The organism is Paenibacillus sp. 1-8, assembly GCF_056316205.1.
In genome coordinates this window covers 1,782,452-1,840,122 of record NZ_CM149995.1, presented here as the reverse complement: position 1 = coordinate 1,840,122, position 57,671 = coordinate 1,782,452, and the positions used below count along the sequence as shown (strand labels likewise).

Here is a 57,671-nt window from a genome sequence, read left to right as displayed (position 1 = left end):
GATCATGAACGCTTTCAAACAGGTATAGCGCATTCATGGTATCCAATAGCTTTCTCATCTTCATTATTCTGGCCTTTACGCTGGGCGGAGTGCTGATCATGAAACGTGATACGTTACCAGCTCCTCTCAAAAAGTGGATGGCCCTCACTGCCGTAATCATGGTTTGCTTTGCCTTTTATCTTATTGTATACAGCTTATTAAATATAGGTTCCGACCCAAGGTAAAGAAAATTATACTTTTGGGCGCAGGAGGTCATACTATGGCATAACAAGCCATGGTATAAGGAGGATATGCCGTTACATGCATGCCACAAAACCTCTTGCTCTGCTGCTCACGGTCAGCGTGGCGGTTTCTTCGTTTTGGCAGCCGCCCCGTACCGCCGCAGCCCCACCCCACATTTCGTTCGATCAGAGGAGGCTCTCCATGAGTGAAATCGTAAAACGCGCAGACGCATCTGTGGAAAATACCTGGAAGCTTGAAGACCTGTTTCCAGACCGCAAAGCATGGGATCAAGAGTACGAAGAAGTTAAACAACTAGCCAAAAAGGCTGCACAATTCCAGGGCAAGCTGAATTCAGCCGAAGTGATTGTCAATTGCTTTAAGCTGGAAGATGAACTATCGCTCAAAACCGAGCGTGTATACGTGTACGCCCATCTACATCATGACGAGGATACGGCTGAACCTACATATCAGGGCCTTTCGCAAAAAGCCAAAAAATTAGGCGTTGAGGTCAGTGAATCCCTGTCTTTCGTGACACCTGAAATTTTGGCGCTACCCGACAATCAGCTCGATGCATTGATTGAAGATCCGAAGCTGGCAGATTATCGCTTTACACTTCAGGAAATGAAACGGGAGAAAGCGCACATTTTGGGTAAATCGGAAGAAGCCCTGCTGGCTCAGGTGGGTAATCTGGCTCAAGCACCGCAAACTATCTTCGGTATGCTGAACAATGCGGATCTGAAATTTCCAAAGATCAAGGACGAGAACGGCAAAGAGGTTGAACTGACGCATGGCAGCTATATTCAATTCCTCGAAAGTCCGCACCGGGAAGTACGTGAGCGTGCTTTTAAAGCGGTGTACGACACTTATGCCAAGAATAAAAACACGATTGCTTCCACATTAAGTGCCAATGTGAACAAAAATGTTTTTTATTCCCGTGTTCGCAAATACCCTTCCGTATTGGAAATGTCATTATACGGTGACAATATTCCGAAGGAAGTGTACTCCAATCTAATTGATACCATTCACGAGAGCTTGCCTTTGCTGCACCGTTATATCAAGCTGCGCAAAAAGCTGCTGGGCGTGGATGAGCTTCATATGTATGACCTGTTCGCTCCGCTTGTGGACGAATACAAGCTTGACATTTCGTATGAAGATGCTAAAAAGCAAACGAAGGAAGGTCTAAAGCCGCTGGGCAAGGACTATCTGGCTTCGTTGCAAAAAGGCTACGATGATCGCTGGATTGATGTGTACGAAAATGAAAATAAACGTACAGGCGCATATAGCTGGGGTGCTTACGGCACTCATCCTTATGTGCTGCTGAACCATAAAGATAACCTGAACAGCATGTTTACACTCGCTCATGAGATGGGACACGCGTTGCATTCGTATTACTCGGATAATGCGTTGAAATATCGAGATGCCCAGTACACTATTTTCCTGGCTGAAGTAGCATCTACAACCAATGAAGCGTTGCTGATGGATTACTTGCTGAAAAAGTCTACCGATCCAAAAGAGAAAATGTACCTTCTCACCTACTATGCGGACCAATTCCGTACAACGGTATTCCGTCAAACGATGTTTGCAGAATTTGAGAAAATCGTACATGAGCGCGCAGAACAGGGGGAATCCCTTACACCGCAGCTTTTGTCGGAGATTTACTATGATCTTAACGTGAAATATCACGGCCCTGGCATGAAAGTAGACAAAGACATTGAAATGGAATGGGCCCGTATCCCCCATTTTTATAACAGCTTTTATGTCTACAAATATGCTACCGGCTTCTCTGCGGCAACCAGCTTCTCGAAACAGATTCTGGAAGAAGGCCAACCAGCCGTTGACCGTTATTTAGGATTCCTGAAGAGCGGCGGTAGCGATTATTCAATTAATATTTTGAAGAAGGCCGGCGTGGATATGTCCTCTCCGCAACCGATCCGCGAAGCGATGAGCGTATTCGAGGAAGTTATTACGGAAATGGAAAAGCTGACCGCCGGAAAGTAAAACCATACACGATTAGAATCCAGCATTAAAACAATGCACGGATAAATCCCTTGTCCATGACGGGCAAGGGATTTTATAATGTAGCGGAAGGAGGTGGCATTTTGAAAACACAATGGTCTCTGATCGCAGCTCTTGTTATCGCTTTGTTAACGGCAGTATTTGCTGTCATTAACGTGAAATCGGTCCAAGTAAATCTACTATTTCGTACGGTCAATGTTCCTTTGATTTTGCTTATTCTCGGCTGCACTCTTCTTGGAGGGCTTATCGTCGGTTCCTTCGGTATTTTCCGTCAATATAAGCTTCAGAGAGAACTCAAACGTCTGAACACCCAGCTTCATACACTGCAAGAAGAACATACACCCGCTGTGGAAGCATATGCGGATACGGCCTATAACACGTCTGGTTCGTCCAGTGCGGTGTCTACATCTGACAAGGATACAGAGCAAACGTCCTCTGACCTTGACCGGTTGTCCAAATGAGGAGGAGCAACAACATGACGATTCATCTGAACGAAAATTATATCATGACCTTTCTGAATCAACTATTGAACACCCCCAGTCCCAGCGGCTACACACATCATGTGATGGAACTGATCCGTAAGGAAGCCGCAAGCCTTGGGGTCCCCTTAGAATGGAACGCCAAGGGCGGGGCCATCTTGACCCTAGAGGGCCAGCAAACAGACCGTACCGTTGCGCTGAGCGCGCATGTGGATACATTGGGCGCGATGATACGCTCAATAACCAGTCACGGTACCTTGCGGCTGACATCTGTCGGCGGTTTTATGATGAACAGTATCGAGAACGAATACTGCCTGATTCATACCAGAAGCGGACAAACATATACAGGCACGATTCTGTCGAGCCATCCGTCTGTGCATGTCTATGATGATGCACGTAGCTTTGAACGCAAGGAGAGCCATATGGAGGTACGGATTGACGAGCTTGTCGAATCTAAAGAAGACGTGCTTCAGCTCGGCATTGCGGTAGGCGATTTTATTTCGTTCGACGCCCGTCCGGTCGTGACACCCAGCGGCTTTATCAAGTCACGGCATCTGGATGATAAAGCCAGCGTGGCTGCACTGTTTGGTTTACTGGAATCCGCTGTACGCGAAGACTGGAAGCCCCGTCATACCGTTAAGCTGCTCATTTCCAACTATGAGGAAGTCGGTCACGGGGCTGCTTACATACCCGAAGGAATCAGTGAGATGATTGCTGTTGATATGGGCTGCATAGGCGAGGATCTGAGTTGCAAGCCTTATGATTATGACATGACGACTCGCCTGATTGAGCTGGTCAAGGAGTTGAATATCCCGTATGCGGTTGATATTTATCCGCACTATGGTTCGGACGCTTCGGCTGCGCTGAAAGCAGGCAACAATATCCGCGCTGCGCTGATTGGCCCTGGGGTACACGCCTCCCATGCGATGGAGCGTACGCACAAGCAGGCTGTAGTGAACACTGCCCGTCTGCTTGCGGCTTATGTGACGGTTTAATCCGAATGATGACGACCGGCCTGTTCCACTGGAGAATAGGTCGGCGAAGGCTTAGCGAAAGGAAATCACAGCTATGGATCTGAAAAAACTACGTTACTTTATCGCAGTGGCAGAAGAACTACATTTTAATCGTGCTGCAAAAAAACTGAATATCACCCAGCCTCCCTTGAGCCAACAAATCCAAAGCCTTGAGGAAGAGCTTGGCGTGAAACTTTTGGAACGAACCAAAAGGCAAGTTCGACTTACGTCAGCAGGAGCGATCTTTTTAGAAGAATCCAGAAACATGGTTTCTCAATTGGAAAAATCCATTAAAATGACACAGCTTGCAAGTCAGGGGAAATTCGGACATTTATCCATCGCTTTTGTAGATTCAGCATCTGGCGGTCTGATGGTTAACGCCTTAAAGAAATTCCGGGAGCGTTGTCCAGACGTGAAGCTTACGTTGTTTGAAATGACATCTGCCCAACAACTGAAAGCTATACACGAAGGCAAAGTTCATGTGGGCTTCCTGCGCTGGGCAGATCCATCTATACATATCACCTCTCAGCTCTACACCAACGAGTCGCTCATCGCCGTACTTCCCGCAACACATCCGCTAGCCCACCATCCAACCTTGTCTTTACGTTCTTTAGCGGAAGAATCTTTTATCCTGTCTCCGCCTCATATGGGAGCGTCTTTTCATGACCTCATATTAGACTTTTGCCGACAACACGGATTCCAGCCCCAAATCGTACAGGAAGCCGTTCAAATGTATACAATCGTTAATTTGGTAGCTGCTGGTATAGGCATCTCCATTGTTCCCTCTTCCGTTTCTGTTTTCCAACGTAGTGATGTCGTATTTCGTTCTTTTCACGAAGATTCTCCGTCCGTCCCACTTTACGCAGCATGGAAAACAGATGCGAATGACGCTGTTCTAACTCGTTTTCTGGAGGTGGTTGAAGAAACAGCTTGTAGTGAGCAATTAGACATGTAAACTACCATCAGCGCGTAATCTTAACCCGTTTTACTCGGATCACGTTCAACAACACCGTTTAAAATACTGTCAATTGGTCTCATAACCTCCCCATCCAGACGGACACCCGCAGCTTTTACGTTCTCCTTCACCTGCTCTGGCTTGGAAGCACCGATAATAGCTGAGGACACTTGCAGATTTTGTAAAACCCATGCTACTGCAAGCTGTGGTAGCGTCAAACCATTTTCCTGTGCAATCGGCCGGATCTGCTCCACTGCCTGAAGGACCTCTTTACGTAACCATTGCCCGGCCAAGCGTTCGAAAAATGGTGAACCTGCTGTCGTAGAAGCACGTGAACCCTCGGGGAGCGGCTTGTCTACTGCATATTTGCCTGAAAGAATACCCTGTGCCAGAGGTGACCAAACGACCTGTCCAATTCCTTCCTGCTCACAAGCGGGAATCACTTCAGCTTCAATGACACGCCATAGCATGGAATATTGGGGTTGACTTGCCACGAAGGGAACCTTTAGTTCTCTTGCTAAATCCGCTCCTTGCTTTATCTGGTCTGCTGTCCACTCGCTTACCCCTACATACAAAACCTTCCCCTGACGAACCAAGTCGGATAATGCCAAAAATGTCTCTTCAAGCGATACGGTTGGATCAAAACGATGTGCATAATAAACATCAATATAATCCGTCTGCAAGCGTCTAAGGGAAGCATGGCAGGCCTCCATAATATGCTTGCGGGATAGCCCTTTATCATTCTGTCCGGTACCTGTTGGATGAAAAACCTTTGTGCATAGTTCAATACTTTCACGGCGTATTCCCTTTAAAGAATGACCTAAAACCGTTTCCGCCATCGTTTCTGAATAAACATCAGCAGTATCAAACGTTGTGATCCCTGAATCCAGTGCAGCATGGACACATGCCTTCGCTGTGGTGTCATCCACTTGTGCACCATGGGTTATCCAGTTTCCCAATGCTATCTCGCTTACCCCCAAACCGCTTTTTCCAAGTTTACGATATTCCATTTTGAATTCCTCCCTTCCATATAAATCTGATTATAGCAAGCAAGTTTTAATATTAGAAATATATAATAAACTACTTATTAATACGAAAAACATATTAATAAATTCATACATTTGCATATTGTTAGGTAGCTTCGAGTTTTCAAGTCAGGACATTAGTTATTTCCACGACCGATATACTGGAATAAATACAAACAAGCAAGCCTCCATCTTTAACGGAGACTTGCTTGTTTAAGTAACGGCGGAAAAACGATTCACGCATCATACTTTTTTCGTATTTTAAGATTTACTTTGTTCGATCTGCTCGGCCAGCTCGTTCAGATAGGTCCAGCGCTCCATTTGATGCTCCAAATGCTGTTCGGCCTTCGTTTGCTCAGCCATAAGCTCCTGTAGTCGTGCGGAATCATTGAAAGACTCTTCCATCTGTCGCTGGATGCTAGCCAACTTCTCCTCAGCCTGCTCGATCAATTCGTCAATTTGCTCATATTCCCGCTGTTCCTTAAAGGTGAATTTAAGCTTGGTTTTGGTGGTCTCCTTGACTGAATCCGAAGCATCCGCAGACTTAGACGTGGAAGACTGATTAGAAGAAGTACCCGCCGAGACAGACGAATTCGCAGCGGATGGAGCATTTTTACTGATCCATTCTGCATACTCGCTATAATCGCCCACATGCACACGTACCTGTCCTTCTCCTTCGAATGCCAGTACCTTGTCTATCGTGCGGTCCAGGAAGTACCGGTCATGAGAAACGATAAAAACAACACCCGGAAATTCATCCAGATAGTCCTCCAGCACGGAAAGAGTCTGAATATCCAGATCATTCGTCGGTTCATCCAGTAACAATACATTCGGTGCGGACATCAGCACACGCAGCAGGTATAAGCGCCGTTTCTCGCCCCCTGACAACCGGGAAATGACCGTCCATTGCGCGCTTGGCGCAAACAGAAAACGCTCCAGCATTTGCGCGGCTGTAATAGCCGAACCATCTGCTGTCCGGATCACTTCGGCTTCTTCCTTAATATATTCGATGACACGCAGCGATTCGTTCATTTCCTGATGCTCCTGGGTAAAATAACCGAGCTTCACGGTCGGTCCCACGATCACACTGCCTGAGTCCGGTTCTACGCGCTGTGCAATCATTTGGAGCAGAGTCGATTTTCCGCTACCATTGGGACCCACAATCCCGACCCGGTCACCGGGCACAGCGATATAGCTCAAATCCTGAATCAGCTTACGGGAACCTACCGATTTGGACAGGTGATCCAGCTCCAGTATTTTCTTACCGAGACGCGTGGAGGCAACCGACATGTCTACAGACCCGGAACGAGCTTCCGGCTGCTGATCCTTAAGCTGTTCAAATCGTTCAATACGCGCTTTTTGCTTGGTCGAACGGGCCTTTGCCCCCCGGCGAATCCATGCTAGTTCATTGCGCAACAGGTTTTGCCGCTTTTGCTCCGAAGATGATTCCCGTTCCTCGCGTTCTGCCTTTAGCTCCAGAAAACGGGTATAGTTGGCCTCATAGCGGAAAAGTCGACCATGATCCAGCTCTAGCATGACAGTTGCCACTCTATCCAGAAAATAGCGATCATGCGTAATCATCAGCAACGCGCCGCGTCTTTTCTGCAAATACTGCTCCAGCCATTCAACCGACTCATTATCAATATGGTTGGTAGGCTCATCCAGAATGAGTAGCTCACAGGGCTGGATCAAAGCTGCTGCCAAAGCAACACGTTTACGCTGTCCACCAGAGAGCACTCCCATACGTGCCTCAAACTGCGTGATACCCAGCCGGGTCAGTATGTTTTTGGCCTCACTCTCCAACTGCCATGCCTGGAGCGTATCCATTTGCTGGCTTGCCCGCAACAGGCGGTTTTGAAGCTCCTCGCTGCCCGGATTCAGCTCCAGCATCTCCATCGTTTCCGTATATTCGCGCACCGCCTTCATTTCCGGCTGGTTGCCGTGGAAAATATGTTGGAGTACCTTCACCTCGGGGTCAAACTCCGGATTTTGCGCCAAATATTGAATGCGTACACCGTTGTTGACCGCAATATTGCCATCATCCGGTGGCTCTAAGCCGGAAATCACGCGTAAAAACGTTGATTTACCAGTGCCATTCACACCAACGACCCCTATTTTTTCACGTTCATCCATGCCAAAGGAAGCATCCTCAAACAACATTTTTTCGCCATAGCTTTTCGTTATATGTTCAATGGTCATAATATTCATACGGATTCCCTACTCTTCCCCTATTTTGTGATGCATCTTGTTTATTTTAACACAGTCACACCAAATGATTAAAAAAACCGTGATCTGAACGAGGTCAGTACGGTTTCTAGCTTTACAATATCACGGTCTGCGTATCCCGCTCCCGGCTTCACAGCCGTACATAAACAAGTTAGTCGCAAATTCAGCCGTCTGATCCACATCGTATTCACGGAAATCTTTATCCAGTAAAATGTCCATTTTGAGGCGCTCCATCATGCCAATGAAAGCCTTCGCATGAAGCTCAGGCTGCTGCACACCCTCCAAAGCCAGTTTGTTTTTGACCATATCGGTATAATCCTGAATAAATCCGCGTATAAACTCCATTAAATCAGGGTCATTGTTCGGGGTCATAAAAAACAACTTGGTATGCTGCTTACGCTTGTAGTAGTAATGTAAGTGCAGTTTTGCCATTCGCAGCAGTCCCTCTCCCAAAGCGCGGTTAGCCAGTGCGCCCTGCATTTCGGCCAGGTATTGCTCGCAATCTCTGCGCGTAACCGCTGTAAAAAGCTGTTCTTTGCTTTTGAAGTACAAATATACCGTGCCTTTGGCAACACCCGCCTGTTCTGCAATCTCGGAAATCTTGCTTTCATAAAAGCCTTTGGTGCCGAAGATTGTATAAGCGGCGTCCAAAATAGCTTCATATTTATCTCCATGTATACCGCCCATCTTCGCACCTCCCTGTATTAAAGGATAAACAGAATTCCTGCCAGAGCGACCAGCCCCCCGAAAATGGAGCTAATGCTGTTCACTCGATCATTGCTCATCCAGCGCCATCCCCGCACATCAACCGTCGGTTGTCCACAATGCGAGTCCACCTCTACTTCCCGATCACAAACCGTGCAGAACCGCATCATTTGCACCGTAGCACCCAGATAGGAATCGGCAAAAGCCCCCGCGCTGCCAGATATTCCTCCGATCAGTGCCCACAGCCATAGTGGCAGGCCCGGCATTCCTGCGGCGTATCCAAAGACCCATGCCCCTGTTCCAATCAGCACGCCCCCAGCCAAAGCCGCAGCCGTCCCCAGAGAAGATACACCTCCCGAGGTTCCGGGTGCCAGCACCTTGCCATTCAGTATCGAGCGAGGCGGCTTGCGGCTCAGGCTGCCAAATTCCGTTGCCCACGTATCCGACGTGACCGTAGCCATAACGCCAACAAAAGTCAACTGCCAGGCAACATGAGGCCAGATCGCATATCCCAGGCACAGCAGCATACCTAATCCCCCGTTGGCCCATACCTGTCCTGCATCCCGGTTTCCGGTTTTGGCATACGATTTTTCAAGTTCTGCCTTGCGCTCCTTTTTGAACCTCGACAGCAAGGTTGATGTGATGAAGAACAGGAGCAAGGTCCCAAACCAAAACAGGTTACCTGCACCATAATACACGGTTCCCATCAGCACAGCTGCCGCAAAGCCCGATAAGGTTAAGGATTTTTTATAAAAAGCAGCCCCCGCCACTATAGCAGCGCCAAGCAATCCGATGATCCAATCCATGATTTACCCCCACTTTGAAATGAATCTCTCGTTTTTCATTTTTCAGTTCGTATATTATTGTACAACGCTCTACACTTATATAAAAGCCGCGTCCCATGCTATGGCACAGGACACGGCCCTTACATTCTTGCGTACGAGAATCACTCCATACTGCCCAACTACCAAAAGAACTCCCTTTTTAATCATCTTCATTGGTACTATCCACGCATCAGCTTAACCGATTGTGCAGCTTCCTTGACGGTCAGTTCCCCAAAATAGCTCGAAACGATCTCCACTCGTGGTTGGCCCTACACCTGCCGGAGTGCCTGTGAAAATAATATCGCCCTCATCCAGTCCATAATGACTCCCTATGTAATCAATGATATGCTGGATGGAAAAAATCATATCCTTGATATGGCCGCGCTGTACTTCCTGTCCATTTTTGAGCAATGAAAAATCCTGCTGCTCCAGCGTGTCCAGTTTCTCTAAAGGCAAGAACGGTGTAACGGGAGCAGAAAATTTGAACCCTTTAGCCGCCGTCCATGGATGACCCTTTTTCTTAAGAACGCTTTGTACATCACGCAGGGTAAAATCAATTCCGAAGGCAAAAGCATTCAGAATCGCTTCCGCAGACATACCCGGTTCGTAATTACGACCCACAGCCACAACCAGCTCAGTCTCGTAATGAATGTCTCCTTGATCTTTAGGAAGCTCCAGTGTTGCTCCATCCAGCGGTACTACCGCATGAGAAGGCTTTAAAAAAATCATCGGTTCTGTAGGAACCTCATTTCCCAGTTCCTCGGCGTGCAGCTTATAATTGCGCCCGACACAGTAAACATTACGAATTTCCACGTTCATTACGACCCGTCACCCTTCCCGCGTATGTAGTCCCATTATTTAATAAATAGATTACGTATATAGTGCCACATCCGGTGCTTGGAATGCAAAAAAACCTGCTCCCAGCGATCCGGCCAATTGGTACAAATCATCAATTCAGGATGTAACGAGGCCAATCTCCGCATCATGCTACGGTCATCCACCGTCCATGCCATGACAGTGATACCGCGTCCGGTCAAGTCTTTCATCAGCTTTCGATCCAAACGCGGGTAGCCCATGGATAGAAAAGAACATTGCAGCCCTTCCAACTGCTTTGCCAGATCGTCCGGACGAGCATCGATAATTAGCCCGGTACGGATACCTGGCGCCAGTTCTTTGGCCCGACGTAAGGCCGAACGCTCAAAAGAGGTCAATACCACCTCATTCTCCATATCTCGCGCCACAATTTCACGGAGTACGGCCTTCTCCAGCCCTGGATACATATCTCCTGCGGTTTTTAGCTCAATATTGAGCGATACGCGGCCACGACACAGATCCAGCACTTGTGCGAGAGCAGGAATGCTTTCACCTTGATATTCCGTGCTTTTCCAGCCACCTGCATCCAGACATTCCAGTTCTTTCCAGTCCGTATCCTTCACCCGACCTGTGCCGTTAGTCGTGCGCTCCAACGTGAAATCATGAATGACCACCGGAACGCCGTCCTTCGACAGTTGTACATCCAGCTCAATCCAGCGCACAAACGGCTGATCTATTGCAAGCTTAAAAGCCGCCAACGTGTTCTCGGGAGCAATTCCTGAAAACCCTCGGTGAGCCACGCACAAATTGTCCATTCCGGTAATGACCTCCATCCACAAGTGGTAGCCTCAATACAGACCAGCCTCGTGTAAAAGATTTCCTTCGACAACTATTGGGCGGTTACTGTACCGTCTGCGCCTACAGAAACATTAGCCGGTGACATCGCCGCTACTCCTTGCAAAATTTTGCTGGCCTCCGCATCCTTCATTGGAACTGGTTGCCCCAGCTCCGCCCGGTAAGGAGTCAGCTTCATGCTGCAAACCCCAGCCCGGGTGCAGGTTGCCTGAAATATCGCTGTATCCCAGGTGGCTGGTACTGTAGATTTAGAAAAAATAAAATTCCCTGTGCTGTATGCAATCCATTTGCCTTTATACTGCTCCATGCCCTGTAGTACGTGCGGGTGACCTCCGATTACAAGATCTGCCCCTGCATCAATAAAAGCGTGCGATAGCTCGGTTTGATGAGGCTCCAGTGCAGTAGCGCGCTCCTTGCCCCAATGCGCAATGACAATGACCAAATCAGCCTGCTTGCGCGCTTCGCGAATCGACTTCACAATCGCGGTCGAATCGTAGGCTCCTGCAACACCGGGCTGTTTGGCGCCTGCATTCCAGTTGGCCTCGGGCATAACCCGTGTAGCGCCCAGCAATGCAATTTTAATACCTTTACGCTCAAAATAGTGCGGAGCATACGCTTCTTTTGCATTACGCCCGGCTCCGGTATACGCTATATCGTTTTCCTTCAAATATTTCAGCGTATCCAGTAAACCGTCTGTGCCCTGATCCAAAATATGATTGTTGGCCAAATTTACAGCATCTATCCCTGCCGCAGCCAACGCAGTCAACGCCTTGGGAGAAGACTTATACACATACGTTTTATTCAGCGCACCCACGCCTGCGGTTGTAACCGGCGTTTCCAGATTGGCTATCGTCAGATCGTCCTTGCGAAACAGATTTCCGAGATATTGATATGGAAAATCAAATCCGTTCTTTTCCAACCGCTGCTCAACCTTACCGGAAAACTGCACATCCCCTACAAAATGAAGCGTGACTGTCGGTGAAGCTGTTCCATCCGATGCGGCCTTCCTCCCCTGCTCCGATTCGTTGGGGTCAGTAGATTTCCCACTGTCCGATGCATCCTTATTTGAAGAGCTGTCCGGTGATTGCCCGTCTTTCTCCGAAGATGATCCTGATTCTGACGATTTGCCTTCGGCAGCATTTGTGTCAGATGAGGTCGTGGGGCGGCTGTCTGTAACTGTAGCAGTATCAGAAGGTTGCTCTGTCTTATCTTCAGCAGCGTGCTCATCTCCATTGGAGCTGTCGTCCGGTTGTTCATTTGAAACGGCTGTAACGTTCTCTCTTACCGGGCTAGAAGACTGTCCTCCACCCGCTGAATCCGTTTTGCTCTTGTTCTCCTGTTGTAATAGTCCGGCGTTTTCCGCAAGAGAGCTACTCTTCCCATGTTCAAATATGTAATAATATCCGAAAAGACCTACGATCATAAGCAGCAGGACCAGATTCGTGATGATCCAAGCCTTGCCTATTTTTCGCTTCCTTGCTTTCTTTCGACCTTCATTTTTCTGTGATCTGGGAGGGTACATTCTTCACTCCTTCTATGCTGTTGCATATGCATTACATTCTTGAATGATCCGGCGATTTTAACACCTTCTCCATTATATATCAAATTTCGGTATAAATAGAACCCCTCGCTTGGGATAGCGAAGGGTTCGTTATTCAAGTGCTCCAACCATTTATAATTATGCCTGTACCTTGACCGCTTCCCGTTCCGCAGCTTGGACGGCGACAGAGGCCCATTCCTTGGCTTGGCGGATACAATCCGGCAACCCGATGGCATCATAGCCAGCACCCAAAACATACACTCCCGGCATCGTTGTACGCAGTTCTTCTCGCAGATCGGCGATAGCCTGAGGGTGTCCTACCGGATATTGCGGCATAGAGTGGCGAAGACGGGTAATTTCCGTAAATAGCGGAGTCGCCGTAACCCCCATCATGTCCTGCAAATCCTTACGTACCAGCGCAGTCAGTTCATCATCGGGTAGCTCTACCGTTTCTTCGGCTCCAGCACGCCCCACGTAGCAGCGCAACAGTACTTTATCGTCCGGACTGGTATGCAACCACTTGGCGGACGTCCACGTACATGCCGTCACACTGCGTCCCTCTTTACGGGGTACCAGAAAACCGGAACCATCAAAGACATTCTCGATGTCTTTTTTATTAAAGGCCATGACCACATTCGCCACGGACACATAATTAACGGCTTCCAGTGCCGCCACATTCACATGTCCTCGCAACAGCGGCGCTGCAGCAAAATTCGGAGTCGTGATAAATAGATCGTCCGCATCCAACGTCTCCCCATTATCCAATACAACATGGTAGACACTGCCTTCACCGCCTGCTGTCTTTGTGAATTCTGTAACAGCAACGCCTGTACGCAAATCACAGTCATGCAAGTCATTTAGTAACGCATGTACCAAACTTTGCAGTCCTTGACGGAAGGTCAGGAAAGCACTTTTTTTCGTGCCTGTATGCGTCTCGGCTGGCTTTCTTCCGGTCATCATCCCGTGAATGAGGCTTCCATATTGCTGCTCTACTTCAGCAAATTGCGGGAAGGTCGCCTGCAAGCTCAGCGTCTTCATATTGGCAGCATATATGCCAGCCAGCAGCGGCTCGGTTACATTTTCCAGCACTTCTTTGCCCAGTCGGCGTTCGATAAAATCACCCAAGGCTTCATCACCGGGTATGCGACGAGGCGGAATAACAAAATCCATCATGGCCCGCAGCTTGCCGCCCAACGAGATGAGCCCGCTTCGCAGAAAAGGTTTCAGCTCCGTCGGAATCCCCAGTACCAGACCGGGGGGCATCGGATGGAGCTGACCTTCATGCAAAATGTATGTTTTTTTCGCCTCAGGATTCGTGCTTACCAGCTCATGATCCAGCTCCAGCTCTTGTGCCAGCTCGATCATAGCCGTTTTACGGGCCAGAAAGGAATCCGGCCCTTTTTCAATCACAAATCCGTCTTTATGCAACGTTTCGATTTTCCCGCCCAACACTGGGGCCTTTTCCACCAGCGTAATTCGTGGTGTGTAGCCTGCTTCTTTGTACATTTTACGTGTATAAAAAGCTGCGCTCAGTCCGGTCAATCCTCCGCCTACAATCACAATGTTGCGTAGTTTTTGCTCCATTATGTCCTCATCCCTTTTTCCATTGGTCTATGATGACATCGCTAAGCGTCTCCATGTACAGTGGATCACTGTTAAGCGAATCAATCCGCTGGAAACGCATATCCAATTCCTTCGCCAAAGCCTGTGCCTCAATATCCAGATCGTACAGTACCTCCAGATGATCTGAAACGAAGCCGACTGGCGCAGCCAGCACATATTCAACCTGCTCTTCCTTGAGACTATGCATGGTATCCAGGATGTCAGGACCGAGCCAAGGCTCTGCTGTGCGGCCTGCGCTTTGCCACGTAAACTGCCAGTTGGTGATTCCTGCCTTGTCCGCAACAGCTTGCGAAGTAGCCATCAATTGCTCTACATAAGGATCACCCATCGCCAGAATCCGCTCAGGCAAGCTGTGCGCACTGAACAATACACGTACCTCGTCCCGATTCGCCCCTGCTTCTTCGAAAAGCGCCAGCTTTGCATTTACACGCTCGGTCAACGTCTTGATCAGCTTTGGATGAAGATGATAGCTTTCCACAAACGATATAGCCAGATCCAGTTCCTGTGCCTTGGCCTGTGCGCGCTTAATATAAGTGCCTACACTCATCACGGAATAATGCGGAGCCAGCACGACACCTACGGCTTTACGGATACCGTCTTGCACCATAGCCTCCACGCCATCCTCAATGAACGGCTTGGCATGTTTAAGTCCCTGATAGCAGACAAATTCAATATCCGGATTACGATTTTCCCGATTTAATGTTTCTTGCAGATTTTGAACCTGACGATCCGTATTTTGACGTAGCGGAAATACACCGCCCACAATGGCTTCATAACGATCCTTTAATTCTTTCAATTGCTCCGGGGAAGGAGCGTTGCCACGACGAATATGTGTGTAATAGGCTTCTACTTGATCCAAACTTTCCGGTGTCCCGTAGGACATAACCAGTACACCCACTTTGGTTTTCATCAGCACATCACCTCTTCAAATTTCTGATTGATTACTTCTTTATCAAAACGGAACGGGAATACTCATGCACATACTCCGTAAGCTCTCTCAACTTATCTAATGAAGCTTCTGGAAATAAACCGTGACCCAGATTAAAAATATATCCCGGCTCCAAAATTCCTTCATCAACAATCGTTTTCGCATACTGTTTGATTACATCCATCGGCGCTGTGAGCACGTAAGGGTCCAGATTTCCCTGCACACCAAAACCATTACCCAAACGACGGCGTCCTTCAGGTATATTTACCCGCCAGTCCAGTCCGATCACATCGGCTTTTACCCCGCCCAACAGCGGTAGCAACTCGCCTGAGCTTACACCTGGAAAATAAATTTTCGGTACGTCCAGATTGGACAGCTCATGGAAAATACGTGTAATCGTCGGCAACACAAACATTTGAAAATCATGAGGCGAAAGCGCCCCTACCCAGCTATCAAACAGTTGAAATGCCTTGCCGCCATTAGCAATATGGGCACGCACGTATGTAATAACCATGTCTCCAAGCTTATCCATCAGCCGATGCCATAATTCAGGCTCTCCGTACATCATGGCTTTGGTGCGGATATATCCTTTAGACGGTCTTCCTTCTATTAAATAACTCGCAATTGTAAAAGGAGCTCCAGCGAACGTAATCAGCGGTACCTCCAGCTCACGGTCCAAAATACGGATCGTTTCCAAAATGTGACCCAAATCTCGTTCTACATCAATCGGGCGCAGCTTGTCCACGTCCGCCGCTGTCCGGATCGGATTATCAATAACCGGACCGATATTTTTGACAATATCAAAATCAATCCCCAGCGAGGCTACCGGATTCATAATATCAGAATATAAAATAGCAGCGTCTACCCCGAGCTTGCGCACGGGCATTAAGGTCACTTCTGCAGCCAGCTCGGGCTGACGACAAATTTCAAGCAACGTGTATTTCTCTTTAATTTTGCGATATTCAGGATCATACCTTCCGGCCTGCCGCATGTACCATACGGGAATATGATCCACAGCCTGCTTACGGCAAGCGCGGATAAAGGTATCGTTGTAGGTCATGACTTCAGCCTCCAGTTCGAATCGTAACTACTGTATTTTATTATGCCCTTTTTCAAGAGTCGTAACAACCGCCGCTGGCGAACAACTCATGACAAACCCATGACATTTGGATAAAGTTTCAATGAAGTGTGCTATACTAGAGAAATGGCTTTTTTAAAGCTCCGGGAAGTTCTACATGGATTCTACATGAATAAGTAGTTTTGCATCAGCAAGAAATGACAGAAAGGAAGTGAAAGCACATTGAAAACGTGGGAGACGTGGAAAGTCAATCTCATTGTGCTTTGGTTCGGTCAGTTTCTGGTCAATGCGGGTATTACGATGATTACTCCATTCCTCGCCCTCTATCTGGCTCAAGACCTTCATGTGAAGGGAGAACATGATATCGGGCTGTGGGCCGGAGTTATTTTTGCCGCAAACTTTTTGACTTCATTTATGTTCCAGCCTCTATGGGGCAAGCTGGCTGACCGATATGGGCGCAAAGCAATGCTGCTCCGCTCGGGTTTCGGTATGGCTCTGGTGATCGGCTGCATGGGTTTGGTCACCCATCCGTGGCAACTGTTGGCGCTTCGTCTGCTGAACGGTACGATTTCGGGCTTCAATCCGGCTTCGATTTCTCTGGTGTCGGGTACCACCCCCAAAGAACGGACTGGTTTCGCTATGGGGATTATGCAATCCGGTCAGATGGCGGGTACGATTCTCGGCCCTCTGCTGGGCGGTTTTTTGGCTGACTGGGTTGGATTCAGACCGATCTTTTACATTACAGGCGCTCTTATTCTTGTAGCCTCGCTTATTGCAATGTTTCTGGTTAAAGAAGATTTCAGCAAAGCCGAAGCCGCACGCATACCGCAAATTTCGGTTCTTGCCGGATTAAAGGAGCTAAGCCATACGCCCCAGCTTCCGGCTTTGTTCACCGTAACGTTCCTGCTCCAGTTTGCCATGATCAGTACGGTATCTTTGCTGCCGTTATATGTGCAAAAGCTCTATGGGTCAGCAGAAGGAATTGCGCTCATTGCCGGGTTTGTTACAGCCATTACTGGTGTCTCCAATATGGTCGCTGCGCCGCTGCTTGGAAGATTGAGTGACAAGATCGGGGCGCACCGCATTTTGACCATCGCTCTGCTCGGAACCGCGCTCATGCTCATTCCGCAGGCTTTTGTCAATCAGGTATGGCAGCTCGTCACGATCCGTTTTTTCATGGGTATATTTATGGGCGGACTGCTGCCAAGCGTAAACGCGCTGATTCGCACGTATACACCGGAAGGCATGGAAAGCCGTTCGTTCGGCTTCAATACCAGCTCGCTGGCGCTTGGTAATATGCTGGGCGCTGTTATTGGCGGGGTACTGTCCGGGTTTATCGGCATCGAAGGATTGTTCATCATGTCAGGTGTCCTGCTGATCGTCAATATATTCTGGGTACGTATGAAGCTCTATGATCGTAAGCCTGCACCTGATTTCAGGTAAGATAGCCTTCTGGTAAGATCAGCCTTCAGAACAGACAAGAACCTCCGCTCCACAATTTTGTGGACAAGGAGGTTCTTTTTGTATAGCTATTTTTTGCATAGCTATATAAGTAACACTACAGCCTATTTTACACGGGCCAATGCCAATCCGTCATAGGCTGGCAAAAGCGTACTGACTAGCCGCGGGTCCGTAGCTATCGTTTCGTTAAAGCGTCTCACGGCCTGTACGGCAGGACCGTTCTTGTCGGTATTGAGCGTCCGTCCGCGAAGGAAACAGTTATCTCCCGCAATAATGGCACCTGGATTCGCCAGAGCAATCGCATATTCCAGATACACCGGGTAATTTTCCTTATCGGCATCGATGAAGAAAAAATCGAAGGTCCTCCCCTCTTCCTGAAGCTCCTTCAGGCTGTCCGCTGCAGGTCCGAGACGATATTCGACACGGTCACCGTAGCCGTTTTCCTCCATATGTCTATGTGCCAGTGCCGCATACGCTTCTTTCAGCTCCAATGACACAATGCGTCCCTTTTCTCCCAATCCACGGGCCAGGCATAATCCACTGTATCCGCCTAATGCGCCAATCTCCAGTACCTGCTGCGCGCCGGATACCTCAATTAGAAAGGTTAGCAGCTTTCCGTAAGGATGAGCCACCGATACCTCAGGCATCCCCTCTGCAACAATGGCCTCCCTGATGCCGCGTAGCGTTTCATCTTCCTGTACCAGTTGGTCTACATATTGTTCAGGCGTCATATTGGGTGTAATTTCCACGTTTCATCTCTCCTTCTCGCTTTATCATAACGCAGGTTGGACGCGGTGTCCTTCGTAAATTATTTGCCTTAATTATTTGTCTCTTCGTGTACAATGACCTATACTATAGGGATTGAACCAAGCTTATATGATTATGGGGACGGAGTGAATACGTTTAATGACTCAACTGCAACTAATTGCAACTGCGCCGATGGGACTTGAAGCCGTCGTGGCTCGGGAGCTCAGAGAACTCGGATATGAGGACCTGACCGTCGAGAATGGCCGCGTCGTTTTTTCCGGTGATTATATTGATATATGCCGGTGTAACCTGTGGTTGCGCACATCAGACCGCGTTCTTATTAAAATGGGCGAATTTGCCGCAACCACCTTCGACGAGCTGTTCGAGGGCACCAAAGCTTTGCCATGGGAGGATTGGATTCCTATGGATGGTGAATTTCCGGTAGAGGGACGCTCGCACAAATCACAGCTTAGTAGCGTACCAGCCAGTCAGGGAATCGTCAAGAAGGCGATTGTAGAAAAGCTCAAGGAAACCTACCACACGGATTGGTTTGAAGAAGACGGCCCTCGTTACGTTATAGAGGTCATTCTCTTAAATGACCGTGCATTGCTAACGCTTGATACGACAGGTCCGGGACTGCACAAGCGCGGCTATCGCAAGCTCGTGACGGAGGCTCCGCTCAAAGAGACGATGGCTTCCGCTCTGATTCAGCTTAGCCGCTGGACCCCGGATCGACCGTTCTATGACCCGTGCTGCGGTTCCGGTACTCTGCTGGTAGAAGCAGCAATGCAGGCATGGAATATTGCTCCGGGGCTGAGACGTACCTTTAACTCGGAAGACTGGCCTGTCATTGGTCGCGAGCTATGGGATCAGGCTCGCGACGAAGCGATGGATTTGACCCGCGATGACATTCCTTTCGAGATTGCAGGCAGCGATATTGATCCAGGTGCCATCGAAGTCGCTGAGGCTGCTGTCAAGGCGGCAGGCTTCGCTAAAGATATCTCATTAAAGGTGCTGCCTGTAACGAAAGTCAGACTTGAAGGCCAATATGGTGTGATGATTACCAATCCACCTTATGGTGAGAGACTGAGTGAGGAAACCGAGGTGGAGAAGCTAATCCGGTCAATCGCACGTACGGCAGCGGAAATGAAGACATGGTCCTTCTTTGCCATCAGCTCCACCAAGCAATTCGAGCACTATTGGGGCCACAAAGCCGATAAGCGCCGCAAGCTGTTTAACGGGCGGATCGAATGTCAATACTATCAGTATCTGGGCCCTCTACCGCCGCGTCGCAAGGATACTCCGCCGTCGCAGTCTTAAATAGATGATGCTCAGGCCAGAAAGCGAACTGTACGTTCGCCTTCTGGCCTGATTTGTGCTGTCCGGAGAATAAAAATATGGCTTTAGGCTATTGTGCTGGAAGGAAAATGCTGTATTTTCTTTACTTAATCATTGAAATGCGCGGGATGAGCGCTATAATAATTAAAGGCGATTTCGGTTTTAACATTACGTTAATATCTAGTTTACACTAGCCGAGCATTTCTGCCGAAGGGGGTAAAGTGTTGGTTATTCGCACGGCCAGTACAAATCGCACTGGAAACATGTTCAGCAGAGTGCTGATGTCCCGATATTTCGGGTTTGGTCTGTTTTTTGTACTTATGATTGGCAAGCTCGTTCTGATCCACTATAACCTGCATGCCCAAAATATTGACATGAATCCGCTGGATTATGTCATCGCTATCGGTTCGCTCTTGCTTGTGAGTTTTTGGACCTTATGGCTGTCACGGCGCGGACGTTTGATCGCTCTTGTGGTGCTTGATATTTTGCTTACCGCACTCATTTATTCGGACATAGTTTATTATCGGTATTTTCAGGATTTCATTACGATTCCCGTCTTGCTTCAAGCCGGACAAGTTGATTCCCTGGGTGGAAGTATCGTATCTCTGATGTACTGGTGGGATCTTTTCTTTTTTGCAGACTGGATTCTGTTCATTCCGTATGTGATGTTTGTGGCTTCCTTGCGGCGTCGGTATACAACAAGTGATTCTTACATCGAAACGCCACGCGGTTCATTCAGCAAAAGGTTTCTGCTTCGCTTCTCCAAAGGCGCGTTGGCCTTCCTGATTGGCTACATTTTTACCTTTGGACCGATTAAATACTATACGTCCACGTGGGCAACCGGCATATTCGTCGGTAACTGGTGGTCGATGGCCCTGTACAATGTAACCGGGCTGATCGGATTTCACGGGTACGACATTTACCGCTATGGACAGGACCATCTGGGACCCCAGCCTACGCTGGCTCAGGCGGAGTCCGATAAGGATAAGGAATGGTTTAATCAGCATCAAAAGCTGCTCCAGGTGAAAAATGACCTTTCCGGCAAGTATAAAGGCAAAAATGTGATGGTCATTCAAGCTGAAGCGTATATGAACTTTTTCATCGGCAAACAAATCAACGGTCAGGCCATTACGCCTAACTTTGACAAGCTGACGAAGGAAAGTATGTATTTTAATAATTATTATCACCAGACTGCGCAGGGCCGTACTTCGGACGCGGATTTCTCTACACATGCTTCACTGCATCCACTGCCTACAGGCTCGGTATTCATCCGTTATGCGGACCATAAATTCGATACGTTGCCTTCTATTCTAAAAGATACTGGCTACAGCCCTAATGCGTTTCACGTATACGACAGCAGCTTCTGGAATCGCTACACGATGTATAAGGCGATGAACTACGACAAGTTCTACAGTAAAAAAGATTTTAAAATAGACGAGCCGCTTGGCTGGTCGCTGGGAGATAAATCCTTTTTCCGGCAAACGCTCAATGATCTCACCACTGAGGTCAAACAGCCGTTCTACGCCTATATGGTCGGAATTTCAAGCCATCATCCGTACAATCTGTCACCTGACGCCGTGGATTTGGACGTTGGCGAGTTTGAAGGGACCATGTTCGGAGACTATTTGAAATCCGTGCATTATGTGGATGAAGCACTGGGTGAACTGGTCGATCAGATGAAGAAAGACGGATTATGGGATAATACGATCCTGATGTTCTACGGGGATCACGACAATTCTATTAAAGATAAGGCACTGTATGAGAAATTATTGGGTAAACCACTCACAGATCTCGATATGCAGAAAATCATGAACCAGGTGCCGTTGCTAGTGCATCTTCCCGATGGAAGCCACGCGGGAACTTACACTGAACCGGCAGGACAGCTTGATCTGACACCGTCGGTGATGCATCTGCTCGGCATTTCAACGAAACCGTATCACTTTATGGGCAATGATCTGTTCAGCGGGAAGCCTCGTATGGTCGTGCTGCGCAGCGGTGCTTTCACTGATGGTCGTGTGTACTACATTCCATCCGAGGATGGCACATTCTCCAAAGGAACCTGTTACAACCTCACCACAGGCCAGCCTTCGGATGTGAACGCCTGTGGGTCGGGGTATACCGAAGCTCTCAATCGGTTGAACATTTCCGATCAGGTGATCACGTATGATCTCATTCGCCAATGGGAATCGCAAACCAAAGAAGTGACTACGACACCTTCCACATCCAAATAAATTCTCTGAGGAAGATTGCTTACACAGCAACCTTCCCAGATTCCCGGAAAGATGAATACCAGCAAAAAAAGCCCGATCAAGCAGCAACATGCTGATGATCGGGCTTTTTGTATTCTTGAGCTAGTAAACCGCGCTCATATACCTTTACGAATGCTTATGGGCGCAATGCTTTTTTGGCCTGCTCCAGCCGTTGTGTCTCTTCACCAAGCATTTCCTCGGCAACCTCTACCGCATCGTCGCCAAGGCTGTCCTTCGCCTGCTCTATGGCACGCTCCGCATGAGTACGGGACTGCTCCGCCTGCTCAATCAGTTGCTCAGCCGGATGTGACAATGCCTGAGAAACGGCATGGTGAAGCTTGTCCACCGAGTTTTGCGTTTGGGCCTCGACACTGTGATTGTCCAGATTAGAATCATATTGGGCCATGAGTCACTCCTCCTTCTGGGCAGTGGTCTGCATCCACTAGCATGGATCAAAAGAAGGGGAACTATACAAAGCTGTGAATGCTGCGTACTGGAATTATTTTATAAAACGCGCAGCCTTCTCCAATACTTCGTCCTCTGTAGCTGCACTTACATAGCGTCCGTTCACATATACAAACGCCCGTTTTCCACAAGGACCGCAATACGATTTGCAACCGATTTTGATCTCCGCATCCGGTGCCATCTTTTGCAGCTTGGGTAAGATTGTTTTCAAGCGAATATGATTGCATTCATCACATACGCGAATATCATTGGCCATCTGTCGTCCCTCCGTGCTCCGGCTTAGTGGTCGCCGTGATTACCTTGGGAAGGGTTAGTAATGACAAATCCTTCTTCGGGGAAGTACAAGTAATCAATTTTCACACCATCCAGCAGCGGCTGGCCGTTTTCCAAAATAACATCAATGCCTTTATCTGTAGATACGACGGTATCTGTTTCTTTAGGCGTGTCCAAGTCCAGCCCGTAATGAGCATGGTCTCCATGGGAATGAGTAATAACAACGCGCAGGCTCTTCCCTTGGTTTTCTTCTTTATCCAATTCAAGCTTCAATACTTTAGCAGCGTTGCGAGTAATTTTGCAATTCATCAACTTCATCTCCTTCATATTAATCAAATGAAGTGTGGTCCATCGGAGTATGAATATCCGTGCCACACAATTTAACAGGTAAGTTCAATAACTATAAACTGCAAATAGCCTCTATACTAGAAAGGCAATATTCCTATTGTAAAGAAAATCGCAGAAAATCGCAATCACGAAATTCACAAGCTTATATACTACCGGACACGTACGTGCTGATTCTCAAGCACATCGGGATATTTACGTTCAGCGCGGGTCACAAACCAGTTCATCAGCAACAGCGTCACCCCAATATCGTCAATAGGCATAAAGGGCATGACATCCGGCAGCACCCAATAGAGCAGTACAGGGATGGCAAACAGCAATTTTTCACCCAATGGAATCTTCGACGACGTAATAAACCGGGGCATGCGACGAAACACCTGTGACCATTGACGGAGAGACAGTAATCTTTTCCACTTCATAGGTTGTTCACTCCATTTCCAATGCTCCTAAGTATATACCCCATTGACGGGACATGTAAGAGGAACACTTGTAAAAACACGTGCTCCTCCTAATACGTGCTGATAAACCATGGCGTTTCAGGCTGACCCTTTTACCATGACAGCACCGTTGCCATTAACATGCCCACCTCTGCCGCAATATCGTCATAATCACGCATAGGCAGCGGATTTACGCCCAGCCCGACTTCAACGGTAAAACCCGGTTTTCCAAATCGCTGTATAAACCAGTCCTTATATCCCGCATCGCTGCCCCCCAGCTTTACCGCCCGGTATCCTGTTGCAGCCGCCAGCCGTGATGCCCAGTCCCGGCTCTCCTTTGGCTCCAAATCCCGGTAATTCCAATAGATTTCCTGTCCCTGACTGTGTATGGACAACACCATATCAAACTGTTCCCGCTCCGTCAGATCGACAAGCGCTTTAGCCTCTGGCTCAGACAAAGGTGCAGGACCCGCATAATCCCTTCTGGACGGACCGGTTTTGCCGCGTCTTCGCACCTCTTCCTCCCAATGCGCCGGAAACTGATCGTTGAGATCTACACCGCGAATGTTCGCCTTCCACCCACGATAATCAGCGCGGCCTTCATTCCACTTTTCTAAGTCATGGTACAGGGGATGAGACGGAAGGACACCTTGTTGAACCAGTTCCACCCCGTCCGGATTAACCATGGGCACTACCCATAAGGAAGTACGGTTTAGCCAAGTCTGTGGAGAAACGCCATATATCCATGGAGGAGCCTCGCCTTGATCCTCTCGCTCATCATGATGCTCCCCCCCTTCATTTCCATTCATCCTGTCGACTCCTTGCGCATATCGCTCTACAAAACGCAGCAAACACGGTGTCGTCAGCCATTCATTGGCATGTACGGAGGCGTTGGCGTGAATTTTCAGTGGTCCCCGTCCAATACGAACATAGGGAATATCCTTTCCCATGACACTGCTGCCGATGCTGCCAACTTCAATAAACGGATACCTTTGAGCCAGTGTCGCAAGATCTTCTCTCAAGTCCTCGTACCCATACTCCCCGCGCAAACGTATAATCTGATCCTGATGGTGTTCAGGGATAATCATTGTTTTTCCTTCCACAAAATCATGCTCCGCAAGTTCGGGATTGGCCTGCCGCAGTTCATCAAGCTCCACACCAAACTGCTGGGCAATGTGTCTGGCATGCTCACCAGGCTGAATAACGTATTTACGATCCATTGACGGACGAATGTACAGCACTTGACCACAAACCAGATAGGGTTGCGCGGCAGTCCATGGATTGTCTACTATCAATGCATCTGCCGATAATTTAAAAGCCGAGGCGACCCGGTGCAAAGTATCTCCTTTTTGTACGATATATTCCCTCATCTTCTACGCCCCTTCCATCTGTCTTACTGCATGTTATGCAGACGCGGCGTGTCTTGATGAAGCGAATACCAAAACAACCGATTCTTTTGTCTAATGACAAAAAAATCGGCTGTCTCGTCAATCGAGATTGGTAACCTGCCAAACAACAGGCGTTTGACGAATTTGCTCCCCAAGCCACTGTGCGGCAATGCTCTGGAACAATTCCGGATCACCAGAACAAAAAAGCTGATGCACCGGTGTCTCATCCCCGGCTTCCAACTTGCCCTTGTTATACAAAATCGTACTCGTCTCACGAGCCGTTTCGTCTGCTGAGCTAATCAGCTTCACGTTGGGGCCCATCACTTCCTGAATCGTTTCCTTCAAAAAAGGATAGTGCGTACAACCAAGAATCAGACAATCAATCGGGTACGCTTGAATCGGTCTCAATGTCTCCTCTACGACCTCTGATGTTGTCTCTGAACGGAACAATCCCTGTTCCACCAAAGGAACAAGCGAAGGGCAAGCATGGCTCACCACGTCTACATAGGGGGATAGTTGCTTCAGCGCAGCCGTATAGGCTCCGCTTCGGATTGTACCTACAGTCCCAATCACCCCGACATGCCCGGTGGCTGTTGCGCTAATTGCAGCACGTGCCCCAGGGTGGATGACTCCAATCACCGGAATGGATACCTTTTGGCTAATATAGTCCAATGCCGCGGCTGTTGCCGTGTTGCAGGCAATAATAATGACTTTCGGATCAAATTGAATCAGAAAATCAACCATTTGCTCTGTAAATTTCTTAACCTCTTCCGATGGCCGGGGTCCATACGGGGTGCGCGCAGTGTCTCCAAAATAAATGATTTTTTCCCTTGGAAGCTGACGCATGACTTCTTTAACAACCGTCAGACCTCCTACACCGGAATCCAATATTGCAATCGCTTGCTGCACGTACACACCGCTTCCTTTTTTGTTCAAGTATGAGTCGTTCCCTCTTGGGAAGCTATCCGTTGCTACATACCTTATGTTGTATTCGAGTAAAAGGTACCCCAAAATATTACCCGAAAAAGGGAAAGCGATCAACAAAGAGACTTCATCCCAACAGGAGAAGCCTCGAAGCGAATCCATATTCAGTTATATTTTATTGATTTAGAGCTGCTTACAGGGAATCCTTTTTGATATCTTCTTGAACAGGATCGGATGAAATGCTGACTTCAGGAAGAACTCCGCCTTTTTTGCGAAATTGCCCGATTTCATGAATAACCGCTGAGGCCGTATCCTTAATTTTATCGGTATACTCAATAGAGGCATCTGTAATTTTCCCAGCCAGTTCCTGCCCCTTATCACTGACTAGACGTGCCTGATCCGTAATGTCCTGACGCAGATCACGACCTGACTTGGGGGCAAACAACAGCGCAGCGAGCGAACCGGCAATGCTACCTGCCACCGCACCACGGATAAAGCTTTTGTGGTTTTCTTTCATCATCATCTCTCCCTTATGCCCGGGCGAATGCCCATCTGTTAATGCATTATAAGCAGGGAGAGCTTGTCATGACACAGCGAACGACCATAAAAGCTCCTACTTTTTTCGGGACCGGATACGATACAGGCAGCAACGTCCTCCATCCGCCAAGCAATCCTCACGAACAACCTCGGCATCAAGCAGCTCCTCGAACATTTGCTGCTCGCATTCACAAGCCTTGCGGTAACGGCCTGCGATTTGAGAAATCGGACAATTGTATTCCACAATAGAGTAGCTCCCGTCCTCTTCTTCCCGCCACTCCGCCATATAACCGGAGGCGTTCTGAATGCCGGAAAGCTTTTCCACACGTGAAGCCAGCGTGGTCTCGCTCTCTATCTGAGGGGCGTAACGCTTCATCATTTTGCGTTTTCTGCCGTCAAACAGAGAGTAAACAGCTTCCATTCCCTGCTCTTCATCCAGTTCCTCCAGTAGTTCCAGCAACAAATGATCATAATTGCGGGGAAACTGCTCACTTCCCTGCTCGCTCAGACTGTACAAAAACGTCGGACGTCCCATCGCCTGCCGCACTACGGTAGCGACGATGAGACCATCCTGCTCCATCAATTTGAGATGCCTGCGCACCCCCATTTCGGTAATGCCCAATTGAGCTGCCAAGCTTCCGACGCCCACAGGTCCCTTGGTTTTCAACAATGTCATAATCATGCGCCTGGTGGGCATTTCGGGAACGATATGCTTATCCGTCACTTTAGCCTTTACACTCCCTCGGGCTGCTGACCCAATTCCTTATTTAAGTAGTCATGCACACTGGATGCAAAACGCTCCAATAGCTCGGGCAGCACAGGTGTAAGCGGATGAAGGCTCGTCCGGTCCCAATGGAAATACTCCTGCACCAAGGGTTTCCGCAAGGCGACCAGCTCCATGATCGGATTAAACACGGTATCATCCAGTACGCCCTCTTCATGAATGATACCGATAATATCCTCGTAGCTGCTGGCATCGCGCATAATAAATCCATCAATGATATAGCTTCCTACATCCGTCACCGTTTCAATCGCCAGATGAAGGCAGCGCTCCTGCACCAGCCCCTGCAACAAATCTCCGTTCCAAGCGGCCGATATGCGGCGGAGTCCTGCAGCAATGTCGGTAACGGCCCCTAGTCGAAGCTCAATTTGCTCCCGGTTGACATAATACAAGGTCCTTCACCTCCCGTAACCGCTTTTAAATTTCATAATCAACTGCGATCGATACATCCTTCACTTCATTCATGTGTACAATGATCTCCTGATGCACAGGGTGTACCTGATACGTCTGCAGATCCTCCAGTGTTTCGACAACAGCCGTAAGGGAAATATCATAAGATCGTTCCGAACGAATCACATCCGTACCTACTTCGAGTGATAGAAGTTCTTTGATTTTGCCATTCATGCTGCGCAAGACGGACGCCGTATGCTCAATGCTTTCAGGGGAGCGGTCTTTCAATTTGAACAAAACAATATGTTTAATCATGCGTATAGGCTCCTTATCTTAAAATGTTCTCTTGAAAATTTTATCATAACGCCCCGCATACGGAAAGAAACTTCGTAATTCTAGCGATCTTTTCCACCATCTTTCCCACCAGACTCCTTGTCCTTCAGCAGAGCAAAAAAATTCTTGAGCTTCGGTGGGAGCGGCAAGCCCATGCGTGAACAGTTTTCCGTAATCGAGATTAATTCATTGGATAAATAAAAATACGTCGCCGCTCCTTTCATGATTTCAGTGCCCATCAGGAGGTCTACATGATGTGCCAAAGAAATCACCATCAGCATCAAGGCCTTCCTCGTCAATCCCCAAAACCCTGCTTTGCTGCTCAAGCCTTCCCCAGTCTTAATCGCTGCGGCAACCCCAGTCACATAATCAATAGCCATTGCAACCGTGAACAGCACCATAAGCTGATTCCAGCCGCCAAATGCAAAGGTAATAATGGCACCTGTGGTAGCACAAAACATACTAAACATAGCCGGGTTAATATTCATACCTGCTCCTCCTCTCGGGGCGGTTACTGCAATATATGCAGCGACGTGGCAACCCGTAAAGTCATATGACCTGAAGAGGGAACTGAATTCATAGATTCATATAAAACAAGCTGCAAAGCTCATGACTTTCTGTGCACACACGACAAAAACACCTTAAAAAACCTAATAAATAGTTTTAAAGGTGTCTTTACTTCCTTATTGGGCAATGTAACGCTTGTTTATCCAAGACCTGATTTCTGCTTACCGCTTATATAAAAAAACAGACCCCCCTCTTCAAAAAATAAAGTAGGGTAGCCTGTTTTTCCGACAAGCTATTCAATCAACGATGATCATTCCAAAAATTAAGCGGAGTCAGATTGTTATTCAACGGCTCGAACGAATAGCCTTCTTTCTGCAAAGCAGCCATGATTTGTGGAAGCACCTTGATCGTAGATGGTTTATCATGCATCAGAACGACTGGAGTTCTGCCTTGCTTTTTCAATCTTCGAATGTCACTCAGAACGGTTTTTACAAAATGCTCTGGATTTTTGGTATAACGCCAATCATTCGAATCTATATTCCAATCCCAAATATGATAGCCCGCACCCGTCAGCTGATCACGGAATGCTTTCTTCAAATATGGTTTGCTGCCATAAGGAGTACGAATTAAAGAAGTGCGTTGCCCAGTTGCCTGGAATAAAATCTCATTATCCTGATTCATTTCTGCAAGCGCCGCTGCCGGAGAAGCATAGACTTTCTTCACCTGGTGCGACATCCCGTGCAAGCCCAAGCCATGACCCGCCTCTACCATTCTCTTCATAACTGCACTATGTTCACGAATTTCCGGTCCCAGCATAAAGAAAGTAGCCTTGGCATTATATTTGTCCAGAATATCCAGCAGATGCGAGGTGTGCGGTGTAGGACCATCATCAAAGCTCAAATAAATCGTTCGGCTCGATGGGGAAGCGTTCCCCTTAGTTCCTGCATTGCTAGTTTTGCCGGGCTTCACGGCTGCATACTGTTTAATTTCTGCGGCAAATTTGTTCAAAAATTGTGTATCAGACAAGCTCGCATTCGCGTTCTGAATCCGATATAGATTGCTTGAAGGTATCGTGATGGTAAAACCGAAGGCATCCGCCAATGTGCGAATTGGCACCATCGTACGTCCTCCGCGCTCAAAAACATCACCCTTGGTCAGATCCAGCGTAAAGCTGCGATTATGTCCGGTCAACACCAATGTACGTCCGCTAGCCGAAGTGGAGATCCCCATCTTTTGACCTAATGTAACGATAGGTACATACAACTTGTCATTTTCCATCACTGGCCGAATCGTATTAGAATCAAGTAATACATCATTGACTCCCAGCAAAGGAGCCTTCGCTTGCGCACTTGCCGTATTCGTATGTATGCCCAACAGACCCAAACAACAGATCGCCATCAAACATACAGCCATCCATTTTACATTTAAAAACTTCATTACTTACACCATCCTGTGCTGTATTTTATATGTGCGGGAGCTATCTCTAGCTTGTCTATGAAGTTATACAGACATGACGATATAGACATGGCAATATAGACATTCACTAAACATATAGAACATAAACGCATCTCAACCGATTGAATCGGAACGCCTTTCCTTTCCCCCTATATATATTAATAGATTACCAGAGTATAGTATGTAAATATAGTGAAACAATTCGACAACAATCTCGCAACCCCCACTGTCCGATAGGTTACAAAATTGTGAATAAATTGGCTAAGTTAAAAGAATACAAGCGATTAATAAGTTCTTTTATTTGAACTAGAGCTTTATGAAGCAAGTCTTTCATGAATTTTGTACTCAGGTTACATAGCTATAACAGACTACTTCCCTTTTACAGTCATACAATAATTATTGAAAACAGCATTAAGACATTCTTTTAAAAATAAGAAAACTCCTTTTTTCCCGAACCTGCTCTTATCTTCATAAAAGAAAGAAATTTTCTAATTAAGAATGATGTGAATCGGCTAGCTATTTCAGCATTTCTCTTTTGTCATTTTCATACTTGTCCTCGGGGATACATTTATAGCTTCCTCGCTACTCGAAATGGTTAAATAGACTGCAATTTTATATAGAGAGGCGGGCATGATAAGCTGGTAAGCATCGCGAAGTCCTTGTGTTTCGCGGCTTTCGCGAGTAATCATGCCCGCAGAGGCTCCATGTCAAATCGCTCTATTAACCTGTCAAACGTCATTTTAACCACGTAGTATAGCCAAGAGCCAAAATGATTCTCCACAAGGTAAACAGCTATTTAGCATAAAATATGGTGGTATCTGATGATTTTGGGGTTCTGACGAAATTGAAGGAATACGTAAAGGCATATCCGTTTCATAAGCTTTGATGTAATCTTTTATGGTTTTCGCACTTCGGTTGATCGTATGGGCAATTTGCTCTACTTCTGTTCCTTGTAGATACAAATACAGCGTCTGATATCGTTCGTACATTCGATGTTTTTGGGCTTTTTTCATCGCCATTTGGATCTCTTGAAAGGATTCTGAATTTTCCATTGGATTCCCCTGCCTGATTAAAGTCATTATCTATTTACTTCGACATACAGCAACGAAATCATTACCATAGTTTTCTAATTTTTAGTTCAACTTATATAGACTTATAGAATTATACGAGGACGCAAAAAAAGCACCTGAAATCACCATAAAGAATTTCAAGTGCTTTATAAGTTTGTTTTAAATTATTCGGGTAGTTGTCCTTTGCAGCTTTGATTATGGAATAAAGTACACTCGTTGATAACTGGTTATTGCTAGAGCAAGCGAGAATTAGTCTCGTTTGTGGTTTAATAAAGCCCCTTCTCGAAAAAAGGAATTTTTCATCTTCCTTATTATTTGGCTTCAGGAAAATTATCCTTGATTGGTGGGGTAGAGTCCCAGCTTATCAGTTTAATATGGTACTTATCAAGTAATTCATTTGAATTGGAAAATTGAGTGTTAATAGTCCTTCCATCATTTTCAAAAACCCTTCCATCTTTTTTAATGATAATGCCTTCTTGTTCAATAAATATAGAGTCAGCAACGGTTTGCTGATACTCGTCGGTGCTATCCAAATCACCCATATAGTACTCTGCAATCCCTGGATAATAGGATATTTCCATTCTGCCATTGACTTCTAGCAACGGTAGTAGTCTGTCTCCGCCGGCTAATATTTCCTTCCACTTACGATATTTGCCGCGACCTTCATTTGAACCAATGCCATCATATTCACATATTAACGTATCTTGAATAAACTTTCGTTGCCCGTTAATTTCATATTCCAAACGAAATGGAAATTTCCCATATGTGATTTCAGGGTGTGAAGGATTGGGTTCTAATTGAATCCCTATGAATATTAGAAGCCAAGGTAAAGCAATGAACACTATGATTGCAAATGTCAACAACAACGGAATGCTTAGTAATAACAATGTTTTTTTCACTTTCATTTATACCCCGCCTCCTTCAAAGCATTTTTTACTGACCCCATTTTATGGTTTCTGACCATTTGCCAAGCCTTATATGAATTAGAGTGCCACCACTTAATTTTATACTGCGTAGGTAAGTAAACCGTTGTTCCAGTGCCTACTTCACCCAAAGTCTTGTTCAAAATTTCGTCCTTAACTACATAATTCGTTGCTCTTGCAGTATAGTCCCTATCACTTAAACCATATTTACCTAGTGAAGGTACTGCAGGATTAAATGTAATGGCATTTTTATTATTTGCAACTGCATTTGCAATTGCTTCAGCTCCCCCTTTTGAATGACCCACCATAGTAATTTCACTATCCTTATGATTAGCCACAAAATACGAAGATTTTAAAATCGAATCTTTCATGTCATCTGAGTAACCTATTGGTTGTTGGATATCATTACCTGCATCTCCCCATGTGTCAGTACCTTTATTAACTAGTACAATATCAGTCTTTAAATTGTGGATATAACCGTTTTAGTTTTATCCGGGCATCAGCCGTTGAAAATTGCCAGTCTACGCCCTTTTGAGATTCATTTCGTGTACGTTCCCACGCGCTGAGTTCACTAGCCAATTCGGAGATGGATGGGATTCGGCGCCCTAAACATTGTCGTGTCATGACGCTAAGCTCAATTTCAGCTATATTCAGCCAGCTTCCGTGTTTCGGTGTATAGTGAATCTCCAAACGCTTTGCTAAACGACGAGCGGTTTCGGGTTCAAACGCTTGATACAGCGAAGCAATCGAGTGCGTATTCAGGTTATCCATCACCAAGCGGATTTTGGGCACTTCTTTGTAGTGGACATCCAGCAGTTCCTGAATCTGCTGTGCCCATTCCACTCGTGTACGCTGAGGGCGTACATCCACCTGTCGCCACCCGGCTAACGGTTCGGTGAAAATAAAAATGCTGCACGTCCCCTGTCTTACGTATTCCGCATCCCGGCGCTCTGGTTTCGCAGGTTTCATCGGAATGGGGTCCCGGGTATCATTCAGTAGTTGATAGGGTTTCTCATCCATGCAGATCACGGGACATGAAGCATCGTAAGGAAGTCGGTAGACCTCCAACACATCCTCCATCGCCGCTACAAATGCCGCGTTCTTTTCTGGTGGAATACACCAGCACTTACGAAGATGCGGCTTGAGTTCGTTTTTTTAAAATACGATCCACCGTGTCGTAGGAAAGACTGTCGATGTACTTCAGTTCCACGGCTTTGTCCGCCAAAAGACGTAGCGACCAGCGGCTTCTTCCTTCCGGTGGTTCGCTACAACTCAGGGCAATGATTTGAGCTTCGAGCTCACCCGTTATTTTGGGTGGGTTGGGCGGGGTCAACCGTTTTTTTCTTTCGATTGCAGCGTGTAGCCCTTGCTGCGCAAACATTTTACGTACCAGATGCACGGTATTGGTATGCACTTGAAGTTGCTTGGCGATCTCCAGATCCTTCATCTTGCCAATCGGATGCTGTTCATCTGCCCAAAGTAGAATCTGAGCACGCCGGATGGAGCGGGCAGTGGCTTTGCCTTTCGAAACCAGAGATTGTAAGGTTTTTCGTTCCGTTTCCGTTAACTCTACACGATACCTTTGGTTTTTCATTGTCATTACCTCTTTTGGGTTTTGACTCTATCCTACCATTATAATTTACTTTTTTAAAACTGATAGTGTACTAGTGCGAATTCCAATGTGCCTTTTTTGTATCTAGAGTACACGCCTATTTTTAATCCTTCTGAACCTTGTAGAATAGTATGCAATCTCCAATTACCTGAAAGTCTTGTTCTACTAAAATCATTAAGACTTAATGTTATATCATAGACATTTTCTGCCATTTCGGCGGCTTCCATCGCAGTAGGAATATGCCCACTTGGATCAGCATACTTTAACGGATTATTGGCTACATACGCATACCCGTTCAAGCTCTGCGGATCGCTAATCTCGCCTTGATACGTATCCTCGCCCATAAAACGGGCTGTGCCCGGGTCGTACCAGCGAGCGCGCAGGTACTGGAGTCCGGTCGTATCATCCCAATACTCGCCGGCATAACGCAACACGTTTGGTACGGTCTCCTTGACCGTCTCCGGGCCGCCCCAGATATCGTAGCTGTAGCTGTTCAGTTCCTTACCTGTACTATCGCTCAGGCCTACCACATCACCGTGACCATTCAGCTGATAATATTGCAACTGTCCGCTGGCTTTGTCTTGTCTCGCCCACAGTTGACCGGACAAATCATACACATAGACATACGTGATCTTCGGCGTTCCATCTTCGACCTCAGCTTCTGCCATCAGCTTCGCTTCTTCGTCGTAGTAATACCGGGTCGTTTTGCCGCCCTCTGTACGCTCGTACAGCAGCCCGTCTCCATTGTAGCTGTATCCGACCTCTTTGCCTTCACCGCTCACCTTTGTCAGACGGCTGACAGAATCATACGTATATTCAGCGTTTTTCATGCCGAACACTTTGCCGCTGCCTTCGGCGTTTCGGTTTCCATTCGGATCGTAGCCGTAGGTCTTGTTCTTTTCACCTGCGGCTTCACTGCCAAAACACGTTGGTTTCTAATAATTTTGGTATTCTAACGGGAGCGGAGGAATTTAATAACGGAGTATATTTTCAAAACTTTATACGTGCGTACAGGTATATTAGGGAAATATCATACAGGGCTGATGAGGGTTAAGTTCTGTTAGGCTTATCTGTCCGATTCATTCAGCACTGGGTGGGGGTAAAAAAAGACCTTGAGGATTGCCGCCCTCAAGGATCAGTCATGAAAATACTTCATCGATTTTATTTCGGTCATAATCCAATATCCAATGATTATACTGCTCATAAACAATCCTTAGAGTCTCCTTGTTTTCCGCTACAATGTCCAAACCTCTATCGTCATAAAGATGAAAAATTGTTTTGTTCGTGTCATTTATTAAATATATGTCACCATCTACACTAGGTTCTAAACCAAGTGTTCGATTGGCAATCGCCTCTATCAGACTATCAATCTTCAGATCTTGGGATTTCACATTGATACAATATCTAATAGTTACTATATCATCAGTTTCATCGGAATCTTTATATCGGTACTCCTGCTCTTGTTTAAATACATGTTTAAAATCTATCTTACTAATATAATTATTGAATACTTTAAAGACATCATTCTCAATGGCATTTATTGACTCATTACTCCATTTATCTACGAATAGTACAAAGTAAATATCGTCATCATAACTATTTAATGCGTCAAATAAAGCAACCGCTCTCTGTTTCACCTGCTCTACTCTTTTTCAGGCGTATCTGTCCCCCCCCATTTCAAATCTAATAGCAATTGAAGCATTATAAAACAAAGGTTTTTTTAAATGAATTCCTTCAAAGTATTGCAACAAATAATCATCTAAATATTGATTATGTTCCATTCAATCATCCCCATCATATAGCCGTAAAGGGAAATTCATGTTCCCTTTACGGTATTTTTTTAACTATATTTATTTTAGCTTTATGACTGTACCCGTTGTACTCTTGTGTTTCCCTGTATGAAATTTCCATATTCATCTGCATCAGTAACCCAATGAAGTTCATTTCCTTTCTTTTCAAATACCTTATACGCTGAACCGCCGTGTCCAGTTGTATCTTTCGCCCACCAATAACCTTTCTTTGTGTTGTCTTGGTAAGCTGTAATTGTATCTCCGTGGAATTTGTAGGTAACTTTTCCTTTTTCATTCATTTTTATATCCCATTTCGTTGTTTTGTTTGGGATATCGCAAGCGTTATGAGTCCACACTCCCAAGTTCGATACAAAATACGTATGAAAATCTTTGACCTTAAAATTATATACTGTGTCGTGTTCCTTCTTAACTTCAATCTTCTCAATAGCTAACTCTTTGCCATCGGAAGTTGTCAGAATATCGCCCACCACAAGGTCTTTAGACTTGACTCAACTTTTGCCGACAATCCAAAACGGATGCTCGTCAGTTGTCGTTATGACTTCACCGCCAACAGTAATATTATACGTTTCCTCTAGTTGGTAGCGCCATTCAACTTCCTTGTAAGCCATCTCGCCTGTCTCATCGTCTTTGGCTAGGACTTTATCGCCTACCTCGATGTCCTCGATAGGCTTTTCTCCTTCGTTAGTTAGAACTTTGATTCAGGGAATAAAGAAGGTGGCAACTGTCATCAGCTACCACCAATGTATCATTAGCTTGCCACCCGTTCAGGCAGAACGTCAAGTCGGTAATCGGTTTTGTTCTTCAACATGCTATAAAGGATGGTAACGAGCCTTCTCATAATGCAGATGATTGCTTGCTTCTTCTTTTTGCCTTCACTCAATCGCTTCTCGTAGTATTCACGGAATATAGGATTGAGTGGTTTACTGGAAGTTCTAGCGGTATGCACTTGTCTTACTGCAAGCCCCCACAGAATCTTATTCAACGCTCGATTTCCTTGCCTTTGGTTACGGTCTTTACCTCTACCACCGCTGCTCATTTGGCTTGGTGTAAGCCCTGCATACTTGGCTAGTTTGTCAGCATTGGTAAATCGGGTAATATCACCGACTTCCGCCACGATAGCCGAAGCGGTAACGTCATCAATACCCGTAAAAGTGTTCAGTTTGAAGTCTAGCTTCTGCATGATGTCCCGAATGTGGTTCTCTACATCGGTCATTTCACGATGTACGTCACGGATTTGATTCACATGGCTTCGGACAAGGAAATCCCGATGCTCCTGACCGTTCCGCTTCGTATTCCCGTCTGCTTGAACATTTTCGAGAATGAAGGCGGCTTTCTTGGTAGAGCAGACGTTATTGCTGTTCTTCCGAAGGAACAACGTCAGGTCTTCTAGCGTGACCCCCTCAAGCAAATACGGGGAAGGATACTCATGCCAAAAGGCTAGTGCCGTTCTTCCGTCCACTTCGGAGTAGAACTTGCTGTAACTTGGATAGTTGTAGCTTAACTGCGTATGAAGCTGATTCTTAAGCATGACAAGCGTATCTCGTAAGCTGTACCGCCGCATTACTAGCTGTTTCAGAATCCAGTAATCGTCTTGTGGGTGAGCACTCGGCAATCTGTCCAGTTCATCCAATAGCAATTTTGCAATGTTCTCTGCATCCCAACTGTCATGTTTCTCTGTCATGGCATAGCTTTTACGCTTCCAGTTGGATAGTGCGGCATTGACCTCTTTGACTAGGAAATGATTCTCTACAAGGTAAACAGCTAATGACCTTCCATAGCCGCCCACGTCCTCAAGTCCGAATACAACGGTCATGCCTTCCTGCACATGCTTCTTGACCTTATTGACCACCGCAGGAAAAGCCGATTGCTTGTTCTCAAACTCAATGACCTCTAACTTCTCATTCCAACAGTTGATGACAACGGCAGTATGCGTCCGCTTATGTAAATCCACGCCAACATAGATAAACTGTTCTTTACGATGTCTCATTAGAGTATCCCCCTTAGCCTTTATAGCGATTAGGGAAAAAGAATAGCCGCATCGTCTGTTTAGTATTCTCCCGAAGGGATACATTGAAGGGTAAGCGTATCCATTCTTCCTCTATAATCACTATAAGATGGCTTGATGTAGTCCTGTTGCGGTAATGCCGCCATATTGATACTGACCTTCGTAAAACTCCCTGCGGTCAAGTATCCGTTTGACCTGTACTTTCGTGAACTGCTTGACTTGCTGAGTTGTAAAGCCTTCTTGATTCAGTTGAAATGCGATTTCCGATAAAGACCAATCCAGGTTCTGTTCCCGTATGTCAAAGAGCCTCTTCACTGCTTGGGCTTGCTTGTCATTCACTTCAATTGCCTTCTGTCCTTTACGGGCTTTGTAGCCAAATGCCGCCCGTCCTCCTGCATAGCCGCCCTGTTGGGCTTTCTTGTTGCGTCCCCTGCCTAGCTTGAGGGCAATTTCTAGCCGTTGATACTGGTCGAGCAATTCCATAAGTCCGTTGATAAGGAAATCGCTTGGGTCTTTCTTGTGGATGGAATAAGTCGGTTGCTCGATGCTTTTCACATCTACGCCATACTTCTTGAACTCCCGATGAACCAACACTTTCACGATGTCAGACCGCCATAAACGGCTTGTATTAAGCACTAGAACAGCGTCATAGGTTCGGGTGGCAAGGGCAGCTAACATGCTCTGAAAGCCAATTCTGTCCACTTCAAGTGCATCCTCATCCACCTTCGCCCCACTGATACCTTCATCCGTAAAGATGTCCTGTAAGTTCCATCCTTGCTCTTGACAGTAGGTGCGGATTTCATCCTGTTGATATGCTAAACTGTACCCGTCCTTTGCTTGTCCACTCGTTGAAACCCTGATGTAACCGATGACATTCATGGTGTTTCCTCCCCTCCGTTACGATAATTGAGATTATCGTAACGCTTAACCGAAACATACAATGACTTTCTACAACTGCGGTGATATAATTGCTTCATAATTCAGTACGGTTAAGCGTTACTCGTCAGGAGGATAAGCATGGCAATTCGAGTAAAGTTGCGCCAGTTGTTAGAGCAGAAGGGAATATCTCAACGGGAATTGGCACGTTTAACAGGATTACGAGCAAGCACAATCAACCATCTTTGTTCAGATAATGTTGACAGAGTTTACTTAGAGACACTGGAACTCGTTTGTAAGACACTGAATGTCAGGATTGAAGAACTAATAGAGATTGATTGAACAGTCATACCGCCTACGGCGGCCATGGCGGAAATCTCTCCAATCATGGTAAAGAGAAGACAACCCACTCTACCCACCAAGAATCAAGAATCTCCCCTGAAATGCAGACCGCCACTCGGCGTGTCTGCTGTTTTTTTATTCAAATGATTCTTCTCTTGATTCTTCTTTATTGAGTATTGTTTATGATTATTATTAGTGGGACTGTCTGACGGTTAATAACAGACTTTACGTCTTTCTTACAGGCTCTCTGTCGGTACATCCGACTCTGCGTCAAAATGACGGACACATTGTCTACACTACCTGTTTTATCGCCTACAACAGACAGTATGACGGTTATCAGGACAGAGAGTCTGATGAGACAACAGACTCAACATTATTGACCGTTCATATCAGGCGGAAAGCGTAATGCCGACTCTGATTTTAGGAACTCAGCATAGATGTCGAGAATTTCCTTCTCAGCATGCTTGTCCATTGGCAAGCGTCTTTCATGGAGCCTTTGAAGTCTAGCGGTATACGCCTTGTACTCATCACGCTTCACTATTCCTTGAACCCATAGCGTCAATTCTCTCTCATTGACCTGCTTCCGTACACTGCTGATAAACTCATGCGTCTTTTCACTCATCAGCAAATACGGGTGGCAATGGAGATTGTTCGGCAAGTAATACGTATTGTTCTTGCCCTGACTGACCAGTATCATCTTTTTATCAGCCAGTTCCGTTATATGACGCTCTACGGTTTTGGAACTGCTGTTGATATTTCGGGCAATCGCTTCGATGGTCGGATAGCAATTGTTCTTATCGCTCATGTAGGCAATGAGGTCAATGAGAATTAGCTTCTCATATGGACTCAGACAGTAGCACCGATGGATTTTATGCGGTACTTTGGTAAAGCCCTTGTGCTGTGACGTGAATCGGCTTTCCTGACTTACCTCGTCCATGTACACATTGGCGGCTTTGTTGTTCTTTATCAACCATAGGTCATTCATTTTCGTTGCCCCCTATTGAATGTTCCGCCCAATGGCGGCCATGAAGCAGGGAAGGCGGCTAGTCTGAAACGCCTCCTTACCTGTATATGTCAACTGCTCGTCAGCAGATTTCTTCCTTGCGCTGTAACAATCGCAAGAATGGTGAGTTATGTTGCGGTCAAAATTAAAATTCTTTATTTAGCCCCTCCTACTCTTAATAGTGGCGGTATCTATCCTAAAAGATGCGCCTTCCTTCTCACCCTCTCTATCGGAACAAGTACTTTACAGTTGCAATTCATTTTGAAAAAACCGTGAGAAAACGAACATAATAAAAAAACAGGTCAATCATGGTGCTATCTGACCAAAATGAACCTGTTAGATGTAACGTTATAGCATTACGTAGGTTATAAAATTCAAGCATTTATGTGCGTACAGGCTATTAGGGGAATATCCTACGGTGGTGATGATGGTTTAAGTTCTTTTGGGTCATGCCGCCCGGTTCATTCGGCACTGGGTGGGGGGAAAAGAAAGACCTTGAGGATTGTTGTCCTCAAGGTCAAAATTTGATAAATTTCTCCTAGGAATTGTTCGTTAAAATCCTTTACTATTCCATAGTAAAATAGTCATCATCAATTTTTCCATCCAAATTAAATAGCAATCGATATAACCCTATTCTTTTTCCATTGTAAATTATTGGAACATAGGATATTACATGATTATGATTACATTCGGGGTAATTACCTAGCATCAATGCTATTTGTGTTATTTTTACATCAAGATTATCTCTACTAAAATTTTTAAAAAAATGGTTGAACTCATCAGGATCTTCTCTTTGATAATTGTTCAAGTTTAACCAAAATCCTTGTAACGTTCGTTTTTCAACCTCTTGTTCAGTTATCCATTGTTTAAACTCATCGATAGGCATTCAATCCCCCCAGTCTAATGTTTACCTTTGTCAAACAAATTAAATACTATTTGACCAGATTTTTCATCATAATTACCATATACACGCCAATCTCCATACTGACCTTTAACCTTAACTTCATATTTATAATATTTATTACCAACTTTTACACCGTCTCCAGAAAGCAATTTCACCCCATTTTCACCTTGACCAGAGACCAGACCTTTTTTCATAGCATTACTAAATTTGTTAGCTGCACCTTTTCCGAACCTATCCACAATTTCACTATAGGTATCGCGTTTTATCCAACCTTGAAAGCAATTCGTATTATGAACCCAAATCCCAAGATCACTAACAAAATACGTATGGAACTCATCAACGGTCATGTTGTAGACTGTGACGTGCTTGTGCAACAGCTCAATGCTTTCTATCTTGAGTGTATTCCCATCACTCTGTTCGAGCAAGTCACCAGGCTTGAGGTCTTTAACGAACGTCCATCCCTTGCCCTCCACATAGAACGGATGGTTAAAGGTCGATTCAATCGTCTGACCGCCCACATGAATCTTGTAAATCTCATCCGTCTGGTGATTAAACGTAGCCGTGACCTCTTTGTAAGCTACCTCACCAGTCTCATCATCCTTGGAAAGAACCCTATCTCCGACTTTAATGTCTTCAATATTCTTCTCCCCTTCGTCTGTTTGAACTTTCGTTCCCGCCGTAAAGCAGTTACAAGGGAGCGCTTTGGCTGCTTTTAGATTTTTTTCTGACAATTCGACAGATCGTTCAATATATCTTCCTTCTTTACTCGTCAGCTTTATAATCAATTTTCCGCCTTTAACAAACTTACCCACAGGAATAAATCCTACGGCCGCAAGTGTTTTGTCAAAGGTAGATGCTTTGGGATCAAGCAGCGTGTTAATATCATCCACAATCATGAAGTTGGCTACTGCCGTGGATGCCTGTATGGTTCCTGCTTTAAACTCATTCCAGCAAGTCCCCATCCCTACTCTTTCACAATGAATAATCGTCTTCTGGTTGGTATAAAATATCCCGCCTTTAGTCGTAGGCATAAATTCATGTCCACTCGGATCCACATATCCCAGTGGATTATTGGCTACATACGCATACCCGTTCAAGCTTCGCGGATCGCTGATCTCCCCCTGATACGTATCCTCGCCCATAAAACGCGCTGTGCCCGGATCATACCAACGTACGCGTAGGTACTGGAGCCCGGTCGCGTCGTCCCAATACTCGCCAGCATAGCGCAGCACATTCGGTACGGTCTCCTTGACCGTCTCCGGGCCGCCCCAAATGTCGTAGCTGTAGCTGTTCAACTCCTTGCCTGTGCTGTCACTCAGGCCCACCACATCCCCGTGGCCATTCAACTGGTAATATTGCAACTGTCCGCTTGCTTTATCTTGTCTAGCCCACAGTTGACCAGACAAGTCATACACGTAAGCGTACGTGATCTTCGCTGCTCCACCTTCGACCTCAGCTTCCGCAATTAGCTTCGCTTCTTCGTCATAGTAATACCGGGTCGTTTTGCCGCCCTCTGTACGCTCGTATAGTAGACCGTCTCCGTTATAGCTGTATCCGACCTCTTTGCCTTCACCGCTCACCTTTGTCAGACGGCTGACAGAATCATACGTATATTCAGCGTTTTTCATGCCGAACACTTTGCCGCTGCCTTCGGCGCTTCGGTTTCCATTCGGATCATAGCCGTAGGTCTTGTTCTTCTCACCTGCGGCTTCGCTGGCCACTCGGTTTGACGGGTCATATCCAAATTGGTCTGTTGTTCCGTTTTGTGTACGTCCGATGATATTTTTATTCCCATCCCGTTCATAACCAAATTGGTGTAGCGCCGTACCGCCTTGCTCCACCGTTACCCCGGACAAGTCCAGTCCGTTATAGCTGAATCGCGTACTCAGCCCTCGGCTTGAGGACTGACCTTTCAGCAACCCATTCGGTGCATACTCAAATGTCATGCGATCCAGTGATCCACCCACAGCAGCACTCGCTCCTGCCACACTCTGTACGCCCGCTGTCCCTGCTCCACTGCTAACGTCCATTTGAGTCACTTGGCCCAAGCTATCCAGCTTGGACTGGACATGCATAGACGTTCCGGAAGCATCGGTCAGCACATAACCTGTGCGAGACTGCTTATTGTACTCATAGCTGATTTGCGTGCCGTCCGGATACTTCAGCCCGGTCAACGATCCATCTGTTGGATCATAGGCATAGGAGGTCGTTCCCTGCCCATCTGTCATGCTTTTTCTTCGTCCTGCGTTATCGTAGGTATAATTGGTTTTAAAATCAGGGCCTGCTGCTTCCGTAACCAGCCCGTCCGCGTTATATTGAAAGGTGATTGCGTCCGATTTCCCCGTCAACATACGGGTGATATTGCCATCCGTATCGTAAATATTTAGCGTTGTTCCTCCGCTTGACTTCTCAAGTAACGTACGTCTGCCCAGCTCATCATACGAATACACATTCTTTTGCCCATCAGGATACTGAACGGTCTTCAAATTTCCGGCTAGATCATACATATAGCTGGTCTTTTGTCCAGATGGATCTGTGACGGAGGTCATTTGTCCCAGTGCATCGTAATCATAGGTCATACGTTGGCCGTTACCGTCCGTCCGGCTAGTGACCATACCCGCATGATTATAAGCTAACGACTCCAGCGGCTGAAAGGATCCATTTTTAGCTTCTTGGGTGGAAGTCACACGACCTAAAGCATCCGATACCTCACGCACACGATAACCAGCCGCATCCGTATAAGTGACCGTTCGATCCACCGCATTATACGCCACGGTATCTGCTGTTCCATCCGCATAGGTCGTCTTCACAGGCCGTCCAAAAGCATCGTAGGCGTAGCGAGTGGTGGCTTGTTCCGCATCCGTGCTTTCTACCCTATCTCCATTATCGTCATAACCGTATCCGTAGATCGCGTCATCCACCTGCTGCTGGAGCAGCTGTCCGAATGGATTATACAATCTTTCAGCGCTCACGCCATCGGGCCCGGTGACGGTGACATCGTTCGTATCATCCTTATACACCACAACGGTTTGAGTTCCATCCGGATAAGTAACCTTCGTTACACGCCCCAACGCGTCATACACATAGGACTCCGTTTTGCGCTTGGCATCGGTTTGGGACTTGATTTCTCCAGTCGGATAGTAATCATACGTATACTCAACACCTTTAGGCAAGAGCTGCCTTGTTGGGAGCTGAGAACCATAGGGAGAATCATAATCAATAGACACATCCGTATAATTTCTATCATCAATGAGAACCTTCTGACCGCTTACATTCCCTTTTGCATTGTAAAAAGTATACCTGTGTGATAAAAGCTTCCCTTGCTCTGTACCTTCATAGTTTTTCAGTTCATACAATTGGCCCTCTGCTTTATAGGTTCGAACTGTCGTTCCGGTTTTTCCTTCACTGATTTTGCTAACCGTCTGAACAGGTTGTACCCAGAAAAAAGGCTCATTAGAGGTTTTATACGTATGAACCGTCTCCGATCCCGTACTTTGGGATATTTTCAAAGGCAGACCATATTCATTGTACTCATAGGAGGTCGTTACAGGCTCGGATGAAGAACCGCCCTCCGTATAAGACTCACGCATTTGCACAGGCAAATTCCAGTTCACAGCATCATTATACGTATAATCCACATGATAGCCGGTAGAATCTCCCTCTTGATCATAGCGGCTTAGAACAAGCTTGTCCGGTGCATGATCTCCTCTAAAGGTTTTGCCAAAACGGAAGGCTTCCGCTGTACGTGTTCCTGTAGCCGTCACCGTCCATTCAGCGTTGTTGCCATAGCTGGCCAGATCTTCTCCCGAATAGGTGAAATCTATTTTATTCAAAAAACGATTGCCTGCCGTCGTACTGTACACATCTGCGCGTGAAACCACCTTGAACACGCCTTGTGTACCGTATACGCCTATTTGCTTGTTATAGGCTTCATAACGAATGTCTGTGATGGACGAAGTAGGTCGTGCAATTCGCGTGAGCAGCGCCGATGCATTTTGCTGTAAGGCCCCAGTTTTCCCCTCACTATCTGCTACCAAATTAAACGGAGCATCCGTTAAAGTATACGTATAGCTTGTGCTTCGAGAAAGAGAATCCAGCACTTCCGTTAGCACCTTGCTGCTTCCCTCGCCACTTTGACGATAGGTGTACTGATGGTCTGTGCCCTGCTCTTTAACAACAAGCTGTCCGGCATTGTAAGTGAAGTCAAGCTCTCTGCCATCATTATTTCGAATCGAACGAATGAGCTTAGCTCCACCAGAACTTGTATAGTCAAACTCCACCCGATTCTTATACGCATCCTGGATTAAAATCAAATAACCGTCCTGATCCAGATAATAGTCATTTCCATTCAGCTCTGCTATTTTGTAAGCACTGCTTACTCCCTGCACGCTTGCGCTTTGATCTGTACTGATCTTGAGATCTTTGTATGCATATCCTTCAAGCTGCAAATCATCTCTCAGTTCATAGGAGCCCGTTCCCGGCATGTACAGATACTGTTTACCATCCTGTTCCTGCATGTGGGGAAGATCCCATTTCCAGCCTCTACCCAGACCAGAAGCTGCTTCCTCCTCGCGGATGGCACTTGTGTTTGTGTACACCCCTTCATTTTGCTGCACACCAATCTGGTTATTCGCCAATGAACTGTTATACACACGAGTCAGTGCAAAGGGCAACGATCCTGGCAGCACCAAGTCCGTATTTTGCACGATAAGCTGTCCAGAAGCGGTTGATACACTGTTGTCACCGTAATCCAGCCCATAACGCGAAGTATCATCACTTAGCCTGCTTTGTGCAAGCGCCGCCTGATCAAAAGGGGCATACACATCTGTTGTAGCAGATACCTGTAACAAACTTTGTTTAAGTAAATCCTGCCCGATCAGACCGTTTTCTCCTAGAATCGGCGCATATACGGAATCATTTACACGGGGTATGGATGGTATACCTACCTCAGTCGTCTCAGGGACCAGCGATGGTTCCTCACCCTTATCCAGCGGTTTGGGATTCACCACTTCATCCTGAACGGGCTTTTCACCTGCCTTGAGTTCAGCCGGCTCCTTGGACGGTTCCATCTTCGCTTTTGTGCTCAATTCAAGCCCATTTTGCTGTACCCACAAGGCAGGACTTTGTTCAGGTAATGAGTTTTCCCCACCATCTTTTTGCCATGCTTTATAAATATCATATAAAGTATAGCCTTTGGATAACTGTGCATTGACCCAAGCCTGATCCTTACCTGTTTGCTGTGCAAGCCATGCTCTGGTAATAATCTGTGGAGTGGAAGACGAAGACTGAGAAGCCGCAGCCTCTCCTTTCCCTTCCTCTCCATATGCCCATGTACTCCATGGACCCAGCAGCATTGCCACACATAATAGACTACAAATATAACGTTTAAACACATGCTCACCCCTATTTAATTTGTAAAAGGAAATACCTTCTTCAGCCGCATACTGACGTTTCCGTTTAAATCATAATGCAGCTCGATTTGATCTCCGGTGGAAAAAATAACTTTATTCAGTCGGTTCCCTTTGCCGTATTCATATGAAGTATCCTTGCCAAGCGCCATATGTGCTGCCTTAATTACGGTTTGTAATGCGCCACTATTAGTTTCTGCCAGCTTCACATAAACGGTTTGTCCTGCCTTCATCTCATACTCTAAAACAGTGAAATTCCAACCATATATTTGCGCTTGCTCTGTTGAGGAGACAAGCTGATTCGAAAAATCAGGGTCGGTAAACAAGGTTACAATAGGCTGCTGCGCAGCTTCGTTGGATTTTTCCTTCACCGCAAAACGGTACATTCCGTCTTCTTTGGGCGTAAACCGATATTTCCCTTGCTGACCTGCCGTAAAGTCAGCTTCCTTTTCTATGAGTTCAATGAGCTCGTCCAGCTTGCTGTCATCGTTATTTTTCATAGCAAACAAACGATAAGGCGCTCCAAAGTTAACAGCAGGAGTAGCTGCCGCTACGGCAAGATGAATGTTTGCTTTACCTGGCACTTGCTGTAGATTATCTGTCGCCTCTTTATATTCACGAATCACTTTTCCAGCCTGATCCGTAACGGTATACTGATACGTTCCACCAGCCGTCTTTGCATTCGTCAAGACAGGGGCTGCCTCGCTTCCGCGATTGATCCATACTTCCTGCTTTCCGCCGGACAAAGACGTTTTTAACAACGCCGGGTCAGTACCCGCTTCAGCCTTGATCTCATTTCCATAATTAAAAGTTACAGCCTGTGGTGAAGTCACAGTCACGACTAGCGTTTTTCCTGCCCCAAGTAAGATCATAGGCAACGAAACACCCATGCCTGCGTCATCCACCTTGGAATGAACACCGGTACCTTCTCCATATATGGCATAGTCATAGAGACGATTTTCACTTGCAGCATTGGAGGTCAGCGTAGAAGTCTCTGTACCTGTATTCACGAATACGTAGCTCTCTCCTTGATTAACGGTTACCTGACCTGCCGGAGCTTGGGCATCATCCACGTCGAATATTCCTAATGGACCGCCAAACGTAACCGGTATATCCGATACAGAAGTAATCACCACGTAGCCACCAGCCTCTACTAGAGGCAATTGCGTTGTATCATTCACTTGGGTGAAAGTTCCGTCTGCACGGTAATTGGTATAGCTCCACTTCATACCGTTGGCAGAAATGACATCCAGAGCTTTGTCTATAGAACTTACATTAATAAATCTTCGACTTTCTCCACGTTTTAACGTAATTCGATGGAATGCCGCCTGCCCGCTGAGCAAAGCCTCTACTTTACTGCTATAACTAAAGGTGATTGGCCGATCTGATACATTGGTGACAATTGCTTCACCGCCCGCGACAATCTCCGGATCTACTATATTGTTGAAATGATCTGATGTAAGTAAACGAAGTCCTCGATAGCTTGCAGAATCAAAGCGTGCATTCCCGCTACTTTTATCACGCCGCAATGAGTTCGATTGGCTATCATGATTCCGGAAAACATACGAATCCCCCGGTTCCAAAGTCGTTTGGCCGATACCATTGTCATCTTCGCTGGCCTTAAAGCTCCGATAGATACCACCAAAGGTGATCGGCGTGTCACTGGTTACCGTCACGCTGGCCTTTTTACCTGCACCAACCAGAAAGGTTGAGTTTCCAGTACTGCGTCTGGATTCCTCCATGCCGCTCGCTTTATACAGGACCACATCAAATTTGCCCTTAACGGTTGGAGCGGTGCTGTGCAGATTCCTTAAATGATCACTGATATTCGTATAAGCATAACTTTCACCCTTCGATAAGGTTACGCGTAAAAAGGCAGGATCCTTGCTCGTTTCCCAGGAAAAATCGTCCGTATAATCAAATGTAATCGGTCCTGGGCCCATTACAGTCACAATGGCATAACCTGATGCTGGAATCATAGGACCAGCCTGGCTGTTAAAACCGTAGGAATTGACCGTTCCATCCGGCTTGTAAATAGCATAATCGAACAAGCTTCCTGCCTTTCTGGAGTTGTTGTAGATCGGGTTCATCAGCGTGCCGTTATTATGGAAAATGTAGCTCTTGCCTGCCTCAAACTCGACGCGACTGATCGCATCACCGCCGACAGGACGGGCGATAAAGTTACGGTAAGGCGCACCGTATGTAACCGGGCTGGCTGTAACCTGGGTAATAACCGCGTATTTGTCTACACCGACCTGCGGCTTGGCCGAAGTGCCGGTGCCACGCGAGGATTCCGTTCCATTGGACAGATATACAACATAGTCCAATTTATCCTTGGGTGTACCGTCGCTCTCAATCGAGTCTAATCTGGTTCCAACATTAATAAACTGATAGCTTTCTCCCTGATTCAAGCTAACCCGTGCATAAGCGGGCTCTCCGGTACTTTCTATACTGTATTTTCCGTACGGTAAACCAAAGGTCACGGCATTTGAAGTACCACCTGTAACGATCAGTTCCTCACCTTCAGCCAAAGAGGGATGAGCAATGCTGTTAAGGCCAGATGCGGCTAAAGTTCCATTTTCCCTGTATTTGGCATAATCAAAACGGCGATTGTCCTTACTTGAACCATCATGCTGAATCGAATGGGCAGTCCATCCGTCATTCACGATCCGGTAACTCTCATTCTTAGAGACCGTAACACGTTCCAATGCCGGACTCTCCGATGTGCTGTAGGTGAAGACATCCGTTACCTTTACGGTTAATGCTGTTGTTCCTGTATTCGTAATAAATGCTGTACCTCCCCCGGGAACACCAATGGGGCTTAGGCCGTAATCCATATGGACAGTGCTGATATCTCCGTCCTCTTTGTAACTCACACTATCATACAGAATGCCTTTAGATTCGGAGGCGTTACTGTATATGGATTTACTAATCGTATCAGTATTCTCAAATTCATACGTTTCCCCGGGATCAATAGGGATCGACGTATATTCCACGTTTGCCGCCAAGCTCATCATTAATGCGTTATAGACGCTGTTTGTCGCAGAAGCAGACGGGGTGAAAGAAACGGTTCCATCAGAAAGCTCAAGTTTCTCCTGTGCCGTATCCGCTTGATTTTGTTCTACTCTGTCCCTCGTGTCTTGCTTCTCCGCTCCTGCCACACTAGGCAAGCACAGCAAAGTGTTTGCTGCCAAAAGTGCCGTCAGAAACCATATCATTATCTTTTTACAAACCATCTGACTGGATAACCTCCTCTTGTCATTCAGGAAATAGTTGGGTACACTTGGAGTCCCCTATCCATTTCTCTCTCTTATAAGCCTTACAATCATAAAAAAAGAACATATTCCCTCCATTTCCACAAAAGTAGACACAATTCAATATATCGGCCCCTTAAACAGCCCTTTTCATAGGTCAAATGGACCTTATTTTCCATAAACCGGTTAAGCCCATGGGATTAAAAGAAAATCAGGAGGGGAGTCACTTGCAAAGTCCCCTTCGGGTATAGTAGTATGTGGTTAAAAAAAATCGGAGGATATATGCCTAAACAACAAGATAAACATTCCATTCAGGCGTGGTCTCTGATCAATCGCAAATATTTGGGAAAAGGTGTGCGCGTCAAACGTTTTCGCAAGCCGACACGCTGTCAAGTACGCAATCGTGTTCTGCTAGCCGTTTTGATGGCTAATGACATTAAACTGTCTCAGCTTGCCGAGGAGCTTTCTATTTCCTCACGTAGCGTCAGTGCGTGGGTATATGAAGGCCGTATTCCTGGCAACACTAATCTGGAAAAAACATGTAATACACTTGGTTATCCGCACCATATTCTATTTAACGAAGAGGTTGTCCGGCGTTCACCGCTCATCTGTCAGCCATCACCGTCCCGTTTTATGAAACGGACTGTGACTCGTTCCCCGGTCAAAAACCGGATTTTGGCGGGTCTGTGTATGGTCCATGATATTTCGGTGACCGATGTCAGTCATTGGATTGGCGTTCATCCCGGCACATTCCGAAAATGGTTGCATCAGGGTACCGTTCCTTCTCAAACCTTCCAGGATCAGGCGGAACAGTTTTTCCGCATTCCAAAATCCATTTTGTTTGCTGATGCCATGCTGAAAAAGTGAGAATGCCCGTTAAAACTAAACGATTGTACTTTACCTGAAAGTCTATGAAAGGAACGCATTACCATCTTTCATTTCACAAGACTTTCGCTTGTTGCAAATTACGGAATATAAGAACAAAAAAAGCACAGTCTGCCGTTTTCTCGGCGTACTGTGCTTTTTTAGATACCTTACCTTTTAAGAATGAGTGCTCGCCGCTTCTGTAGAACGCCCGGCTTCTTCCTTAATCGCCTTCAGCTTCTTCATCACCGGATTGCCTCCACGTCCAAAGTAGTCGTGAAGGAGGCTGTATTCCTCGTACAGCTTATCATAGACGGCCGCGTTCTCCGGGATCGGCTTGAAGCTCTCGTCCCGTACACGAGCCATATGGCGCGCTGCTTGGACGATATCATCATACCCTCCAGCCTCTGCTCCCGCAGCCACTGCCGCGAACATCGCTGCGCCCAGCGCAGGGGTTTGAGTAGAAGCCGCTACTTTGATCTCCCGTCCGGTAACATCGGCATAAATTTGCATCAACAGACGGTTTTTCTGCGGCAATCCACCGCATGCGTACAATACATCTACCGGCACGCCGTTGTGATGGAACGCATCGACGATTTTACGTGTGCCGAACGCTGTGGCTTCCAGCAATGTACGATACACTTCCTCCGGCTTCGTCAGCAGCGTATAACCGACCATAAGACCTGTCAGGTTCGTATCTACCAGCACAGAACGGTTGCCGTTCCACCAATCCAGTGCAAGCAATCCGGTTTCGCCCGGTTTGTATGCTGCCGCTTTGCGCTCCAGCCACACATGGACGTTTACGCCTTCTGCCGCAGCCTGCTCCTTCACCTCGCCGGGAACAGCATGCTCAACGAACCATGCGAAAATATCTCCTACCGCCGACTGACCAGCCTCATAGCCGTAGTAGCCCGGAATAATTCCGTTTTCTACAACGCCGCACATACCTTCGACTTCTTTTTCTTCCTCACCGAGCAGCATATGACAAATAGAGGTTCCCATCGCCATGACCAGCTTGCCTGGTGTAACGACACCTACCGCCGGAACAGCCGCATGTGCATCCACGTTACCTACGGCTACCGCAGTTCCCGGATTCAGCCCGAGCTTTGCAGCCATGTCCTCTGTTAATCCACCTGCACGGCTGCCCAAGTCATAAACCTCACCACGCAGCTTCGTATCCGTCAGATTTTCCAGACGAGGATCGAGCGCTTTGAAAAACTCGTGGTCCGGATAACCGTCACGATGGTGGTAAATAGACTTATAACCCGCTGTACATTGATTACGCTTCAACTCTCCACTAAGCTGGGAAATAACCCAGTCGGTCGCTTCTACAAAGCGATCTGTCTGATCATAAATATCCGGCGCCTCGTTCAGAATTTGCCAAATTTTTGCGATCATCCATTCGGATGAAATTTTACCACCATAACGAGGCTGAAATGCCTCTCCCCGCTGTGAGGCAATTTCGTTCAGACGATCCGCTTCATCCTGCGCTGCATGGTGCTTCCACAGTTTTACCCAGCTATGCGGATTATCCTTCAGGTTCTCGTCAAAGCACAATGGTTGTCCTTGTGCATCAATCGGCAGCATCGTACATGCCGTAAAATCAATTCCGATCCCGATGATGTCGTCCGGAGAAATCCCCGTCTCCTTCATGACAGCAGGTACAGAAGTCGTCAGCACTTCAATATAGTCAGCCGGATGCTCCAGCGCCCAGTCCATTTCCAGCTTGCGTCCGCTACTAGGCAACACTTCATCAATAACCCCATGGCGATAAGGTGTTACATGTGTAGCAATTTCAGCTCCGTTAGAGAGGTCAACAATGACCGCACGCCCGGACTCTGTTCCATAATCGACACCAATGGTATACTTGCTCATTTGTGTGTCTCCTCCTTTTTCATTTGACCGTAATAAGCGTTCGCTCCATGCTTGCGCAGAAAATGCTTATCCAGTAGTGCCTGATCCATAGAGCTTAATTCCGGGTTCAGCGCGAAGGAACGGTACGCCATCTTGGCTACTTCCTCCAGCACAACCGCATTATGAACGGCATCATCGGCATTTTTCCCCCAAGCGAACGGTGCATGCTGATTAACGAGTACACCTGGAATGTCCGCCGGACTAATATCCTCAAACGTCTCAATGATCACATGTCCCGTCTCCAACTCATACTCCCCGGCAATTTCCTCTGAAGTCATCGCGCGGGTACACGGAATCGTTCCATAAAAATAATCACCCTGAGTCGTACCTAATGCCGGAATCGCGCGTCCAGCCTGCGCCCAGCTTGTGGCCCAAGAGGAATGTGTGTGTACAATACCGCCGATTTGTGGAAAAGCACGGTATAGCGCCAGATGTGTAGGTGTATCCGATGAAGGGCGAAGTTCACCCTCAACAATATCGCCTTGCAAATTGAGTACGACCAATTGCTCTGCTTTCAGTTCCTCGTAGGCCACACCACTTGGCTTAATTACAACCAGTCCCTGCTCACGGTCGATACCGCTTACATTTCCCCACGTAAAAGTAACCAGACCATGCTTGGGAAGAGCCAAATTAGCCTCCCATACTTCCTGTCTCAATTGTTCTAACATGTATAAGACACTCCTTTTACTATCATTTCTGAAATCTGCAATGGAAGTGCTAATGACCTCATATCCTTGGTTCCGCTTTCATTATACACTTGTACGTACAACTTAGCCAGTGTTTTTTATACGTTTTTTCACTGTGTAACTGTTTATATTTTCAGAAAAAACATAGCAAAAACAGCCTATTTTCTGCAATCCAGAAAACAGACTGTCCGGTACGGCGAGTGAGCAGGCCGAGATGCTATTAGGTGTCAGAACTACAATCCTTCCAACTTGTCCTTACATGTATCTAAATAAAAACTCGCCCATATTTACAGGTTCTTATACATCACTGGCAACAGGACCCGTAGATTCACGGATAATCAGTTCAGGCGGAATAATCCACTGGCGATCCTCTTCGCGGAAGCCCTTTTCTTCGATCATCGACAGTATCGTATCAGCGGCGCGAAATCCCAGCTCCTCTTTCGGGTGCCGGATTGTAGTTAGCTTAATTTCCGTTGCCGTTGCCAAAAAAGAGTCATCAAACCCGACCAGCGACAAATCATCCGGAATGCTCAGACCCGCCGAACGCACAATATCCAACAAACGCACTGCCAGCTCATCATTATAGGTTACCCATCCGGTAGGACGCTCTCCCGGCTCCATACTCAGCAGCACAGACGCACGCTGTAACGGAACCTCATTTTTTTCTTCTGTCCGGTAGGTGGTCACTGCATTCGGATGCAGCGTAACCCCATATTTGCGGTGGGCGGCTACAAATCCCTTCATACGTAGAATTCCCTGCATATCATCTGTTTTGAAAAACCCGGCTAACCGTCGATGTCCCAGCTTAATCAGATGCTCAGCCGCTAAAAATCCACCCTTCTCATCATCTACACGCAGACATGGCGCATCCATTTCCTCATACCGCGCATTAATCATTAAATAAGGAATTTGGCGATTTTCCAAGGTCAGGTAATAATTCAGATTGGGGTTGCGCTCCCCACTTTTGGTCGGCTCAATAATGATTCCGCTCAATGGCTGACTTAGCAGCATTTCCAAACACTGCCGTTCCTGCTCGGGGTCATTGCCTGTACTTGACAGCAGCAGCTTATAGCCCTGACGACTTAATTTGGATTCAATTCCCTGCACAATCGACGGAAAAATATAATCCGATATATAGGTCGTAACGACCCCGATGGTCCGTGGGTCCTCGGGTTGCTTGCTGTCCCGTGTGGCAACAAAGGTGCCCTTGCCCTGCATGCGAAACAGCCAACCCTCCTGTACCAGCTCACCTAACGCCTGACGCACGGTTTGCCGACTAACCGCAAATTGCTCAGACATTTCATGTTCAGATGGAAGCTGGCTTTGAGGCTCCAGCCTGGATGAATGAATCCATGATAAAATTTCTTGTTTAACTTGTATATATTTGGGCGCCATAATTTCCTCCGTCACTTGCAATATCGTGTACCCTTTGTATTTCACGATTATAGCATATCGTTCATTTGTACATACAAATGTCACAGGAGCAGGATATCGTTGTATAGCTACCGGAGGCATAAACCCATTCGCTAATCCACTTCCATGTTACAAGTGCTTGGCTAATCCCGTCTAAATACCGCTTGTGCAGATGTACATACTATGAACGAAGCAATTGATGATCGTTCATATACTTGAGCCCTGTATAGCGATTACGCAGGGTATGAGCTGTGCGAAGTGCGCGTGCAAGCTGTTCCTCGGTTACGCCGAGCTCGGCAATCGTGGACGGGCCACCTACCTGAGCCAGCCATGCACGCATCTGCTCCGACGTTGGCAAGGTTCGGTATACCTTAAAAGCATCCACATCTTGGCTGGCAGCCAGATCCCTGTACAAGTCCGCCAGCAAAGCGGAAGCTACGCCCACTTTGGCACCGTGCAAAATTTGCTTGCGCCCCTCCGCAATAAAATCCATTTCAATTCGGTGGGAAATGTGGTGCTCTCCACCCGATGCCGGACGGGAATGATCAATCATCAGCATGGAAATGCCGGATGCGATCAGCGCGTTCATCAGCACCTCGACACCTGCCTGACAACCCGCTGCAATCTCATCAACATGCTCTACACAGGCCCGCAGCGCTTCCTCCGTGATTCGATTAGCTAGGGGCGAATAGGGTTCGTCTCCCAAATCCCTGGACACATGCCAATCGGCTAATGAGGTGAATTTGCCGAGCATATCGCCAAAGCCTGCGGCAGTCATCGCTTGTGGCGCACTCGCCAGTACGGATAGATCAGCAAAGATCGCTTCCGGCGGAACAGCCTGAAATGTCTGCTTGCTGCCGCCCACAATCAACGGCGCGCCTGCCGATGTAAATCCATCCACAGAAGCGGCCGTCGGCACCGACAGGAACGGGCGGTTCATTTTATAGCATGCGAAGCGAACCAGATCATGAATAGTGCCAGAGCCTACGGCCAGTACAGCCTGACTCTCATCTGTCACGCCCAACAACACTTTCACGATATAACTCTCATCTGCAATCACATCCCCCACAGCATTGGGAGGCAACCGAACCACATCGACCACCAAACCTCCGTCACGTATGAGTTGTGCCACCTTTTCCCCTGCCGCCGCAGAAGTATGTTCATCCTCTACCAGCGTCACATGACGGTAATTCCGTTGCTTCAGATAGGGGACGATGGCTTCAAGCGCCCCATCACGCACCTCAATTAGCAATTCAACCTTTCGGTAAGGGTGGTCGGTGTTATTTTCATGTGCCTCTTCGTTCCACTGCTTGATCTGCTCATTCATATTCATTTCATCTACCTCCTGAAAAGGAATAATTTGCACAAGAATGATCCATAATGATAACAAGATTGCCTTTGAAAACGATTTCTATTTAATTGTACGCACAAGTTCCTGTCCAAGTCCAGATGAAAAGTACATGTTGCTTTTCAAATCCTGATTCCGAAAGGAAAAATACTTATGAAATTCAGAACAGACATCGCTTGCGCACTCGGTTTACTGGCAGGCACAACCTTTGGCAGTGGTATCGCTTTTTTATTCGGCTGGCAGGCCTATCAGGCTTTGACCTCCGTATCTGTCTTCGGCGTTGCCGGGATCATGATTACCATCGCTGTTTTTCGTCTGCTTCATTACAAATCGGTATCTACGTCAGATCCCCAATAGTTTCAACTGCTGAAACAAGAACACTATATAAGCCGAACTTAAAAGTTACCTTAGTGTCACTTCGCAGACGGATGGTGCTTCGCTTATACAGCACCATTCCGCCTACTTCGTTTTCCATGTACCTTTTTTAGTTCAGCTTATATACATTTGCCAAACATATAAAAAAACGGGCACCACAAGCCATTTATTTCGCTTGTAAGTGCCCGTTTTTATTATGTTTGCCGTACAATTCGCGATTAGCCACGATGCTACTGAATATCTGGATTTACGTCCAAATCATAATCAATTTCATCAAACCCGAATCCAAATAATTGAAGGAAGTCCAGACGATATTGTTCGAGGTCGCCCCGTTCAGACACGTTTTCTGTAGTAATCCCGGACCAAGCCTCTTGGACAGCCTGCTGGACATCCGCCCTCATTTCCCAATTGTCCAGACGAATGCGTCCTTCCTCATCGGTTTCCACTGTGGCTTCACTATATAGCTTCCCGAATAGACGCTGCGCTTGCTCGATACAGCCCTCATGCAAACCCTTTTCCTTCATAACCTTAAACAGCAAAGAAATATACAGAGGTACAACTGGAATAGCCGAGCTGGACTGTGTAACCAAAGCTTTATTTACAGAAACGTAAGCTTTACCATGATAACGCTCCAGTTGCTTCGTTAAGGTATGGGCTGTGGCTTCCAAATCATTTTTGGCTTGGCCAATGGTTCCTTTACGGTAAATGGCCTCCGTGATCTCTGGGCCAATATATGAGTAAGCCAGTGTGGTTACCCCTTCAGCCAGCAGATCCGCTTCTTCCAGCGCTTTTAGCCATAAGGACCAATCTTCGCCCCCCATTACCGTTATCGTATTTTCGATTTCCTCCTCCGTTGCCGGTTCCAGCGTAATCTCCGATACGACACCTGTATTGGTATTCACCGTTTTATTAGAAAAAGGCTGCCCGATGGGCTTGAGAACGGAGTTGAAGGTTTCACCCGTATCGGGATGCGTCCGTCGTGGTGAGGCGACACTATACACAATCAGATCTACCTTGCCCAGCTTTTCCTTAACCAGTTTCAACGTCTCCTGCTTGATTTCATGGGAAAAAGCGTCTCCATTAATGCTTTCTGCTATGTAGCCCGCCGCTCTGGCCGCTCTTTCAAAGGCTACCGTGTTGTACCAGCCTGCTGAAGCCGTGCGCCCCTCTGAAGCGGGACGTTCATAGGATACACCTATGGTATCCGCCCCCATACCGAAGCTCGCAGCAATACGGGAAGCAAGCCCATATCCAGTAGATGCTCCGATTACAAGGACCTTTTTAGCTCCTTGTATTGACGTGCTGTCTTTAATGTAGTCGATCTGACGATTGACATGAGCCGCACATCCTCCGGGATGCGCAGTCGTACAGATGAAACCACGGATTTTCGGTTTAATAATCATTGCAAGGGTCCCCCTACTTAGACATTGATTTAATATAGATGGAATGGTCCAGTCATAACTATATAGTAAACTAGCTTGCGGCTCAACACAAAGCATAGTACTTGAAGGTAACTGAGGAATATGCTGCTACAACAGATATCCCGAAACTGCCAACTCTACGAAAAAAAAGAAAACCGCCGTAAACATCACAGTCTACAACGCTCTTTTACTCAACTATTCATTTTGAATCATTTTCTAACAACATCACATCTTCTCCTTGCTGTTGTCTTATTTTGATATTAGCTCTACCCCAAGAACACATTAAGTCAATAATTTCATTTGCTGTAATTCCATATTCCGTTATATAATACTCCACTTTTGGAGGCATTTGATTATACACATGCCTGCCTATGATACCATCCTTTTCAAGTTCGCGAAGTTGCTGTATAAGAACCTTTTGAGAAATGCCTGGAATACTACGCTGTAATTCACTTGTCCTTTTTCTACCAGACATTAATAAACATATGATTAATGATTTCCATTTACCTC

The 57,671-nt window shown here is 46.7% G+C and carries 53 protein-coding genes and 2 pseudogenes (2 of these 55 running past the window's edge); 12 read left to right on the top strand and 43 right to left on the bottom strand.

Going from position 1 to position 57,671, the window contains the following annotated elements:
* From AC0WRU_RS08565 to AC0WRU_RS08540, 6 genes are all read left to right on the top strand, one after another.
* Nucleotides 1–28 carry the final stretch of a hypothetical protein gene (locus tag AC0WRU_RS08565; RefSeq protein WP_044646374.1) on the top strand. It extends 206 nt beyond the left edge of the window, so the window shows 28 of its 234 coding nt (coding positions 207–234); its start codon lies beyond the left edge, outside the window; it ends in the stop codon at nt 26–28.
* Nucleotides 29–35: 7 nt separating this feature from the next.
* A complete protein-coding gene (locus tag AC0WRU_RS08560) occupies nt 36–224 on the top strand; it encodes a hypothetical protein (RefSeq protein WP_025686450.1) in 189 nt (62 codons plus the stop codon).
* A gap of 199 nt (nt 225–423) precedes the next feature.
* Nucleotides 424–2,220, top strand: coding sequence for an oligoendopeptidase F (gene pepF / locus AC0WRU_RS08555; protein WP_476128600.1), 1,797 nt, complete (start codon nt 424–426; stop codon nt 2,218–2,220).
* Nucleotides 2,221–2,276: 56 nt separating this feature from the next.
* The gene (locus tag AC0WRU_RS08550; RefSeq protein ID WP_192511286.1) at nt 2,277–2,699 is read left to right on the top strand and encodes a LapA family protein; all 423 of its coding nucleotides are present in this window, start codon (nt 2,277–2,279) and stop codon (nt 2,697–2,699) included.
* 14 nt (nt 2,700–2,713) lie between these two features.
* A complete protein-coding gene (locus tag AC0WRU_RS08545) occupies nt 2,714–3,712 on the top strand; it encodes a M42 family metallopeptidase (protein ID WP_476127974.1) in 999 nt (332 codons plus the stop codon).
* A gap of 73 nt (nt 3,713–3,785) precedes the next feature.
* Complete coding sequence (locus AC0WRU_RS08540) at nt 3,786–4,685, top strand: LysR substrate-binding domain-containing protein (RefSeq protein ID WP_476127973.1); 900 nt, start codon at nt 3,786–3,788, stop codon at nt 4,683–4,685.
* Between the two features lie 20 nt (nt 4,686–4,705).
* Here AC0WRU_RS08540 and AC0WRU_RS08535 read toward each other — a convergent pair whose 3' ends face one another.
* The 10 genes from AC0WRU_RS08535 to hemE form a co-directional block, all read right to left on the bottom strand.
* Nucleotides 4,706–5,695, bottom strand: coding sequence for an aldo/keto reductase family protein (locus AC0WRU_RS08535; RefSeq protein ID WP_476127972.1), 990 nt, complete (start codon nt 5,693–5,695; stop codon nt 4,706–4,708).
* Nucleotides 5,696–5,971: 276 nt separating this feature from the next.
* Nucleotides 5,972–7,918, bottom strand: coding sequence for an ABC-F family ATP-binding cassette domain-containing protein (locus AC0WRU_RS08530; RefSeq protein WP_476127971.1), 1,947 nt, complete (start codon nt 7,916–7,918; stop codon nt 5,972–5,974).
* Nucleotides 7,919–8,038: 120 nt separating this feature from the next.
* Nucleotides 8,039–8,623, bottom strand: coding sequence for a TetR/AcrR family transcriptional regulator (locus AC0WRU_RS08525; RefSeq protein ID WP_476127970.1), 585 nt, complete (start codon nt 8,621–8,623; stop codon nt 8,039–8,041).
* A 17-nt stretch (nt 8,624–8,640) separates the two neighbouring features.
* Nucleotides 8,641–9,447, bottom strand: coding sequence for a DUF92 domain-containing protein (locus AC0WRU_RS08520; RefSeq protein WP_476127969.1), 807 nt, complete (start codon nt 9,445–9,447; stop codon nt 8,641–8,643).
* A 213-nt stretch (nt 9,448–9,660) separates the two neighbouring features.
* Nucleotides 9,661–10,284, bottom strand: coding sequence for a fumarylacetoacetate hydrolase family protein (locus AC0WRU_RS08515; protein WP_134910330.1), 624 nt, complete (start codon nt 10,282–10,284; stop codon nt 9,661–9,663).
* Nucleotides 10,285–10,319: 35 nt separating this feature from the next.
* Complete coding sequence (locus tag AC0WRU_RS08510) at nt 10,320–11,093, bottom strand: glycerophosphodiester phosphodiesterase (protein WP_476127968.1); 774 nt, start codon at nt 11,091–11,093, stop codon at nt 10,320–10,322.
* A 74-nt stretch (nt 11,094–11,167) separates the two neighbouring features.
* The gene (locus AC0WRU_RS08505; protein ID WP_476127967.1) at nt 11,168–12,655 is read right to left on the bottom strand and encodes a CapA family protein; all 1,488 of its coding nucleotides are present in this window, start codon (nt 12,653–12,655) and stop codon (nt 11,168–11,170) included.
* Nucleotides 12,656–12,811: 156 nt separating this feature from the next.
* Complete coding sequence (hemG, locus tag AC0WRU_RS08500) at nt 12,812–14,257, bottom strand: protoporphyrinogen oxidase (protein WP_149094908.1); 1,446 nt, start codon at nt 14,255–14,257, stop codon at nt 12,812–12,814.
* Nucleotides 14,258–14,264: 7 nt separating this feature from the next.
* Nucleotides 14,265–15,206 (bottom strand): ferrochelatase, encoded by a 942-nt coding sequence (gene hemH, locus AC0WRU_RS08495; RefSeq protein WP_134910333.1) that lies wholly within the window; start codon nt 15,204–15,206, stop codon nt 14,265–14,267.
* A gap of 31 nt (nt 15,207–15,237) precedes the next feature.
* Nucleotides 15,238–16,284 (bottom strand): uroporphyrinogen decarboxylase, encoded by a 1,047-nt coding sequence (gene hemE / locus AC0WRU_RS08490; protein WP_149094910.1) that lies wholly within the window; start codon nt 16,282–16,284, stop codon nt 15,238–15,240.
* Nucleotides 16,285–16,524: 240 nt separating this feature from the next.
* Here hemE and AC0WRU_RS08485 point away from each other — a divergent pair, with 240 nt between their 5' ends.
* Entirely contained in the window at nt 16,525–17,745 is a 1,221-nt protein-coding gene (locus AC0WRU_RS08485; protein WP_476127966.1) for an MFS transporter, read from the top strand.
* A gap of 122 nt (nt 17,746–17,867) precedes the next feature.
* On the opposite strand, the gene AC0WRU_RS08480 is transcribed toward AC0WRU_RS08485, so the two are convergent.
* Entirely contained in the window at nt 17,868–18,512 is a 645-nt protein-coding gene (locus AC0WRU_RS08480) for an O-methyltransferase (protein ID WP_476127965.1), read from the bottom strand.
* Nucleotides 18,513–18,669: 157 nt separating this feature from the next.
* Here AC0WRU_RS08480 and AC0WRU_RS08475 point away from each other — a divergent pair, with 157 nt between their 5' ends.
* Together AC0WRU_RS08475 and AC0WRU_RS08470 are read left to right on the top strand one after the other, a co-directional pair.
* Nucleotides 18,670–19,830, top strand: coding sequence for a THUMP domain-containing class I SAM-dependent RNA methyltransferase (locus AC0WRU_RS08475; protein WP_476127964.1), 1,161 nt, complete (start codon nt 18,670–18,672; stop codon nt 19,828–19,830).
* A gap of 239 nt (nt 19,831–20,069) precedes the next feature.
* A complete protein-coding gene (locus AC0WRU_RS08470; protein WP_476127963.1) occupies nt 20,070–22,079 on the top strand; it encodes an LTA synthase family protein in 2,010 nt (669 codons plus the stop codon).
* A gap of 154 nt (nt 22,080–22,233) precedes the next feature.
* On the opposite strand, the gene AC0WRU_RS08465 is transcribed toward AC0WRU_RS08470, so the two are convergent.
* From AC0WRU_RS08465 to AC0WRU_RS08360, 22 genes and pseudogenes are all read right to left on the bottom strand, one after another.
* Nucleotides 22,234–22,503: a hypothetical protein gene (locus tag AC0WRU_RS08465; protein WP_025683457.1), complete on the bottom strand. Its 270-nt coding sequence runs from the start codon at nt 22,501–22,503 to the stop codon at nt 22,234–22,236.
* Between the two features lie 93 nt (nt 22,504–22,596).
* Nucleotides 22,597–22,818, bottom strand: coding sequence for a YuzB family protein (locus AC0WRU_RS08460; RefSeq protein ID WP_007429791.1), 222 nt, complete (start codon nt 22,816–22,818; stop codon nt 22,597–22,599).
* Nucleotides 22,819–22,841: 23 nt separating this feature from the next.
* Complete coding sequence (locus AC0WRU_RS08455; RefSeq protein WP_014280825.1) at nt 22,842–23,144, bottom strand: heme biosynthesis protein HemY; 303 nt, start codon at nt 23,142–23,144, stop codon at nt 22,842–22,844.
* A 188-nt stretch (nt 23,145–23,332) separates the two neighbouring features.
* The gene (locus tag AC0WRU_RS08450) at nt 23,333–23,599 is read right to left on the bottom strand and encodes a hypothetical protein (RefSeq protein ID WP_476127962.1); all 267 of its coding nucleotides are present in this window, start codon (nt 23,597–23,599) and stop codon (nt 23,333–23,335) included.
* 131 nt (nt 23,600–23,730) lie between these two features.
* Nucleotides 23,731–24,987, bottom strand: a complete 1,257-nt coding sequence (locus AC0WRU_RS08445) for a M14 family zinc carboxypeptidase (protein WP_476127961.1) — start codon at nt 24,985–24,987, stop codon at nt 23,731–23,733.
* 117 nt (nt 24,988–25,104) lie between these two features.
* On the bottom strand, nt 25,105–25,914 hold the full coding sequence (racE, locus tag AC0WRU_RS08440; protein ID WP_025683453.1) for a glutamate racemase: 810 nt from the start codon (nt 25,912–25,914) through the stop codon (nt 25,105–25,107).
* A 208-nt stretch (nt 25,915–26,122) separates the two neighbouring features.
* Complete coding sequence (locus AC0WRU_RS08435) at nt 26,123–26,446, bottom strand: YtxH domain-containing protein (protein WP_149094918.1); 324 nt, start codon at nt 26,444–26,446, stop codon at nt 26,123–26,125.
* A 96-nt stretch (nt 26,447–26,542) separates the two neighbouring features.
* Nucleotides 26,543–27,190 (bottom strand): helix-turn-helix transcriptional regulator, encoded by a 648-nt coding sequence (locus tag AC0WRU_RS08430; RefSeq protein WP_476127960.1) that lies wholly within the window; start codon nt 27,188–27,190, stop codon nt 26,543–26,545.
* An 8-nt stretch (nt 27,191–27,198) separates the two neighbouring features.
* Nucleotides 27,199–27,639, bottom strand: a complete 441-nt coding sequence (locus AC0WRU_RS08425; RefSeq protein ID WP_476127959.1) for a DUF86 domain-containing protein — start codon at nt 27,637–27,639, stop codon at nt 27,199–27,201.
* A 25-nt stretch (nt 27,640–27,664) separates the two neighbouring features.
* Nucleotides 27,665–27,952: a Dabb family protein gene (locus tag AC0WRU_RS08420; protein ID WP_025683449.1), complete on the bottom strand. Its 288-nt coding sequence runs from the start codon at nt 27,950–27,952 to the stop codon at nt 27,665–27,667.
* Between the two features lie 80 nt (nt 27,953–28,032).
* Nucleotides 28,033–28,458: a phage holin family protein gene (locus tag AC0WRU_RS08415; RefSeq protein ID WP_025683448.1), complete on the bottom strand. Its 426-nt coding sequence runs from the start codon at nt 28,456–28,458 to the stop codon at nt 28,033–28,035.
* Nucleotides 28,459–28,777: 319 nt separating this feature from the next.
* A complete protein-coding gene (locus AC0WRU_RS08410; RefSeq protein ID WP_476127958.1) occupies nt 28,778–29,914 on the bottom strand; it encodes a polysaccharide deacetylase family protein in 1,137 nt (378 codons plus the stop codon).
* Nucleotides 29,915–30,672: 758 nt separating this feature from the next.
* Nucleotides 30,673–30,984: a terminase gpP N-terminus-related DNA-binding protein gene (locus AC0WRU_RS08405; protein WP_476127957.1), complete on the bottom strand. Its 312-nt coding sequence runs from the start codon at nt 30,982–30,984 to the stop codon at nt 30,673–30,675.
* A 329-nt stretch (nt 30,985–31,313) separates the two neighbouring features.
* On the bottom strand, nt 31,314–31,907 hold the full coding sequence (locus AC0WRU_RS08400) for a hypothetical protein (RefSeq protein WP_476127956.1): 594 nt from the start codon (nt 31,905–31,907) through the stop codon (nt 31,314–31,316).
* The gene (locus tag AC0WRU_RS08395) at nt 31,904–32,326 is read right to left on the bottom strand and encodes a hypothetical protein (protein ID WP_476128599.1); all 423 of its coding nucleotides are present in this window, start codon (nt 32,324–32,326) and stop codon (nt 31,904–31,906) included. The genes AC0WRU_RS08400 and AC0WRU_RS08395 overlap by 4 nt, the downstream gene beginning before the upstream one ends.
* Nucleotides 32,327–32,378: 52 nt before the next feature.
* A protein-coding gene (locus AC0WRU_RS08390) for an IS630 family transposase (RefSeq protein WP_476125963.1) occupies nt 32,379–33,519 on the bottom strand; the annotation gives its coding sequence in 2 pieces (ribosomal slippage) (nt 32,379–33,081 and nt 33,080–33,519; 1,143 coding nt in all).
* A gap of 53 nt (nt 33,520–33,572) precedes the next feature.
* Nucleotides 33,573–34,421, bottom strand: a pseudogene (locus AC0WRU_RS08385) (RHS repeat-associated core domain-containing protein); the annotation flags it as partial.
* A 255-nt stretch (nt 34,422–34,676) separates the two neighbouring features.
* Nucleotides 34,677–35,174 carry a DUF3885 domain-containing protein gene (locus AC0WRU_RS08380; RefSeq protein ID WP_476127955.1) on the bottom strand — a complete coding sequence of 166 codons (498 nt, stop codon included), beginning with the start codon at nt 35,172–35,174 and terminating at the stop codon, nt 34,677–34,679.
* Nucleotides 35,175–35,189: 15 nt separating this feature from the next.
* A complete protein-coding gene (locus AC0WRU_RS08375; protein ID WP_476127954.1) occupies nt 35,190–35,318 on the bottom strand; it encodes a hypothetical protein in 129 nt (42 codons plus the stop codon).
* Between the two features lie 80 nt (nt 35,319–35,398).
* A pseudogene (locus AC0WRU_RS08370) lies at nt 35,399–36,004 on the bottom strand (polymorphic toxin-type HINT domain-containing protein).
* A 92-nt stretch (nt 36,005–36,096) separates the two neighbouring features.
* On the bottom strand, nt 36,097–37,335 hold the full coding sequence (locus AC0WRU_RS08365; RefSeq protein WP_476127953.1) for an IS110 family RNA-guided transposase: 1,239 nt from the start codon (nt 37,333–37,335) through the stop codon (nt 36,097–36,099).
* Nucleotides 37,336–37,455: 120 nt separating this feature from the next.
* A complete protein-coding gene (locus AC0WRU_RS08360) occupies nt 37,456–38,232 on the bottom strand; it encodes a recombinase family protein (protein WP_476127952.1) in 777 nt (258 codons plus the stop codon).
* A gap of 138 nt (nt 38,233–38,370) precedes the next feature.
* Between AC0WRU_RS08360 and AC0WRU_RS08355 the strand changes: the two genes are divergently transcribed.
* A complete protein-coding gene (locus AC0WRU_RS08355; RefSeq protein ID WP_138754418.1) occupies nt 38,371–38,571 on the top strand; it encodes a helix-turn-helix domain-containing protein in 201 nt (66 codons plus the stop codon).
* Between the two features lie 373 nt (nt 38,572–38,944).
* Here AC0WRU_RS08355 and AC0WRU_RS08350 read toward each other — a convergent pair whose 3' ends face one another.
* The 4 genes from AC0WRU_RS08350 to AC0WRU_RS08335 form a co-directional block, all read right to left on the bottom strand.
* Nucleotides 38,945–39,556 carry a helix-turn-helix domain-containing protein gene (locus AC0WRU_RS08350; RefSeq protein WP_476127951.1) on the bottom strand — a complete coding sequence of 204 codons (612 nt, stop codon included), beginning with the start codon at nt 39,554–39,556 and terminating at the stop codon, nt 38,945–38,947.
* 583 nt (nt 39,557–40,139) lie between these two features.
* On the bottom strand, nt 40,140–40,460 hold the full coding sequence (locus tag AC0WRU_RS08345; RefSeq protein ID WP_476127950.1) for a hypothetical protein: 321 nt from the start codon (nt 40,458–40,460) through the stop codon (nt 40,140–40,142).
* 14 nt (nt 40,461–40,474) lie between these two features.
* Nucleotides 40,475–45,871, bottom strand: coding sequence for a polymorphic toxin-type HINT domain-containing protein (locus AC0WRU_RS08340; RefSeq protein ID WP_476127949.1), 5,397 nt, complete (start codon nt 45,869–45,871; stop codon nt 40,475–40,477).
* A gap of 14 nt (nt 45,872–45,885) precedes the next feature.
* Nucleotides 45,886–49,122 carry a hypothetical protein gene (locus AC0WRU_RS08335; protein ID WP_476127948.1) on the bottom strand — a complete coding sequence of 1,079 codons (3,237 nt, stop codon included), beginning with the start codon at nt 49,120–49,122 and terminating at the stop codon, nt 45,886–45,888.
* 300 nt (nt 49,123–49,422) lie between these two features.
* Between AC0WRU_RS08335 and AC0WRU_RS08330 the strand changes: the two genes are divergently transcribed.
* Complete coding sequence (locus AC0WRU_RS08330) at nt 49,423–50,007, top strand: helix-turn-helix domain-containing protein (RefSeq protein ID WP_013370447.1); 585 nt, start codon at nt 49,423–49,425, stop codon at nt 50,005–50,007.
* A gap of 174 nt (nt 50,008–50,181) precedes the next feature.
* On the opposite strand, the gene AC0WRU_RS08325 is transcribed toward AC0WRU_RS08330, so the two are convergent.
* The 4 genes from AC0WRU_RS08325 to AC0WRU_RS08310 form a co-directional block, all read right to left on the bottom strand.
* Nucleotides 50,182–51,879, bottom strand: coding sequence for a ribulokinase (locus AC0WRU_RS08325; RefSeq protein ID WP_476127947.1), 1,698 nt, complete (start codon nt 51,877–51,879; stop codon nt 50,182–50,184).
* Nucleotides 51,876–52,586, bottom strand: coding sequence for an L-ribulose-5-phosphate 4-epimerase (araD, locus tag AC0WRU_RS08320; protein ID WP_476127946.1), 711 nt, complete (start codon nt 52,584–52,586; stop codon nt 51,876–51,878). Before araD ends, AC0WRU_RS08325 begins: the two co-directional genes overlap by 4 nt.
* A 315-nt stretch (nt 52,587–52,901) precedes the next feature.
* Nucleotides 52,902–53,999, bottom strand: coding sequence for a substrate-binding domain-containing protein (locus AC0WRU_RS08315; RefSeq protein WP_476127945.1), 1,098 nt, complete (start codon nt 53,997–53,999; stop codon nt 52,902–52,904).
* Nucleotides 54,000–54,198: 199 nt separating this feature from the next.
* The gene (locus AC0WRU_RS08310) at nt 54,199–55,350 is read right to left on the bottom strand and encodes a sn-glycerol-1-phosphate dehydrogenase (protein ID WP_476127944.1); all 1,152 of its coding nucleotides are present in this window, start codon (nt 55,348–55,350) and stop codon (nt 54,199–54,201) included.
* Nucleotides 55,351–55,518: 168 nt separating this feature from the next.
* Between AC0WRU_RS08310 and AC0WRU_RS08305 the strand changes: the two genes are divergently transcribed.
* Nucleotides 55,519–55,722, top strand: a complete 204-nt coding sequence (locus AC0WRU_RS08305; protein ID WP_025685103.1) for a hypothetical protein — start codon at nt 55,519–55,521, stop codon at nt 55,720–55,722.
* Between the two features lie 248 nt (nt 55,723–55,970).
* Here the strand turns inward: AC0WRU_RS08305 and fabV are convergent, their stop codons facing one another.
* Together fabV and AC0WRU_RS08295 are read right to left on the bottom strand one after the other, a co-directional pair.
* The gene (gene fabV, locus AC0WRU_RS08300; protein ID WP_476127943.1) at nt 55,971–57,143 is read right to left on the bottom strand and encodes an enoyl-ACP reductase FabV; all 1,173 of its coding nucleotides are present in this window, start codon (nt 57,141–57,143) and stop codon (nt 55,971–55,973) included.
* A gap of 217 nt (nt 57,144–57,360) precedes the next feature.
* A protein-coding gene (locus tag AC0WRU_RS08295; protein ID WP_103048052.1) for a winged helix-turn-helix transcriptional regulator crosses the window boundary here: on the bottom strand, nt 57,361–57,671 show its 3' portion. Its footprint extends 46 nt past the window's final position; only the last 311 of its 357 coding nucleotides appear in the window; its start codon lies off the right edge, out of view — the gene reads right to left on this strand; the stop codon is at nt 57,361–57,363.

Bases quoted from the DNA above. Each gene is read 5' to 3' on its own strand.
- AC0WRU_RS08560 (WP_025686450.1), top strand. From the start codon at position 36: ATGGTATCCAATAGCTTTCTCATCTTCATTATTCTGGCCTTTACGCTG.
- pepF (WP_476128600.1), top strand. From the start codon at position 424: ATGAGTGAAATCGTAAAACGCGCAGACGCATCTGTGGAAAATACCTGG.
- AC0WRU_RS08550 (WP_192511286.1), top strand. From the start codon at position 2,277: ATGACGGGCAAGGGATTTTATAATGTAGCGGAAGGAGGTGGCATTTTG.
- AC0WRU_RS08545 (WP_476127974.1), top strand. From the start codon at position 2,714: ATGACGATTCATCTGAACGAAAATTATATCATGACCTTTCTGAATCAA.
- AC0WRU_RS08540 (WP_476127973.1), top strand. From the start codon at position 3,786: ATGGATCTGAAAAAACTACGTTACTTTATCGCAGTGGCAGAAGAACTA.
- AC0WRU_RS08535 (WP_476127972.1), bottom strand. From the start codon at position 5,695: ATGGAATATCGTAAACTTGGAAAAAGCGGTTTGGGGGTAAGCGAGATA.
- AC0WRU_RS08530 (WP_476127971.1), bottom strand. From the start codon at position 7,918: ATGAATATTATGACCATTGAACATATAACGAAAAGCTATGGCGAAAAA.
- AC0WRU_RS08525 (WP_476127970.1), bottom strand. From the start codon at position 8,623: ATGGGCGGTATACATGGAGATAAATATGAAGCTATTTTGGACGCCGCT.
- AC0WRU_RS08520 (WP_476127969.1), bottom strand. From the start codon at position 9,447: ATGGATTGGATCATCGGATTGCTTGGCGCTGCTATAGTGGCGGGGGCT.
- AC0WRU_RS08515 (WP_134910330.1), bottom strand. From the start codon at position 10,284: ATGAACGTGGAAATTCGTAATGTTTACTGTGTCGGGCGCAATTATAAG.
- AC0WRU_RS08510 (WP_476127968.1), bottom strand. From the start codon at position 11,093: ATGGACAATTTGTGCGTGGCTCACCGAGGGTTTTCAGGAATTGCTCCC.
- AC0WRU_RS08505 (WP_476127967.1), bottom strand. From the start codon at position 12,655: ATGTACCCTCCCAGATCACAGAAAAATGAAGGTCGAAAGAAAGCAAGG.
- hemG (WP_149094908.1), bottom strand. From the start codon at position 14,257: ATGGAGCAAAAACTACGCAACATTGTGATTGTAGGCGGAGGATTGACC.
- hemH (WP_134910333.1), bottom strand. From the start codon at position 15,206: ATGAAAACCAAAGTGGGTGTACTGGTTATGTCCTACGGGACACCGGAA.
- hemE (WP_149094910.1), bottom strand. From the start codon at position 16,284: ATGACCTACAACGATACCTTTATCCGCGCTTGCCGTAAGCAGGCTGTG.
- AC0WRU_RS08475 (WP_476127964.1), top strand. From the start codon at position 18,670: ATGACTCAACTGCAACTAATTGCAACTGCGCCGATGGGACTTGAAGCC.
- AC0WRU_RS08465 (WP_025683457.1), bottom strand. From the start codon at position 22,503: ATGGCCCAATATGATTCTAATCTGGACAATCACAGTGTCGAGGCCCAA.
- AC0WRU_RS08460 (WP_007429791.1), bottom strand. From the start codon at position 22,818: ATGGCCAATGATATTCGCGTATGTGATGAATGCAATCATATTCGCTTG.
- AC0WRU_RS08455 (WP_014280825.1), bottom strand. From the start codon at position 23,144: ATGAATTGCAAAATTACTCGCAACGCTGCTAAAGTATTGAAGCTTGAA.
- AC0WRU_RS08450 (WP_476127962.1), bottom strand. From the start codon at position 23,599: ATGAAGTGGAAAAGATTACTGTCTCTCCGTCAATGGTCACAGGTGTTT.
- AC0WRU_RS08445 (WP_476127961.1), bottom strand. From the start codon at position 24,987: ATGAGGGAATATATCGTACAAAAAGGAGATACTTTGCACCGGGTCGCC.
- AC0WRU_RS08435 (WP_149094918.1), bottom strand. From the start codon at position 26,446: ATGAAAGAAAACCACAAAAGCTTTATCCGTGGTGCGGTGGCAGGTAGC.
- AC0WRU_RS08420 (WP_025683449.1), bottom strand. From the start codon at position 27,952: ATGATTAAACATATTGTTTTGTTCAAATTGAAAGACCGCTCCCCTGAA.
- AC0WRU_RS08415 (WP_025683448.1), bottom strand. From the start codon at position 28,458: ATGAATATTAACCCGGCTATGTTTAGTATGTTTTGTGCTACCACAGGT.
- AC0WRU_RS08410 (WP_476127958.1), bottom strand. From the start codon at position 29,914: ATGAAGTTTTTAAATGTAAAATGGATGGCTGTATGTTTGATGGCGATC.
- AC0WRU_RS08405 (WP_476127957.1), bottom strand. From the start codon at position 30,984: ATGGAAAATTCAGAATCCTTTCAAGAGATCCAAATGGCGATGAAAAAA.
- AC0WRU_RS08400 (WP_476127956.1), bottom strand. From the start codon at position 31,907: ATGAAAGTGAAAAAAACATTGTTATTACTAAGCATTCCGTTGTTGTTG.
- AC0WRU_RS08375 (WP_476127954.1), bottom strand. From the start codon at position 35,318: ATGGAACATAATCAATATTTAGATGATTATTTGTTGCAATACTTTGAA.
- AC0WRU_RS08365 (WP_476127953.1), bottom strand. From the start codon at position 37,335: ATGAGACATCGTAAAGAACAGTTTATCTATGTTGGCGTGGATTTACAT.
- AC0WRU_RS08360 (WP_476127952.1), bottom strand. From the start codon at position 38,232: ATGAATGTCATCGGTTACATCAGGGTTTCAACGAGTGGACAAGCAAAG.
- AC0WRU_RS08355 (WP_138754418.1), top strand. From the start codon at position 38,371: ATGGCAATTCGAGTAAAGTTGCGCCAGTTGTTAGAGCAGAAGGGAATA.
- AC0WRU_RS08350 (WP_476127951.1), bottom strand. From the start codon at position 39,556: ATGAATGACCTATGGTTGATAAAGAACAACAAAGCCGCCAATGTGTAC.
- AC0WRU_RS08345 (WP_476127950.1), bottom strand. From the start codon at position 40,460: ATGCCTATCGATGAGTTTAAACAATGGATAACTGAACAAGAGGTTGAA.
- AC0WRU_RS08335 (WP_476127948.1), bottom strand. From the start codon at position 49,122: ATGGTTTGTAAAAAGATAATGATATGGTTTCTGACGGCACTTTTGGCA.
- AC0WRU_RS08330 (WP_013370447.1), top strand. From the start codon at position 49,423: ATGCCTAAACAACAAGATAAACATTCCATTCAGGCGTGGTCTCTGATC.
- AC0WRU_RS08325 (WP_476127947.1), bottom strand. From the start codon at position 51,879: ATGAGCAAGTATACCATTGGTGTCGATTATGGAACAGAGTCCGGGCGT.
- araD (WP_476127946.1), bottom strand. From the start codon at position 52,586: ATGTTAGAACAATTGAGACAGGAAGTATGGGAGGCTAATTTGGCTCTT.
- AC0WRU_RS08315 (WP_476127945.1), bottom strand. From the start codon at position 53,999: ATGGCGCCCAAATATATACAAGTTAAACAAGAAATTTTATCATGGATT.
- AC0WRU_RS08310 (WP_476127944.1), bottom strand. From the start codon at position 55,350: ATGAATATGAATGAGCAGATCAAGCAGTGGAACGAAGAGGCACATGAA.
- AC0WRU_RS08305 (WP_025685103.1), top strand. From the start codon at position 55,519: ATGAAATTCAGAACAGACATCGCTTGCGCACTCGGTTTACTGGCAGGC.
- fabV (WP_476127943.1), bottom strand. From the start codon at position 57,143: ATGATTATTAAACCGAAAATCCGTGGTTTCATCTGTACGACTGCGCAT.